At 41.6% G+C, this 45,927-nt stretch carries 38 protein-coding genes, 9 pseudogenes and 1 riboswitch; of the genes and pseudogenes, 12 read left to right on the top strand and 35 right to left on the bottom strand.

The features are described 5' to 3' along the window. From WG8_RS28935 to WG8_RS21375, 5 genes and pseudogenes are all read right to left on the bottom strand, one after another. Positions 1 to 362, bottom strand: a pseudogene (locus WG8_RS28935) (arabinoxylan arabinofuranohydrolase); the annotation flags it as partial. A 112-nt stretch (positions 363 to 474) separates the two neighbouring features. Then, positions 475 to 768: pseudogene (locus WG8_RS27505) on the bottom strand (carbohydrate-binding protein); the annotation flags it as partial. 135 nt (positions 769 to 903) lie between these two features. Next, positions 904 to 2,199, bottom strand: a pseudogene (locus tag WG8_RS27230) (carbohydrate-binding protein); the annotation flags it as partial. After that, positions 2,185 to 2,565, bottom strand: a pseudogene (locus WG8_RS28925) (carbohydrate-binding protein); the annotation flags it as partial. The pseudogenes WG8_RS27230 and WG8_RS28925, both read right to left, overlap by 15 nt. 445 nt (positions 2,566 to 3,010) lie before the next feature. After that, positions 3,011 to 5,032, bottom strand: coding sequence for a starch-binding protein (locus WG8_RS21375; protein ID WP_157136352.1), 2,022 nt, complete (start codon positions 5,030 to 5,032; stop codon positions 3,011 to 3,013). A gap of 486 nt (positions 5,033 to 5,518) precedes the next feature. Here WG8_RS21375 and WG8_RS21370 point away from each other — a divergent pair, with 486 nt between their 5' ends. Then, positions 5,519 to 8,368 carry an alpha-amylase family glycosyl hydrolase gene (locus WG8_RS21370; RefSeq protein WP_007432340.1) on the top strand — a complete coding sequence of 950 codons (2,850 nt, stop codon included), beginning with the start codon at positions 5,519 to 5,521 and terminating at the stop codon, positions 8,366 to 8,368. A 771-nt stretch (positions 8,369 to 9,139) separates the two neighbouring features. Here WG8_RS21370 and WG8_RS21365 read toward each other — a convergent pair. Both WG8_RS21365 and WG8_RS21360 read right to left on the bottom strand, forming a co-directional pair. Then, the gene (locus tag WG8_RS21365; protein WP_007432339.1) at positions 9,140 to 10,180 is read right to left on the bottom strand and encodes an NADH:flavin oxidoreductase; all 1,041 of its coding nucleotides are present in this window, start codon (positions 10,178 to 10,180) and stop codon (positions 9,140 to 9,142) included. Positions 10,181 to 10,400: 220 nt separating this feature from the next. After that, complete coding sequence (locus WG8_RS21360) at positions 10,401 to 10,985, bottom strand: TetR/AcrR family transcriptional regulator (protein ID WP_007432338.1); 585 nt, start codon at positions 10,983 to 10,985, stop codon at positions 10,401 to 10,403. Positions 10,986 to 11,192: 207 nt separating this feature from the next. Between WG8_RS21360 and WG8_RS21355 the strand changes: the two genes are divergently transcribed. Further along, positions 11,193 to 11,690 (top strand): recombinase family protein, encoded by a 498-nt coding sequence (locus tag WG8_RS21355; RefSeq protein ID WP_442950082.1) that lies wholly within the window; start codon positions 11,193 to 11,195, stop codon positions 11,688 to 11,690. Positions 11,691 to 12,187: 497 nt separating this feature from the next. Here WG8_RS21355 and WG8_RS21350 read toward each other — a convergent pair. The 3 genes and pseudogenes from WG8_RS21350 to WG8_RS21340 all read right to left on the bottom strand — a co-directional run. Beyond that, positions 12,188 to 12,940 (bottom strand): annotated as a pseudogene (locus tag WG8_RS21350) (aldo/keto reductase); the annotation flags it as partial. 117 nt (positions 12,941 to 13,057) lie between these two features. Then, a complete protein-coding gene (locus tag WG8_RS21345) occupies positions 13,058 to 14,101 on the bottom strand; it encodes an NAD-dependent epimerase/dehydratase family protein (RefSeq protein WP_007432335.1) in 1,044 nt (347 codons plus the stop codon). Between the two features lie 214 nt (positions 14,102 to 14,315). After that, complete coding sequence (locus tag WG8_RS21340; protein ID WP_007432334.1) at positions 14,316 to 14,786, bottom strand: RrF2 family transcriptional regulator; 471 nt, start codon at positions 14,784 to 14,786, stop codon at positions 14,316 to 14,318. Positions 14,787 to 15,006: 220 nt separating this feature from the next. On the opposite strand from WG8_RS21340, the gene WG8_RS21335 reads away from it, so the two are divergent. Next, complete coding sequence (locus WG8_RS21335) at positions 15,007 to 15,243, top strand: Y-family DNA polymerase (protein WP_007432333.1); 237 nt, start codon at positions 15,007 to 15,009, stop codon at positions 15,241 to 15,243. A 112-nt stretch (positions 15,244 to 15,355) separates the two neighbouring features. Here WG8_RS21335 and WG8_RS21330 read toward each other — a convergent pair whose 3' ends face one another. Then, a complete protein-coding gene (locus WG8_RS21330; protein ID WP_007432332.1) occupies positions 15,356 to 18,325 on the bottom strand; it encodes a Tn3 family transposase in 2,970 nt (989 codons plus the stop codon). A gap of 13 nt (positions 18,326 to 18,338) precedes the next feature. Beyond that, positions 18,339 to 19,031 (bottom strand): annotated as a pseudogene (locus tag WG8_RS21325) (tyrosine-type recombinase/integrase); the annotation flags it as partial. Between WG8_RS21325 and WG8_RS21320 the strand changes: the two are divergent. Continuing rightward, positions 19,017 to 20,044, top strand: a pseudogene (locus WG8_RS21320) (PEP-utilizing enzyme); the annotation flags it as partial. The pseudogenes WG8_RS21325 and WG8_RS21320 sit on opposite strands and share 15 nt — an antisense overlap. A gap of 65 nt (positions 20,045 to 20,109) precedes the next feature. Here WG8_RS21320 and WG8_RS21315 read toward each other — a convergent pair. Further along, on the bottom strand, positions 20,110 to 20,547 hold the full coding sequence (locus tag WG8_RS21315; RefSeq protein ID WP_007432328.1) for a nuclear transport factor 2 family protein: 438 nt from the start codon (positions 20,545 to 20,547) through the stop codon (positions 20,110 to 20,112). 202 nt (positions 20,548 to 20,749) lie between these two features. Between WG8_RS21315 and WG8_RS21310 the strand changes: the two genes are divergently transcribed. Next, positions 20,750 to 21,607: a LysR family transcriptional regulator gene (locus WG8_RS21310; RefSeq protein ID WP_007432327.1), complete on the top strand. Its 858-nt coding sequence runs from the start codon at positions 20,750 to 20,752 to the stop codon at positions 21,605 to 21,607. Positions 21,608 to 22,466: 859 nt separating this feature from the next. Continuing rightward, entirely contained in the window at positions 22,467 to 23,018 is a 552-nt protein-coding gene (locus WG8_RS21305) for a hypothetical protein (RefSeq protein ID WP_007432326.1), read from the top strand. Between the two features lie 386 nt (positions 23,019 to 23,404). On the opposite strand, the gene WG8_RS21300 is transcribed toward WG8_RS21305, so the two are convergent. The 4 genes from WG8_RS21300 to WG8_RS21285 form a co-directional block, all read right to left on the bottom strand. Further along, positions 23,405 to 23,797 carry a tautomerase family protein gene (locus WG8_RS21300; protein WP_007432325.1) on the bottom strand — a complete coding sequence of 131 codons (393 nt, stop codon included), beginning with the start codon at positions 23,795 to 23,797 and terminating at the stop codon, positions 23,405 to 23,407. A 35-nt stretch (positions 23,798 to 23,832) separates the two neighbouring features. Further along, a complete protein-coding gene (locus WG8_RS21295; protein WP_007432324.1) occupies positions 23,833 to 24,924 on the bottom strand; it encodes an NAD(P)H-dependent flavin oxidoreductase in 1,092 nt (363 codons plus the stop codon). Positions 24,925 to 25,529: 605 nt separating this feature from the next. Then, the gene (locus WG8_RS21290) at positions 25,530 to 26,771 is read right to left on the bottom strand and encodes a YbfB/YjiJ family MFS transporter (protein ID WP_007432323.1); all 1,242 of its coding nucleotides are present in this window, start codon (positions 26,769 to 26,771) and stop codon (positions 25,530 to 25,532) included. Between the two features lie 37 nt (positions 26,772 to 26,808). Continuing rightward, positions 26,809 to 27,669: an alpha/beta fold hydrolase gene (locus tag WG8_RS21285; protein ID WP_007432322.1), complete on the bottom strand. Its 861-nt coding sequence runs from the start codon at positions 27,667 to 27,669 to the stop codon at positions 26,809 to 26,811. Between the two features lie 133 nt (positions 27,670 to 27,802). Here WG8_RS21285 and WG8_RS21280 point away from each other — a divergent pair, with 133 nt between their 5' ends. Then, complete coding sequence (locus WG8_RS21280; RefSeq protein WP_043891318.1) at positions 27,803 to 28,678, top strand: LysR family transcriptional regulator; 876 nt, start codon at positions 27,803 to 27,805, stop codon at positions 28,676 to 28,678. A gap of 85 nt (positions 28,679 to 28,763) precedes the next feature. On the opposite strand, the gene WG8_RS21275 is transcribed toward WG8_RS21280, so the two are convergent. From WG8_RS21275 to WG8_RS21245, 8 genes and pseudogenes are all read right to left on the bottom strand, one after another. Then, positions 28,764 to 29,042 (bottom strand): TetR family transcriptional regulator C-terminal domain-containing protein, encoded by a 279-nt coding sequence (locus tag WG8_RS21275; protein WP_007432320.1) that lies wholly within the window; start codon positions 29,040 to 29,042, stop codon positions 28,764 to 28,766. Between the two features lie 121 nt (positions 29,043 to 29,163). Next, complete coding sequence (locus WG8_RS27220; RefSeq protein ID WP_157136351.1) at positions 29,164 to 29,301, bottom strand: hypothetical protein; 138 nt, start codon at positions 29,299 to 29,301, stop codon at positions 29,164 to 29,166. A 328-nt stretch (positions 29,302 to 29,629) separates the two neighbouring features. Then, positions 29,630 to 30,133: a hypothetical protein gene (locus WG8_RS21270; protein ID WP_043891317.1), complete on the bottom strand. Its 504-nt coding sequence runs from the start codon at positions 30,131 to 30,133 to the stop codon at positions 29,630 to 29,632. A 256-nt stretch (positions 30,134 to 30,389) separates the two neighbouring features. Then, positions 30,390 to 30,845: a restriction endonuclease gene (locus WG8_RS21265; protein WP_232289148.1), complete on the bottom strand. Its 456-nt coding sequence runs from the start codon at positions 30,843 to 30,845 to the stop codon at positions 30,390 to 30,392. 153 nt (positions 30,846 to 30,998) lie between these two features. Beyond that, a pseudogene (gene deoB / locus WG8_RS21260) lies at positions 30,999 to 31,700 on the bottom strand (phosphopentomutase); the annotation flags it as partial. A 158-nt stretch (positions 31,701 to 31,858) separates the two neighbouring features. After that, on the bottom strand, positions 31,859 to 32,320 hold the full coding sequence (locus WG8_RS21255; protein ID WP_007432316.1) for a nucleoside deaminase: 462 nt from the start codon (positions 32,318 to 32,320) through the stop codon (positions 31,859 to 31,861). Positions 32,321 to 32,366: 46 nt separating this feature from the next. Next, on the bottom strand, positions 32,367 to 33,278 hold the full coding sequence (locus WG8_RS21250) for an EamA family transporter (protein ID WP_043891316.1): 912 nt from the start codon (positions 33,276 to 33,278) through the stop codon (positions 32,367 to 32,369). Between the two features lie 37 nt (positions 33,279 to 33,315). Beyond that, complete coding sequence (locus WG8_RS21245; RefSeq protein WP_007432314.1) at positions 33,316 to 34,134, bottom strand: purine-nucleoside phosphorylase; 819 nt, start codon at positions 34,132 to 34,134, stop codon at positions 33,316 to 33,318. A gap of 365 nt (positions 34,135 to 34,499) precedes the next feature. Between WG8_RS21245 and WG8_RS21240 the strand changes: the two genes are divergently transcribed. Further along, complete coding sequence (locus WG8_RS21240; RefSeq protein WP_007432313.1) at positions 34,500 to 35,717, top strand: ROK family protein; 1,218 nt, start codon at positions 34,500 to 34,502, stop codon at positions 35,715 to 35,717. Between the two features lie 72 nt (positions 35,718 to 35,789). Here the strand turns inward: WG8_RS21240 and WG8_RS21235 are convergent, their stop codons facing one another. Together WG8_RS21235 and WG8_RS21230 are read right to left on the bottom strand one after the other, a co-directional pair. Then, the gene (locus WG8_RS21235; RefSeq protein WP_007432312.1) at positions 35,790 to 36,773 is read right to left on the bottom strand and encodes an NADP-dependent oxidoreductase; all 984 of its coding nucleotides are present in this window, start codon (positions 36,771 to 36,773) and stop codon (positions 35,790 to 35,792) included. 381 nt (positions 36,774 to 37,154) lie between these two features. Then, positions 37,155 to 37,493, bottom strand: a complete 339-nt coding sequence (locus WG8_RS21230; RefSeq protein ID WP_007432311.1) for a winged helix-turn-helix transcriptional regulator — start codon at positions 37,491 to 37,493, stop codon at positions 37,155 to 37,157. 266 nt (positions 37,494 to 37,759) lie between these two features. On the opposite strand from WG8_RS21230, the gene WG8_RS28915 reads away from it, so the two are divergent. Next, positions 37,760 to 37,987 carry an LLM class flavin-dependent oxidoreductase gene (locus WG8_RS28915; protein WP_052310876.1) on the top strand — a complete coding sequence of 76 codons (228 nt, stop codon included), beginning with the start codon at positions 37,760 to 37,762 and terminating at the stop codon, positions 37,985 to 37,987. Between the two features lie 28 nt (positions 37,988 to 38,015). After that, positions 38,016 to 38,489 (top strand): hypothetical protein, encoded by a 474-nt coding sequence (locus WG8_RS28910; RefSeq protein WP_007432310.1) that lies wholly within the window; start codon positions 38,016 to 38,018, stop codon positions 38,487 to 38,489. Positions 38,490 to 38,820: 331 nt separating this feature from the next. Here WG8_RS28910 and WG8_RS21220 read toward each other — a convergent pair whose 3' ends face one another. From WG8_RS21220 to WG8_RS21195, 6 genes are all read right to left on the bottom strand, one after another. Further along, complete coding sequence (locus WG8_RS21220) at positions 38,821 to 39,252, bottom strand: Rrf2 family transcriptional regulator (protein ID WP_043891315.1); 432 nt, start codon at positions 39,250 to 39,252, stop codon at positions 38,821 to 38,823. A 270-nt stretch (positions 39,253 to 39,522) separates the two neighbouring features. Beyond that, entirely contained in the window at positions 39,523 to 40,149 is a 627-nt protein-coding gene (locus WG8_RS21215; protein ID WP_007432308.1) for a DsbA family protein, read from the bottom strand. Between the two features lie 23 nt (positions 40,150 to 40,172). Beyond that, positions 40,173 to 40,811 (bottom strand): NAD(P)-dependent oxidoreductase, encoded by a 639-nt coding sequence (locus WG8_RS21210; protein ID WP_007432307.1) that lies wholly within the window; start codon positions 40,809 to 40,811, stop codon positions 40,173 to 40,175. Positions 40,812 to 40,838: 27 nt separating this feature from the next. Beyond that, positions 40,839 to 41,477, bottom strand: coding sequence for an FMN-dependent NADH-azoreductase (locus WG8_RS21205; protein WP_007432306.1), 639 nt, complete (start codon positions 41,475 to 41,477; stop codon positions 40,839 to 40,841). Between the two features lie 291 nt (positions 41,478 to 41,768). Next, positions 41,769 to 42,314: a GNAT family N-acetyltransferase gene (locus WG8_RS21200; RefSeq protein ID WP_043891314.1), complete on the bottom strand. Its 546-nt coding sequence runs from the start codon at positions 42,312 to 42,314 to the stop codon at positions 41,769 to 41,771. 102 nt (positions 42,315 to 42,416) lie between these two features. Further along, positions 42,417 to 43,109 carry an ABC transporter six-transmembrane domain-containing protein gene (locus tag WG8_RS21195; RefSeq protein ID WP_043891313.1) on the bottom strand — a complete coding sequence of 231 codons (693 nt, stop codon included), beginning with the start codon at positions 43,107 to 43,109 and terminating at the stop codon, positions 42,417 to 42,419. 116 nt (positions 43,110 to 43,225) lie between these two features. On the opposite strand from WG8_RS21195, the pseudogene WG8_RS21190 reads away from it, so the two are divergent. Next, positions 43,226 to 43,736: pseudogene (locus WG8_RS21190) on the top strand (BltR family transcriptional regulator); the annotation flags it as partial. Between the two features lie 53 nt (positions 43,737 to 43,789). Here the strand turns inward: WG8_RS21190 and WG8_RS29595 are convergent. Then, complete coding sequence (locus tag WG8_RS29595) at positions 43,790 to 43,978, bottom strand: IS3 family transposase (protein WP_083837606.1); 189 nt, start codon at positions 43,976 to 43,978, stop codon at positions 43,790 to 43,792. Between the two features lie 333 nt (positions 43,979 to 44,311). Then, entirely contained in the window at positions 44,312 to 44,488 is a 177-nt protein-coding gene (locus WG8_RS26780) for an anti-repressor SinI family protein (protein WP_007432304.1), read from the bottom strand. 37 nt (positions 44,489 to 44,525) lie between these two features. Next, positions 44,526 to 44,611: riboswitch (cyclic di-GMP riboswitch) on the bottom strand. A gap of 439 nt (positions 44,612 to 45,050) precedes the next feature. On the opposite strand from WG8_RS26780, the gene WG8_RS21185 reads away from it, so the two are divergent. After that, positions 45,051 to 45,927: hypothetical protein (locus WG8_RS21185; RefSeq protein WP_232289147.1), on the top strand; the 877-nt coding region annotated here is incomplete at its 3' end.

Raw genomic sequence — 45,927 nt, 5'->3', positions numbered from 1 at the left:
CATTTCGCAATCCCCTGACCGCCATTGGCGCCATTGACACCTGCAACGGGAATGGCCCCATGGTCTGTCCAGTTCACCATATCCGCTGAAGATATAACGAAAACACTCTTCAAATTAGCGAATGAATTATCTTTAATCGTTCCGTCACTATTGTATTCATAGCTATCACTGGACATGTAGATATAAACTCTTCCGTTATAAGTCAGTGCAAAGGGATCCGCCCCTAAATGATGGTCTATAAGTGGGTTAGAATTTCCTATATGCTTGGCAATTGTAGGGCTGTCGGCAGACGCAGGTATTTCTGAAATGCAACTCCAGACAAGTGCTAGAACGAATAAAAACAAACTACATTTCTTCCACATCGTTTTCTCCTCCTTAAACCAATGAAAGTACCCTGCCAAGTAGACATAGTTTCTTCGTCGTGTCTGACTAACAGGGTACAGTTCATTCTCTATAGCTTTTGCTTATATTAGGTTATTGGGCTGATACAGTGATTTTATCAATATTGGGGCCTTCTGTACCCGTAGTTACTACTTTTAAGGTATTTACTTCACTCTTGAATGGTAGTTGGACTGTAGTTTCACCCCAGGTTCCCCAACTACCAGTGGCTTCGAAAGGCGCATCGCTCATTACTTTTGCTCCATTCACATACACATCCAGGTATCGTGTACCTTTATCCAGCGCATATCTGAATTTCACATTTTTGGAGCCTGCAAAAGCACAGTTAATGCTGTTCCACTGAATGGATGCATCGGATATGGTGTTAAAATTAACAAATTGAATATTGTTATTTTCCGAGTAAGTGCTCTCTACTACGGAGTTAACCAAGGTGGTATCCTTCTCAGCTTCGTAAGTGGTACCGACATTGGTATTGACGATGTTGCTATTTTTGCCTAATTCAGCTACAAAAGTAGTTACACTTTGCGCAGGAAGCTGAGCCGTAAAGGAACTGCCTGCCACATTTATTTTTGGTCCGGCTGCCAGATTTCTGGTTCGATCTGTTACCCAGGAGGAGACTGTGGATGTTGTTCCGTTTTTCAGTGTAAAGTTTTGGCTTACTGGGGAAGCACTTTTGTTGATTGCCACAATGACGACCTTGTTGTCACCTTTATAGGCAGAAGTGTAAATGTTGGCAGCAGGGTTCTTTGTTGCATCTACTCTTACATATCCAGGACGAACAAATTTCGAGAAGTGAGCCATATTATAACCGCGTTTGCTGATTGTACCGTCTTCATTCATCGGGCTGTATTGTCTGCGGATGTACCACCATACGTATGCCTGGAAGTCTCCCTCTACCATCGCATTGTGAATGTGATAGGAGACATCCAGTGCCTCAGGCCAGCGATCTGCCGAGTTGGCTTCACTGTTCGGATAGTAGACTTCTGTCATCCAGAGCTCTTTGCCAGCTCCTTTTTGCTTGAACAGCGGATAAGAGAAATCGCTGAATCTCGTACCATAAGTATGTGCTCCCAGAATATCCATATTTGCAAGGGCCTGTGGATCATTCAAAATCTTGTCTGACATTGCTTTGACATAAGAAAATGATTCAGGTGCCATGACTCGGTTGTTGATGGAGCCGGCATTTTCTTTCATAAAGTGAAGTATTTCATCGGCAGACCACCATGTCCAGTCATGGGCATAATCCGGCTCGTTTTGAACAGAAATAGCATATAGATTTACACCATTGTTTTTCATAAAGGAGTCGAATTCATTCAAATACTTGGCATAAGCATCATACTTATCGTATCTGAGGCGTTTTGCCGTTTGGGACTCAACATAAGCAGTAATATTGATGTTATCAATAATCGGGGCTTCTGTCCCTGTCGTGACCAGTTTCAACGTGCTGGTTCCATTAGCCATCGATACCTGGATTGATTTTTCGCCCCAAGTGCTCCAACTGCCAGTGGCTTCAAAAGGAACATTGCTCTGTGCTTTCGCCCCGTTCACATAGACGTCCAGCTTGCTTGTTCCATTTGGCAGGGCATAGCGAATTTTCACATTTTTCGTTCCTGTACTGCCGATGGGGATTGTATTGAATTGGACAGCAGAGTTGGTTGTATTTTGAAACTTGACATACCCGGTACCGGTGTAGCCCGAATTCGTACGCTCCTCTTTTGCATTGGTGAGTGTGGTACCTGTTTCCGCTTCATATGTAGTGCCTGTACCTGAGTTTGTTCCGAGCGTGAAGGTCTCAACCATGTCGCTTGGAGGATTCCAAGGCGTAGCAAAAACGATTGCGCCGTTTTCAATCGCCTTTTTTGCTGTTGCTACTTCCCTTTTCCAATTATTTTTATTTTCGTCAATAGGAATTCTTAGAACAGTAAGCCCCAACTGATTATTGCCATTGCCAAAAGCGGTTTCTCTTTGAGCTGGTGTCAAATCTCCAGCCCAACCGGAATGGTTCATGCCTCCAAAACCGCGAATGACTTGCTTTTCGGCTGATAAATCAACGGTTACATCGCTTGCCGCTGACACCTGAACGGGCGCTGGCACTGTTAACATAATCGGCAACGCAGTTGCCAATGCTAACAATGAGCAGATTGACTTTTTTACATGGGATTTCATTTCCATCTCTCCTCAACAAAATAATAACTTTCCATACATTTGTAATTCAAATGTGGTTTTCACTTGTTGTTATATCGGTAATTTGTCCAGATCACTCTCTTTCGCATTTCAAATTTTAGATTTATAATACAACACAACAAATTATTTACTGTCGATAATTGTAATGTACTTCCTAAATACCAGAATAGGGTCGATAGAACTGTTTGTTTCTTTCGCAATCTCCTCATTATTTTGTGTATATGTGAAAAATTTACCGAAGTAAGTTTTCGTTCCCTAATATTTGATGTCACTTCCAGCGTATAGCAGGCACAGACGGATCGCCTGTGCCTATCGTCAGTTTATGTCCGGAAGAAAAAGACCACCGTTCAGAATGTGAGTATCATTGTCGGCATCACTGTAATTGAGCATGATCTCCAGACTATCTCAGTGGAATGCTTCTTCCGGTTTATCGATCGTAACTGTCGGTTATCCCATGGGGATCTTGCGAAGTAATCCGTCCCTCCTTGATCCATTTCTCGCCACTTACATCATATCCAGGCATTTGCGATCCGGGCACCTGATTTCCGTTTGAGTTGAATATGACCTTCGCCTGCGTCCAGCCTGGGGCCCTATATACATACCAGCCGTTACCTTCGTCCTGCATGGCCACGCCCGGCCAAGCTGAGCCTTCCTTGAGCGGAGTCACAGAATCATCGTAGTAGTAGATGTTCGGTGCTCCCCAGCCAGAAGGCTTGTAGAAATGAACGGTTATGCCCGAGCTCGGTTCCTCCTTCGTATACCTAAAAGTCTTCTCGGTTTGACCGGACAAATTCGCGGCGACAATCTTCAGAACAAACGTTGATCCGATTGGAGTCCCAGCGCCAATGCTGACCATATCCCCTGATTTGAACGGAGTTGCTGGCCCCCCGTTCAAAGTGTAGGTTGCCGAATTTGCATTGGAATAGTTCATTCTCACGGTAACTGAATCTGTAAAGAAAGCGCCTTCCTCAGGATCGACGGATACTGTTGGAGTTTGCTGCGCCGCATTATACAGTACGGCGATCCTGCCTTCGTCCAGATGACCGGTAATTCTGCCGTTCGATACCGTAAATGATCCACCGCCGCTGGCCTTGTTCTGGTAAACGCCGTCCTCCAGTCTGGTAGGGGTGTTGATTTGAGCATTGCCTCCAAGATTTACAATCGTCATACCTTTGGTTCCGCGTTCAACCTGCATAATTTGATTCCCTTGCGTCCTAAGGTATTCGTCTTGACCTACCATGGCATTGTGGAACTTGTTAACGACAACGATGTCCGGGTCCTTCCAGAGCGTATTCCCCGCGTCGCCGAGTCGGTTCGCAAATTTTCCACTTCCTGCCGGTCTGTTGAAGAACAGAGAGGTCGTCTCCGCCCGGGAGGCGATAATTGCCCAGCCCATTTTGATCTGCCAATCGTTCAACCCCGTTGATTCGCTGTTGTCGTTTGCATAAGTGTCATGCGATTCCACCCAGGTAACTAATTTGGAAGGGCTTACATTATTAGCGTTAAAAGATTTGGCCGCATCAACATTGATACTACCGTGATAACCAACAGCGCCTCTGACACTGTCCCCGTAGCTGGAGGCGCTCAAACTGAGGTAATTGGCATAGCCGGCAAAGTTGTCAGCCCCGCCTTGAAGCACTTCCCCGTAATTAAACAGTCTGTCTTTATTGTTCAACGAGCCCAGTACCCGGGGCCAGAAGTTGGAGCCCCCCGGATCGTTAGGCAGCTCAATATGCTTAGCGGCGTCGAATCTGAAGCCATCGGCGCCTAAGGAAATGGCGTCATTCAGGAAGCCGATAATAATATCTTGCAATTCCTGATTAGACGTGTTGAGGTCGGGCAGACCAATTCCCCACTGCGTGACTTGCCAACGGTCATTCCAGTTTTCCACGCCTCTGGCCTCATGCCAGAAATAGCGGTTATTCTTGATCACCGGATCAACATTATGCGCTGGCTGATACTGCTGATTTCCACCGCCCGCATTCCCCGTATGATTGGCGACAACATCAACGATAACACTTATGCCGTATTTATGCGCTTCCTGGCAAAGCTGTCTGAAATCCTCCCTGCTTCCCAATTGAGAGTTACCGATATTAAAGTTGATGGGCTGGTACAAAATCCACCACTTGCTGCCTTCTGTCAACCCTTCCTTGTTGGCTTGGATTGGTGAAGTTTGCACCGCTTTAAATCCCGCCTGAGCCAGTTCAGGAAGGTTCCTGGTGATGTTGTCAAAAGACCAGTTCCATGCATGAAAAATAAGACCATCCTTCGTCCTTTCCGGAAGTTCGTAGTTTGTGGCAGTTGTTAGCTTCGCGTCTGAACCGCCTAACTGCTGAACATCAGCATTCGCCTGTGCTTCGGGAGTAAACCCAATCGTTTGTAACAACAATACGACAAAAAGAACAATACTCCAGGTACGTCTCAAAACGGGGCTTGTCTTCCTCCTCATGCTAAACACTCCTTTTAATATTATTTTACAACCAACCTCTCATAAGAGATTAGGAGTAAATAAAAGAGGGCAAAACAAACTGTATACGCTTTCAAAATAGGCAATCGTTTGCACTCAATGACATGATTTCATTTATTTAACAACTTGTCAACACTTATATTAAAGATAAATTTATAAGCTTTTCGGACATTGGCTTCAATTATGAACAGGCTATCTTAGGGTTTGAAATATGTCCCCAGCAATACATTGACCAGTAAAAGTATGGTTGATATAATCATAAAAGGAAAAATCATTGGTATAGAGCCTGTGTGAATGGGCTGTTCTCATAGTTTATTTTGTAAGCGTGTACAATGATTATTTTCCAAATATACAACGGAGGAGGCGATCAATGAATCCATTTCATCAAAATAAATGCCTTTCTTTTTTTACTTTCAATGCAACCGATTGCATGATCTAACCCACTAAAATTATCAGGAGGTTGTTAACTTGCTAAGAAAAAAAACGGGGAGTTTTATTTCTTGGTTGATGATTGTATCGCTTTGCTTCAACTTCTTCGGTTTACCCGGCGTAGCTTCGAGCAACAACAATTATACAGCCACCTACACGAATTCCACAGCGACTGCTCTTCCATCGACCACCGCTTCGATCACGTCTACCGTTACCGCAACGTATGCATCTACCACAACACTTAATTCAACTCAAACTGGGTTAACGGTTCACTTTAAGAAACCTTCAAGCTGGAATTCAGCGATTCGAATCCATTACTGGAATCTGAATCCGGCAACTGTTCCAATTAGCGGGGCGTGGCCGGGAATTCTGATGACGTCGGATGGAAACGACTGGTACAGTTACACCATTACCGGGGCTATGGGCTCAAGTCTCATCTTTAATGACGGCAGCGGCAAACAGACGGCCGACTTGTCCCGCAGTGTGAAAGAGGGCTGGTATTACACAGATAACACATGGTATGATGCTAACCCGGAAATGCCTAAAATTCCAGCGATTTCTGCCTCTCCTGTACCCAAAACATACGATTCGTCCCAAACGGTGACGCTGTCCAGCACCAACAGTGACGATAAGATTTACTATACGCTAGACGGTTCGACACCTACGACATCCTCGACCTTGTATACCTCTCCAATTCAAGTTGCGTCCTCTTTGACCATTAAGGCTTTAGGTGTCAACTCAATTGGTCAAACTGGAAATGCATCCTCTTTCGCTTATGTGATTGACCTGAATGCAGATCTACAAGCTCCCACAATCACAGCGAATTTACCTGCCGGGCATTCCGATTCCTCGGTGACTGTATCCTTCACTATCAAAGATAACAAGGCGGCAACGACCAAGGCATACTATACGGAAGATGGTACGGAACCAACCATAAGTTCAAAAGTCTATGTCCTTGGCAATGCTCTGGCCGGATTGACCGGTCCGTCCATCCTTATCTCCAAGACCACGACATTAAAATTTCTCGTTATAGACGGCGCTGGCAATCAAACCAAACAGAGCTTTGTTTATAATATTGGAAATAAAGGTGACTTTCGGGAAGACACTATTTACTTCGTGATCACTTCCCGGTTCTATGACGGTGATCCGAGCAACAACATGCACGCATGGGATGATGCCAAGGCGCGTAATCCGGATTCAGACCCGGCTTGGAGAGGGGACTTTAAGGGGCTGATTCAAAAGCTCGACTATATCAAAGCCCTCGGGTTCAGCGCCATCTGGATTACACCTGTTGTGCAAAATGCCAGCGGTTATGATTATCATGGTTACCATGCAATAAATTTTTCCAAAGTAGACCCTAGATATGAGTCGGCGGGGGCTTCTTATCAGGATTTGATCAATGCGGCCCATGCCAAAGGGCTGAAGGTTATTCAGGACATCGTCGTCAATCATACCGGTAATTTTGGTGAAGAGAACCTGTACCCCATGTTTAAGAAAGATCCGGCTAAACCGGATACTGCTAACAACTTGGTGAAAACTACAGATAAGCTGCCGTCAAACTATGATACTTTGACGCCTGATCAGCAATATCAGGCAAGGCTCGATTTAATGAAGAACGAGGGAACGAATAATAACATTTACCATACAGAGAAAAGTCTTTCTTGGGAATCCTATACGGTTCAAACCGGACAGATAGCGGGAGATTGTGTGGACCTGAACACAGAAAATCCTGCAGTTAACAAATATTTAATTGATACCTACAATCACTATATTGACATGGGTGTTGATGCTTTTCGTGTCGATACGGTGAAGCATGTGAGCCGGTATATTTTCAATAAATACTATATTCCTGCCTGGAAGACAAGAGGCGGCTCGGATTTCTATATTTTTGGAGAAGTAGCTACTCGTTACAGAGATGTCTGGAACAGTGGAATTCCAGCGATCTCGACGCCATTCTATACTTGGAAAAGCTCAAAATCGTATCCGGGCGATGGAAAAAATGACTATGCCTCCAATAAAATGTCGGTTGAACAAGAGTGGGCGGACAACTCTTCTACTACAGCAGGACAGCCAACCTCGAACAATGCTTTCTTAAATGGAAATACCTATCATAAGCCTGACTATTCGATGAAATCGGGTATGGATGTGATTGATTTCCCAATGCATTGGGCATTCAAGACCGCGCATGAAGCATTCAATATGAGAAGTGGCGACCAATACTATAATGATGCTACGTGGAATGTAACCTATGTCGACTCACATGACTATGCGCCTGACCAGGCTCCAGAAAATCAAAGATTCGCGGGTACACAGGATACTTGGGCTGAAAATCTCGATCTGATGTTCACCTTCCGCGGAATACCCGCTATTTTCTATGGTTCCGAAATCGAATTTCAAAAGGGGGCTGTCATCGATCCGGGTCCAAACGCACCGCTAAGCAAAACGGGACGGGCTTATTACGGCGATCACATAGAGGGCAATGTTACGGTACAAGATTACGGTAAATACACAAATGCTACCGGAACACTTGCGGAATCGCTCAACCATCCTCTGGCGAAACATATCAGACAGCTTAATTTAATCAGAAGAGCTGTTCCCGCCTTGCAAAAAGGTCAGTATTCCACAGAGAATGTGTCGGGCGATCTGGCGTTTAAGAGAAGATATACCGACAGCGCCAAAGGCATTGACAGCTTTGCATTGGTCACGATTTCGGGAAACGCCACGTTTACCGGCATTCCGAACGGAACCTATGTGGATGCGGTGACTGGTGATTCCAAAACCGTTACTGATGGCAAGATTACCCTGACATGCTCCGGCAAAGGAAATGCAAGGGTTTATGTATTGAATGGCAGAGGTGGAATTGGAGAAACGGGAACCTATCTGAAGTAAACGGCAGTATGTCATAGTTAACTGAATCAACCTCAGTTCGGTATTGCACCGTGCTAAGGTTGATTCCAATTAAAAAATAGATTCAAGAGAGAATCCAGATATTGCTCTGAACTAAATTTTTAACGGATGGGAGTGAACCAAGATGCCCCAACGGCAGCTTCTATGTGCGTACATTCCTCCATATATTTAATGACCAACAACCATCAAGTATTAACGGGTCATCGCTTCTTGCAATAAAGCAACTGTATATTTTAGAAAAGAGCCGAAGAAAACTTCGGCTCTTTACGTAATGCAGTAAACTTGCTAATTGTAGTCGGTATTTTTGCAGTCATTATTTTGCTTATCAAATTGTTTTGACTATAGGTTAAGCGTGACCACGGTTACCCTGCTCTCTCGTCCATTCCGTTGCGTGTTCATCCCCCCTGCATTGCTCACCGATCTGGAACCAGTTTCTTTCTACCAGATTGAGGCTGTTTTAAACCATCCCTAGTTTGAACAGGGAACGAAAAAAGGACGCTCCCGGCTCATTCCGGAACGCCCTTCTTGTATTCGATCTTTATTATCTAGTTGTTGGCCGTACTCCCAACTAGACAAAATTCCTTGCTTAATGCCGTCACCTCACGAAACGGAAAAAATCGTACGCTAAGCAATGCGTTGCATGAAAAAACCGGGCCCTTAAAGGGAATCCGGTTCTCGTAATAGCAAGCGAAGTTCAACTAACGTCCCCGTTAGTTCAAAATTGTATCCCGTTTTTGCTAATCAAGCGGAAACTTAATGAAGTGTTTTCAATGCCTCAGCTGTAATAGGGATCAATTCGTCTGTTCGGCCGTCTCGGATTTTCTTTGCCCAAGCAGGATCAGCCAATAATGCCCGGCCTACGGCTACCAGATCGAATTCTTCACGTTCCAGCCTCTCGATTAACCCGTCGATCTTGGTATTACCCGCTCCCTTTCCTTCGGTTAAAAGACTCATAAATTCGCCATCAAGACCTACCGATCCAACTGTAATCGTTGGTTTCCCTGTCAGCTTTTTCGTCCATCCGGCAAGATTCAGATCGGAGCCTTCAAATTCGGGCTCCCAGAAACGGCGAGTGGAGCAATGGAACATATCGACGCCCGCATCGACCAATGGCGCCAGGAACTGTCCCAGCTGTGTCGGTGTTTCAGCCAATTTCGCCGTATAGTCATCCCCCTTCCATTGCGAGAAACGCAATACAATTGGGAAATCCCGTCCGACGGCACGGCGACAAGCTTCGATGACCTCTACTGCAAAGCGGGTACGCGCAACCATGTCGCCGCCAAAGCGATCGGTACGCGGGTTGGTTTTCTCCCAGAAGAATTGATCTATCAAAAATTGGTGCGCACCGTGAAGCTCGATGCCGTCAAAGCCAAGCCGCTTGGCTTCAAATGCTGCCTGTGCGAAGGATTGGATGATTGCGGCGATTTCCAATTCCGAATAATCGCCGACATTGCCTCGTGTCCCCATATGCCAAATCTGCGGTATGATCCGTCCGCCTGCCTCGTGTACCGCAGCCACTACGTTTGCCCAACCCTCTAAAGCAGCCTCACCATAGATGTGTGGTACGTTGTCTTGACTTGACGAATCCGGGTGATTGATGACTGTACCCTCAGTGACTATAAGACCAACACCGTTCTCAGCTCTGCGACGGTAATAGGAAGCCATGTCTAAACTCGGTACCCCATCTGGGGAAAATTGTCGGGTCATCGGCGCCATCACGATACGATTAGATAGAGTCATATTCCCGATTGCGAATGGTTTGAACAGGGCCTGAACAGATCGAGTATTATTCATAACGACCTCCAAATTAATTTATTTAAAATATCTGGATATTTTTGTGCAACAGACTAGCGGTTGCGTTAAAAGTGTTACAATCAGCATCTTGAATTCGTATTTTTACTCAACACATAATTATATAATCCCAAAGAACCACCTCCTTTCATTTTTATCATCAATTCTTTACCTTATAGATCTTTTATTGACCACATAGTCAAAAATTTCGTAAAAAAAAGGATTAGGGCACGATCATCGCAAAAGACGTATATAAGACCATATCGATCCACTCCCAGGATGCACCAGACTTCTCCATCATTTTCGCGCCTTGAAGAGCATTGTTTAGATAAGCAGCAAGCTCTTTGCTGGTATAGCGGGTTGTAATCAACTGCTGCTCCTGACCGCTACAGATTATCTTCTCAAGTAATTGTTCGACTTCGGCAAACATCATCTCTACTTCGCGTTTTACCTCCTTGTCGTCGGTACCGAATTCCAGTGCTGAATTCACCATGAGGCATCCTCTGCGAATTGTTTCGTGGCATTGACCTAGCGCAATACCTCGTATAGCGTCTAGCTTCTTTATGGGAGACATGTCGTCCTGGGAGACCAGTTCTTCCAGCACCGCTACACTCTGCTTGCGATACAATGCCAACGCCTTCAAAAACAATGATCGCTTGTCATCAAAAACGCCGTACAAACTTTGTTTCTTGACCCGCGTCGTTTGGGTCAAATCCTCAAACGAGGTCGACTTAAAGCCTTTCGTCCAGAACACTTCCATGGATTGGTGTAGTGCACGATCGACATCAAATTCTCTTGGTCTGCTCATGAAATCACCTCATGGGATCATCATATCTAATCTTGACCACGAAGTCAATAATCAAGCACCTTCGCAGCAAAGCTGCCCGTCCCGCCAATCTTAGCGTTAGCCATTATCTGAGTGAGCATAGTTCGAACGTTGTTCACCACGCTCTACTGCAGGGTCAACGCATTGGTTATGTCCGGGTAAAGCATCGAGTAGAATCCAGAACGACAATTGGAACAAGTTCAGATAGATCGGATATTGACAGACAAAGCATCTAGTAAAGATACGCAAAGACCGCAATTAGAAGCGTTACTCGCGTTTGTTCGTGAAGGAGATCTAGTGGTGATACATAATATGGATCGTCTCGCCCGCAACTTGGATGACCTTCGGAAAATCGTCCAAGACCTGACCAAACGGAACGTTCAGATCGAGTTTGTTAAAGAGAATTTAACCTTTACTGGTGAAGATTCACCTATGGCCAACCTTATGCTTTCGGTGGTGGGGGCTTTTGCAGAGTTCAAGCGGTGCCTTGATTCGCGAACGTCGGCGAGAGGGAATTGCATTGGCCAAGCAGCGTGGCGTGTACTGAGGACGAAAGAAGTCATTTCTAAATGTTACAAACTCCTCAAAAGGGTGAAACTTTGTGTCACTGGACATTGGACAAGGTATATTCCACATATACAACTGCATATCCTTTCGTCTCCGTATGTAAAAAATACAACAAACTGAATCCTAAATGAAATATGATCTGTACGATTATCTATATACTTTGTTTTAATATTCGAAAACATACTCACAAAATTCAAACTAATAGTAGATATTGCTTTCTATGGATCAAAGTTATGCTCATGTGCATGCCCTCATTTCTATATCTATGCATAATTTAATGGCTGAATTTTCCCCTTTATGCAAGCTGAGGATGAACAATTAGTCCTTTTATTGAGACCTTCAGGTACTGTCGGTAATTCCTTGTCTTTAATTACAAATATCTTCGATGTATAACCCTGCGATATCCGTTCATCTGCATATGATTAAGAAAGAAAATCGAAATTGAATGAAAAAAATAAAAAGAGCTAGTAACTTCCACTATTTTCAAAATTATAAGGAAAAGGGTGCCTTTTTATACAGGTACCCTTTTCCTTATAAACTAAAATTTTGAGAACACATATCATGGTCTGATACCTTCTATCGAAACTAACGCAATCATTTTGAACAATAGTGCATGTTGCTATTTCTTTTACACGATGCACAAGATCCAAATTTTTATTGAAATTATCTCCCTGGAACCGAGGAGAGAGTCGTCTTACATCATCTTCGGCCAAGTCTTCTAGTTTTTGAATTTGACCTGTTAGAAATCCGTATCCCAATGGACTAAAAGCAACAAAACCAATCTCAAGTTCGCGACACAACGCCAAAATACCATCTTCTACATCGCGAGACCAAAGAGAGTATTCCGACTGCAAAGCTGTAATCGGATGTATCGCCTATGCGCGTCGAATTTCTTCTTCGGTCGCTTCAGATAATCCAATATATCGCACTTTACCCTCACGTACCAATTCAGACATTGCGCCAACTGTTTCTTCAATCGGAGTATTAGGATCTACCCGATGCACGTAGTACAAATCGATATAGTCGGTACCCAAGCGATGAAGGCTGGCATCGCATGCTTCTTTTACATAGTCGGCCCGACCGTTTAAACCCAGAAATTTACCATCTTCACTGCGTACATTACCAAATTTGGTGGACAGGATCACTTCACTACGTCGCCCTTCCAATGCTTTTGCAAGAAGTTCTTCATTTTTTCCAAGACCGTACATATCTGCTGTATCCAGCATATTTATGCCAAGTTCAATCGCTCTGTGTATTGTACGAATCGATTCATTGTCATCGCGTCCGCTATAAAATTCCGACATTCCCATGCAACCAAATCCAAGAGCCGATACTTCCAACTCACTTTTACCTAATTTTCTGTATTTCATACGTTTCACCCCTTTCTATTTTTATATTAAAATGGAGTCGTAGTTCTTTCGAAAACTATCAATTAGTAAAAATTATTATTCTAGCAATTACAGTTTCATCTATTTAAAGTTGCGATGTCATTTCAACGCTTTAGTAAACCATGCATCTTCAGCTACATAGTCGAAAAGATGCGGATGCGTTTGAGCCAATAGTGGAAAGGCTTCCTTCCAGTCGCGTCCAGCTAATTGTTCTACTAACCACTCTACCATCTCCTGCAAGCTTTTATCGTAATTTTCCACCGGGCGATAACCTAATTCCTTTTCAGCAGCAACCATATCGCAGATCACCGGATGCTCAATCATCCAAGAGGTCTTGCCCACGTATGGCTCCGTCGATGGCCCATCAATTAAGAAAGTCTCTGGTGCTTTAACATCCATGATGGCGTCGATGGCCATTCCAATCTCAGCTACGGTTGGCACCTCGGGATCACAGGCATTGAGCACTCTGGAACCCGGTTGCTTTGCCGCCAGCCGGATCAGTTCTGCAAGAGTACGAACGCTCACACGATGGAACAGACCCTCACCACCAAAATCAAGTACTCGCTTCCGTCGCCCGTCCAGGTTACGTTTGACGAAGTATAACTCGTAAGGGAAAGAGCTATATGGTCCATATACCGCACCTGCACGCAACACTGTGATTGGTAGACGGTCGCCTGCCGCAAGGAGTTCCTGCTCCAATGCTGTCTTACCCGTAGAGTAAGTCGTCTCTCCAGGCTGCACTGTGCGCTGGCTCTCATGAATCGGAACTGGCAAATGGGGAAAGCCACCTGGTTCCCTTGCCGTATCGAAGTTCCTTCCTTTATCATCTTCATATACTACTGTCGTTGAGAGTACCACTGCTGATCCAATACGATCTGCCATAGCGGTCAATTGTCGCGCATGCGCAGCCCCGTAAGCAACTACATCCACTACCACGTCACAGCCGTCGCCAATCGCGGCAGCAAACTCTGCATCATTATTCCGATCAGCACGCACAATCTTTACCTCATCGGGCCAGTTTTCATCTTTCCCTCCACTGCGTGAAACCGCTGTGACATCCCAACCATCTCGCACTAGTATGTCTACCGCTGCTCTCCCAATTTGTCCAGTTGCACCAATTACTACAGCACGTTTCTTCTCCATATCAATTCCTCCATTAATGATGAATTTAATAATCCGGTGTCACTTCTATAACATATATGTCATCTTTATTTTAATAATCAAAAGAGTTCATATTGCTGATAATTATGTTCGTTATCTCTCTTGCTATTTTGTATTATAAAAAAGCACAATTAGTTTCAATAAAAAGTTGCATGTAGTTCTGCAACTTAGTATTAGCCATTCTATTTTAATGCTCTCAAAAGAACCGTACTCGATCTACTAATTCAGCAATTGTATAATTTCGTAAATACTCAATGGTATTTAATTCAGCTTGCTGAAGAATCTGTTCAAGTTCAACATCTAACTGTTCTCCATCTAAACGTTTTTCAGGCTGATCACATTCTACACTTAGCTGTTCTCCAACTTTCTCATTACCTTTAACATCGTTAGGATCATTATTAATTGCTTCGTATATATCACCTAATGTAATTTCTGTCGAAGGTTTTTTCAAAAAATATCCACCTTCTCGTCCACCTTTTGACTCTACAATACCCGCACTATTCAACGATTGCATCACTCTTCGAATAAAGGTAGCATGTGAATCGACTTGACTCGCTATTAACCCGCTGCTTACCATACTACCACTTTTAGCCAGCCAAACCACGGCATGAATTGCTGTCTTTAGACGAGGAGGACCGATGTAAACACCACGGGAAGCTATACTCAATATGATTTCCCCTTTCGTTTTAATTGCAATATGAATAAACACATTATGCACTACAAAATATTTAAATGCAAGTTGAGTCAAAATTTCATGTATCTTCTTTCATGTTATCGTGGAGACGTAAAAAAGTAGCTCTGAAATGACTAAGATAGAGAATCAGATCACATAAATTTTATTTGGGTAGACATTTCATAAATATTGATTTGACAACAGAATGAACGAAATGTTTGTTTATCTTGATTCTATTGAACATGCTTATGCTAAAACAGGGAATGCAGCTGTAAACATGAAGCAAACAATTCTGCCGAGAACAGGAATTATCGCATCAATTGGTATTGGCCCAAATAAATTTATCAGTAAAGTGATCCAGGATACCAAAGCGAAATACACAGGTATCACCGAGTACCGATATGAAGATGTTCTAACATTGCTTTGGCTCCTTCGCGTAGAAGAAGTATAGGACATTGGAGGGGTCCCGCCAACATTTTAACGAAAATATACGCTAAGCCTTCGGCCGTACCCGACTTAGCGTTTTTTCTTACTCTAAGCCGGGTACGGCCCCAGATCACTGGTCATTCAACTTCCTGTTGTTTAAGCGGTCGTAAGGAATTGAGAGACGTATTCTGCTTGAAATTGAATTTGTATTCGCCTAAGAAATTAATGTGCTCCCATCCAAGGGGAGAAATGTGGTTTAGTAGTTCCTCCTGAAGCTTTCCTTGCTTTTTGCGGTGTTCTGTTGCTTGCTGGAGATAGACGGTATTCCAAACGCTAATTGCATTAATTATGATATTCAATGCGCTTGCCCGTTGGAGCTGGTCTTGTAACGCACGTTCTCGCAGCTCGCCATGTTTGCCAAAGAAAATTGCTCTGGCCAACGTGTTCATGGCTTCCCCTTTGTTTAACCCCCGATGGATTTTTCGCCGTAGCGCCTCGCTCGAAAGGTAATCCAGAATGAAGATCGTTTTCTCAATACGCCCCATTTCTCGCAGCGCGGTAGCCAAGCTATTTTGTCTTGCATAGGAACCGATCTTCCCCATAATGAGTGATGCTGAAACGGTGCCTTCCCGGATGGAGTGAGCCAGCCGGAGAACATCATCGTAGTTTTCTTGAATGATCTTTGTGTTAATCTGTCCGCGAAGCAGCTTCTCTAATTTAGGAAAATCAGAAGATTTCCCGATAGTGTAGAGCTTGGAATCAGCCAGATCGCGTAAGCGCGGCGCAAAGCGAAATCCGAGCAGATGTGTTAAACCAAAGACTTGATCGGTGTAACCTGCTGTATCCGTATAATGCTCCTCGATGGCTAAGTCCGTTTCATGGTGGAGCAAACCGTCGATGACGTGTACGGCATCCCGAGCGTTCGTATTGATGACTTTCGTGTAGAACGTAGAAAATTGGTCACTCATGAACCGATAAATCGTAGCTCCTTTTCCGGTTCCGTAATGGGGATTCGCGTCTGCGTGAAGTGCCGAAACTCCAATCCGGACGCGCATACCATCAGATGATGAGGTCGTGCCGTTTCCCCAATATGAGGGCAGAGCAAGCTTGTGATGGAAATTTACAAGAACAGCCTGTGCTTTATTCATCGCGTCTTCGTACAGCCGCCATTGCGCTGTATTAGCCATTTGCCGATATGAAATGTTCGGCGTGGCTTCAGCCATTTTTGTAAGTCCAATGTTCGTTCCCATTGCCATAAGGGTAGCCATGAGGATTGTCGTTTCTTCCTCGTTCGGAGCGCGATTACTGGACGCGTGAATAAATTGCTCATGAAAATTAGTCCAGTTGGCTACTTCCATGAGCAGATCCGTTAGCTTAATTCGTGGCAGCAGTTCATATAGGGAAAGGCTGAAATTCCGGGATTCATCGGGAACATCTTTCTCCAATCGCTCGATATGCAATTTCCCGTTCTCCAAATTAACGCCGTCCAGTTCATCGATATGGTCCGAAACCCAGTTTAATCTTTGAAGCAGTGATTCAGTACGCTCTTCAAGATATTCCTTTGCGGACAAGCTAACGGCAAGCTTTGTAGCGTTAGGATCAATAATATTCCAATCAGCTTTCGGTACAAGGTACTCCTCGAAGTCCTTATGCTGACGGCTTCCGACAATGGATACGTCCCCAGAACGAACATAATTCCGCAGCTCTGTCAGGACAGCCATTTCGTAGTAATGCCGGTTGATGGTTCCGTCGTCGTCGTAAACATGTTTTTGCCAGCGGTTTGAAACGAAGTTCAGCGGTGCGCCTTCCGGAACTTTTCGTTTTCCGGTTTCGTTCATTTCCCGGATGATATCAACCGCTTTCATTAGCGGCTCTGCCGACTTAGTAGACTGAAACTCCAACGATTTTAGCAGTGTTGGCGTGTATTTCCGGAGCGCATAGAATTTCTTTTCCAGCAAGTCCAAATAGTCGTAATCTACGGGCCGCGATAGCCGTTTAGCTTCTTCCACGGATGCGACGATCTGATCCCACGGCATAACGGCATCAAGCGCAACAAACGGATCAGTTCCTTCACTTCGGGCCTTAATAAGAGCAGCACCAAGATCGGCGAAGTGAACAACCTTTTCGTTGATCGATTTACCGTTTTGCTTTTGAAGTTCCTCTTGGGCTTTTCTCCCTTTAGAGAGCAGTATCATAATCTGCCGGTCGTGGATCTCGAAAGCAAAGTCTGTCAAATCCTGAATCAATTCCAATAGGTACGCGACTAATATCGAGTACTTTTTCGGATCATTAAAGCGGCGGAAGGAGTGAGGTTCGTAACGCGAACCAATTTTTGAAAGCTGCCGTAGCCGGTTTGGATGGATGCCTTTCGTATCGACTTGCAGCTGCAAATCCCGTATGTATTCAAGCTTTTCAATAACCTTCAAAAAGGAATCCGGAGAGCTGGTACCTGGAATTTCCCTTAACCACGCCAAGTAAGTTTTGCTGCTTTCCGGCATGGTGGTTAAGACGCAATCCAGCTTGGCAATTTGTAATTCTGTCAGTGAACTGCTGAGCAGCTTGAATATTTTTTCTTCTGTCCGTTTGCGAGTTTCCCAAACTGCTCTTTCAATCGTAGCCATTGAGGGCAGAATGATTTTACGTTTACGTAAATCTTCAAGTGCGAGCTGAATCAGGTGTAAGGGATTGCCGTTTGCCATTGCATGGCTAAAAAGATGCTTGCACAAAGAACGATACTCGCTCAATGTAAATGTCTGGTAACCATACTCCTTCCGGATTTCCTCTAAATGCTCATATTTCGTAGCTTCCCGTTCGCCGTAAGATGCAAAGGAATACACATCAGTATTGATTTGCACTGCAATATAACGAAGAATATGAACCGGCACTTCCTTTATATCAGAAAGCGTACAGCCGAGATAACGAAGTACGCACAACTGCACGGCGAAGCCAAGTCGATTATAATCTCTTCGCCGCTGCTGGATGATTTCAAGGTCATGCTTGGTAAATGTGAAATAGGTGCCCAATTCCCATTCGCCGAGATCAGACGGTATTTGCAAATATTGCAACCGTTCCTCCGGAGTCAGCAGTTCCCTTACTCTTGCGTACATCGTTCTAATCCCCCTATTGCCATGCTATTTTTTCGACTTCCGCTTGCAGATCCACACGGGTTGCTTTGACATAAATCATCGTTGTGTCCAGACTATCGTGTCCCATAATTTGCGCCAAACGGTGCAACGGCGTGTTTTCTGCCATAACATAGCCGAAGCGGTGCCGTAGATCGTGGGCGCTTAATCCTTCTAGCCGGGCGGCTTTCACATATTTTTGAATCAAATGACGTAAAGCACGTTCGGTTAATCGATAACCGGTCTTCTCCGATGGAAACAAATAAGGGCTGTTCGGAGTAAGTTCTGCCAGATATTTTTCTAAAGCAGCTCTGCACGTAGCGTTCAAAGGAACTTCTCGCTGTTTATTCCTTTTTCCGGATCGGACTGTTAAATGGCCACTGCGTTTACCGATTTGAATATCTCTGGGAGCCAGGTCACACACTTCCATTGTCCGCAAGCCGGTGTGAAACATCATGATTAGAATCGTCTGGTCCCGAAGAGAACCGCTGTGCTCAGCCGCAGCGATCAATGCAGCTTCTTCTTTATCTGTCATCTGTCTTGGGCTTACCTTTTCTCCCGGAACCAATTTGACCGGCTTCGAAGGGTCTCGACGAATCCTGGATTCCGATACGGCCCACTCGAAAAAACGTTTCAGAGTTATAAGCCGTCGGTTAATGGTCGCTGGTTTCAATTCCAAATGGGTCTGGCTCTAATGGATGTCGCAGATGTGATTCGTCCTTATCCGGAAGTAATTGATTATTTACAACATGTAAAAGAAGATAACTTTCTGGATGAACTGGTTAAGTTTGTTGGTGGACAGGAATCTCAAGACGCTATCTATGCTTATCTGGGCAAATACGGAATGCGATGTGCCGGTGAAATCGATATTACCAGAACCCGTTGGAGCGAAAAACCAATTACACTTGTCCCCATGATTCTGGGTAATATCAAAAATTTTGAGCCTAATGCCGGAAAGCGGAAGTTTGAGCAAGGGCGACAGGAAGCTTTGAAAAAAGAACAAGAGTTATTAGAACGATTGAAGCAATTACCGGATGGCGAACAAAAAGCCAAAGAGACAAAACGAATGATCGACCTAGTCCGGAATCTCATTGGATATCGGGAATATCCAAAATATAGTTATATTAATCGCTACTTCGTTTATAAGCAGGCTTTACTGAAAACAGCCGAACAACTCGTACACGCAAGCGTTATTCATGAAAAAGAAGATATATACTATCTCACTTTTGAAGAGCTTCACGAAGTCGTACGCACAAATAAACTGGATTATCAGATCATCAGTACACGAAAGGACGATTACAAACTTTTCGAAAAGCTAACTCCCCCACGTGTAATCACGTCTGATGGTGAAATCATTGTGGGCGAGTACAAACGAGAAAATCTGCCAGACAAAGCGCTTGTAGGTCTACCTGTTTCTACCGGAGTTATAGAGGACGAGCACGTATCATCTTAAACATGGAAGATGCTGATCTGGAAGATGGAGATATATTAGTCACCGCCTTTACTGACCCTGGCTGGACATCATTATTTGTATCCATTAAAGGCCTGGTTACCGAAGTTGGCGGACTGATGACCCATGGAGCCGTTATCGCTCGTGAATATGGCTTGCCGGCAGTTGTCGGAGTGGAAAATGCTACCGGGCTGATCAAAGACGGGCAACGCATTCGCGTGAATGGAACAGAAGGGTACATTGAAATATTGTAATGGTTGAAAAAGGATGAGCAAGATTCACATTCGGCAAACGGTGGATCTAAACTCATCCTTTTTGCTTATTTCCCGGCGTCACCCGTGATATTGACTAATACGTCGTTAACGTGGGCCGTGTCGTGATGCTCGTGGTAGACGGCGATTTTATCGCCCCGGAGCTCAAAGAGAAAATGATAATGGTTCTGATAGCGAAGTCCACTCTTCAACTTCATCGTTGAGTAGGCCTCCACTGCCACACGGTCCCCTTGGATGATCCAACCGGTAGGGACGATCTGAAGTGGCCCGTCAGTAATGTCGTTCAGCGGGGCCAGCATCGATCGGAATTCATCCTTGGAGACGAACCCGGGGTGTGGAAGTCCGCTCATCCACCACTCGACATCATCGGTGAGCATGTCGAGTAGTGCATTCAACGGCTCCGTGTTCTGAGGGTCCCCCCAACGACCTTGCCCATAAAGGCTGAGGAAGTGTTCAATAATCTTCTTCTTGCCTGTGTTGTCCATTTTTGAATTCACACTCCTTTGTAGAGTTCGGGTTCCTGGCAGGATCACATCGTCCGATAAACTTAGGTTGAATTGTTGTCTGCAGACAGGTACATTATAAATCAGAGTTTTATGTGCAGTAAAATTGATATATTAGAATTAAACGTTCATTAATAATGAACTATAGTCATGTCATAAATTTTACATACAAAGGTGTGAAAACGTGGAGCTTCGTCATCTCATAACCCTGAAAACTATTGTTGAAAAAGGCGGATTTAAAAAAGCTGCTGAGCATCTAGGTTACGCCCAGTCCTCCGTCACTGCACATATCAAGGAGTTGGAAGCTGAGATCGGAAAACCTGTTTTTGATCGTTTGGGTAAAAAAGTCGTGCTAACCCACTACGGAGAACAGTTTCTTCCTTACGCTTTAAAAATCATTGAATTATACGATCAAGCTTTAACGACAGACAACGAACCTACAGGTGATCTTACACTGGGTGTATCGGAATCACTTATGATTCATCGCGTCCCATCTCTTCTTGTCGAGTATAAAAAAGTATATCGGAATGTGAATTTATCCCTCAAAACACTTGATTTCCAAGATATTATGGCCTGTCTTCAAACAGGAGAAATCGATATTGCATTAGTATTGGAAAGTGATGGATGGAAATTGCCCGAACTCCACTGTGAACAGCTGATGAGAGAAAAAATGGTGATCATCAGCCCGACTCTTGAAAATAATCTTGAACTGGGGGCTGTACTTTATACCGAACGTAGTTGCGGTTATAAGGCTGTTTTTAATGAATATATCCATTACAAGAAATTAAAAGTTAAAGAAAGTCTGGAATTTCAGAGCATCGAAGCGATTAAACAATGTGTTAGGAGCGGTTTAGGAATATCCATGGTTCCTTATTTTTCGGTACAAGAGGAATTGGAAAGCCATAAATTAATCGGGGAAGAGGTCGAATCTGATCTTACCGCAGTTTCAACGTACCTTGCTTACCACAAAGATAAATGGCTTTCACCATCAATGAAAAGTATGATTTCATTAATAAAAAAGCATGCTAAGGAGTGGATGTGAAGTTTAAGTTCGCCAGGCAAAAGTCTAAACTAGCTGGAACCATTCGGGGCTCGTTTTTTGTAATAAAAGGAGAATATTAAAGTAAGCTGTAGGGGAGAATGGTGTCATTTTTTTGTGACGCAATTCTCCCTTGCTGGTTTTATGAAAAACGTATTTTTGTTAATATAAAAAAACAAATTGTTAAGTCATGTATTTATCACTTGTTTAGTTTCGATCATTATCTAAAATCTTTTGATATATAAAGTTATTATGGGTATATAGGACTAAAACTTGGGGGGGTATTAAAATTATACTAAACAAACTTATGATCTGAACGCTAAGCCGGTCACATCCGACGGCTTAGCGTATATTTTCGTTAAAATGTTGGCGGGACTCCTATAAGGGGTACCGCCAACCAAATGACATAAAACCCACGCTAAGAGATTTTGTAGGCGAAAAAAGCCGGTTTTTCCTACGCTAAGAAATTACCGGCTTCTGTGTCTTGGATACGGAGTGGTCGTAACGCATTGGGGACAGTCAAATTTTTAGTTTGGAAGGTTAAAAAAATTGACACAAGCGGACATTACGAATATTGCAATTACAGAAGATATCGATCCGTTACGGGAAGAAATCCGGGGGTGCTAAAATATATTTTATAATGTCCAAAACACTCATATAACTTTAGTAAAAATTACGTCTGCTTTAATTTCAAGGTTCCGGGAAGCGGATAGCAATCGACTGGAATGAATGAAATAACTGCAAACCAAATGTGTAGGCGCTGTACCCATAAACAATTCAATAATTGTCATTTAAAATGGTTTCAATTATGATGTATGCTGAGGTATAAGTTTTTTAGCTCATTTTATATAGGAGGATAACAATGATTTATAGAAATGCTACTGTTGATGATATATCTGCTATAGTGAAATTACAAAAAAAATATCACATTACAACCATTAGTGAAAAAGACAAACCCGATGGCTTCGTTACAACCTTATTTACAGAAGAACAGTTTAAGGAATTAATTGAAAAGGAAAATGGAATTACAATTGCATGTCATGGCAAGAAGATTGTTGCTTATGCAATGGCTGCCTCGTGGAAGTATTGGGCTAAGTGGCCTCTTTTTCAATATATGATTGACGATTTGAAAGATACAGAATATAAGGGAATTACGCTTTCTACAGAAAACACTTATCAGTATGGGCCAATTTGCATTGATATGGATTACAGGGGTACGGAAGTACTCCGAAAGGTTTTTGATTTTTCCAGAATGCAAATGAGTAAAAAATATCCGATATTGATAACTTTTATAAACCACATCAATCGTAGATCATACGCTGCCCATACCAAAAAGCTTGGTCTTGACGTGATTAAAAGCTTTGATTTCAACAATAATACTTACTATGAATTGGGTTGTTACACATCAGAATGATTGGATAAACATATTGTTTGCTTGCCCTGCCCGTTAAACCATTGGCGGTGCGCTGTATTGTAAGCCGCAACAAGATACCTTATTTTTTAGGCTCAATTGGTAACTATGCTTATCTTACTCAGAATGAACGTCTTTTTCGCGTTCTCCATCTAGCCGTAGAACATTCTGAAGAGATTCTGATGATATCCGGCATCAGTAAGAATCGAAACTCAAATTCAGATGCTACCCTCTGTATGTAGTTGTAATTTTTGAACATCCATAAGCCTATTTTATCATCTCAATACCAAGACTCATGGAAATCGCCCTTCAACTAGCCTACCAGGCCAATTTAAGGGCGATTAATATTGGTTATATTACCGATTGAGATCGAAACGACTAGCGTTGAATCAGCTTAACTTACCGGTCAAAAATTGTGCCTCCCCTAGTCCAAAACTCCAATCATCATCGTTATTTTCAACAATAGATACCATTAAATCGGTTGGTGCGATGCTGCATTCAGCTTCTAACCTTTCTGCCAGTAAGGAATAGAGCTTTTGTTTCTTCTCTTTTGGCCGGGCTTTGCTTATTATGGAGAGAATAACTAGACTATCGGTACGGTTAAATCCTAGCCCAGTATCCTCAATAATCATATGGTCCGCCGAGTGTTCGTGAACGATTTGATAACGATCTCGCTCAGGAACGTCAAAAGCTTCCACAACAACTTGGTGGGCAACATCCAAAAGTTTTTTCAGGCTTGCTTTATCTCGTCCTTTAATAAGATCAAAACGAAGTAATGGCATTTTAACTTCCTCCTTTTAATAAAAATTATTTTTCCCTATTTATTATCAACCATTCTAATAAAAGAAAATTTCCGGACAAGAACACTGGCTTGATCAATGGTTTGTTTTACAATTGAAGCGGCAGGTTGGTCGCCTGCTAACCGAAGACCCTGGCCCGCCCAAAGTGACATATACTCGGGGTTGTTCGCTATTGCAGCCGCCTGACGAATGTCCCGGGTCATCGCGTTTTGAATGGGGTAAGCCGGGATTGTCCCTGGGTACTGATGCATGTCAACCATAAATTTTGTTTGAATACCTCTTGCAGCCTTTCCGGAGTATGCACGTGTAATTTCAGTGGAGTCCTCATTTGTCGAGAGGATTTTCTGTTTGTACGTTTCGTGGGCGCCGCTCTCGGGGCAGGCTAGAAACGCAGTGCCCATCTGTACTGCAGCGGCTCCTAATGCAAGACTTGCTGCAAGTCCCCGCCCATCCATGATTCCCCCCGCTGCGATGACCGGGATCGACACATGGTCAACGATCTGCGGAACAATAGCCATGGTGCCTATCAAAGCATGGGAAGGGTCTTTCATGAAGGTCCCCCTATGCCCGCCTGCTTCGCTCCCCTGAGCCACAATTGCATCTGCACCAGCTGCTTCCAATTGCTTGGCTTCATCAACAGTTGTTGCAGTTCCAATGATGAATATTCCAAGCTGTTTCATGGTTTGGATCACGTCTTGAGATGGTATGCCAAAAGTGAAACTAAATACGGGGACACGCTCCTCCAACAGTACCTGTACCTGCTCCTCAAATGATTCTGAAAACTTCATAATCGCTGGATTTTGAGCAGTGCCAAGTTTGATGCGGTATTTATTCAGATAATCTGCCATCCGGTAAATTGCTTCTTCCGAATCTTCTGATTGCTCAGGCACAAACAAGTTTACTCCAAAAGGCTGGTCCGTTCGTTGCTTGATCTTTTGGATCTCGCTACGGAGTTGCTCCGGTGTTAAGTATCCGCCCCCCAAGTTGCCTAGCCCACCGGCATTTGAAACTGCCGCTACTAATTCGGGCGTCGAAACGCCACCAGCCATCGGCGCTTGAAAAATCGGGTATCGAATTTTAAGAGCACGCGTCAAATCAGTCTCAAACACCTTTAAAAACCTCCTTTTATTGTAAAATCTCAGACTTTTCACATTCGTTAATAGTGTCCAATCTTTTGAACAGGTTATTAAAATCTTTTAATTTAGCCTTATCCTCGACTTTGACTCCTGAACAAAAGGAAGAAATATTTCAGTTATATTAACATCCGATGCAAATAGTGTTCTAAATATATTTCTATAGTAAGAAAAGTGAGTACATCCTAAAACAATGGTTTAAATCATATATAGATAATTGTTCTTGAAGATAAGGCAGCACTATTTGCTCGTTAAACTCAAAACTTTCTGCAAACTGAACTAATTTCGGAAGAGGTAATAAATCAACAACATGTTCGTTATCTAATTTAGTAATAAGATTTTGAAGTATAGCATTTTAAAACATACTTTTTAACGTCATCTTTCGTTTTGTCCCCATATATGGAACATTTAATGTATCTGCGTAATACATATAATCTTCATTAGGTAAAACTTTTAATGTATCATGCTATACAGTAATGCCTCCAATACCAGAATCAAAAAAACCTATTTGCATTTTTTTATTCCTCCAATAAAGGAATCAATTCACCAATTCCATTTGTCCAATGCAAATTGCCCAGGATCTAACTAAGCTCTTGATCAGGATGAATACGAGCATGGTCCAAATTTCCTATCGCTCTTTTTTTACTTAAATTAACTGCACCGGATAGCAATATAATAGCAGCAGCAACAAGCACCAAAGTGGCCAGAAGTAATGATAGGTTGTAACTATGCGCCATTTCCAACACGATTCCGGCTCCGATTGGACCGAGTATTTGACCTATACCATAAAATCCTGTCATCAAAGCAATTGCTCTATTACCACTGGATGGTCTAGACATACGAGCTGCGGCGAGAGCAAGCATGGAAATGCCCATAAACGTGCCTCCAAAAAGGACAGATCCTAACGTCACGCCGAATATATTGGGAAGCCATACAGGCAGTATGATCCCAACAGCTTGCAGGATAAGCGCAATAATCAATGGTTTGATGTAACCGACTTTACTCGCCCACCAGGACCAGATCACTGTTGATGGTACCGCCGCTATCCCAACGATAATCCAGCTAAAGTCAGCAAAAATTGACATATGAGGCATTTGCTTAACCATCGCCACAAGAAACGTCGCGCTTACTATATAACCTAACCCCTCAAGTCCATAAGCAACAAGTAGCCAGCCGAAGATAGATGGATTTTCCGCTGATGAACTCAGGGATTCAGCATTTTGAGTTATAGGTTTCGGCTCTTTATCGCGGATAAATGACCACACAGGTATGATGAGGATGGTACTGATGATCAAAAGCCCGATCCAAGTTCCCCTCCAAGTGAAAATGCTAAGAACAGGCGTAAGTAACCCAGCTAAAACAATGCCTATACCAACCCCGCCGTAAAATATACCTACCCATTTTTCACGTTTATCTGAAAACAGCGCATCCAACACTAAACTTGATGATAGAACGAAAATAAGGCCGCTGCTAACTCCAGCGAGAAAGCGCAAAATCATCCACCATAAAAATGATGAAGTGATTCCCATAAGTCCTGTTAAAATAATGCAGAGTACCAATTGCATCCGGAGATGATAGGCTCTTCGGGACCCCCATGTTATGAAACCTGCACCAAAGGCAGCGATAAGGTAACCCAAGTTATTACTCCCTGCCAAATATCCAGATTCCGTAGCGGATAGATGAGCTTGTGATTGCATCAATGGAAGTATGGAAGTATATGAAAAACGTCCGATCCCCATTGAAATGATGAGCATAACTAATCCACCGATCATGGTCTTTGTGGAATTAAACAATTTCGCATTTTTAGCTCCTGAATTCTCCATGAGACTGACTTGTCACCCTTCTAAATTCAAATTATCCCTATTCCACCCTTTTATTGTTTTTCAAAAAATCCAACATTTGCTTTCCGATTTCATATGCATGTGTTTCCAATGCAAAGTGCCCAGTATCTAATAAATGAATCTCGGCTTTAGGTAAATCCTTTTTAAAAGCTTCAGCACCAGCTGGAATAAATGAAACATCATTTTTACCCCACGTTGCTAATAAGGGCGGCTGATATTCGCGAAGATACTGCTGAAACTCCGGATACATTTTTACATTATTTTGGTAATCAAAAATTAAATCCAATTGTTTCTCATCATTTCCCAGCCGGGACATATAAGCAATATCAAGAGTATAGCCATCTGGGGAAACTTGGCTTTCCTTTGTTCCATCAACATATTGGCCCTTGATCGTGTTAGGCGCAAATGCTGCCCTATAACTTTCTCTTTTTTCTTGTGTGGGATAACGCCAATAATCTTCTCGTGCCGCCCATTTTTCCCCTAGTCCTTCACGATAAATGTTTCCATTTTGGCTTATTATTGCTGTTACACGTTCTGGATGGTGCATAGCTATACGAAAGCCAATAGGGGCTCCGTAGTCAAAGACATATAACGCATATTTAGCAAGCCCTAGTTTATCGATGAAGGTTTCGATAATTTCAGTAATATGGTCAAATGTATACTGGAAATCTTCTCTGTCAGGTGATGAGGTATTCCCGAACCCCGGATAATCAGGAGCAATTAAATAGTAGTCTTTTTCTAAAATAGGTATTAGCTCTCTAAACATATGACTTGCGGACGGAAAGCCATGAAGCAATAAAATGACTGGATTATTCGGATTACCAGCCTCACGATAAAATACGTTTAATCCTTCTACTTCTAATGAATGATAAGTCGTCATATTGTAACCTCCTGTTTTCTTCATAAGACCCGCCTCTTTCTAAACTAATTGTAACTTTTCAAAGATATCGTGTAAAATGAATTTAATCGATTTGTAATATTAAAATTATCAATAATTAGATGGGGGAATGACGGTGGACATCCGGGACTTGCAGATTTTTCTGGCAGTTGCAAACGAAGGAAGCATTACCAAAGCAGCCGAAAAAATGGAATATGTTCAGTCGAGTATAAGTATCCGTATCCAGCAGCTTGAAAAAGAACTGAAAACAGCGCTATTTCGTCGTGGACGCCAAGGGGTTCGGCTCACAACATCCGGAGAGACACTCAAGTCCTATGCTGAGAAAATTGTCTTTCTTACTCAAGAGGCGGAACGAGTCGTGGCAGATAACACAATCCCAAGAGGGCCGCTTCGGATCGGATCGCCCGAAACCACAGCTGCGATTCGGCTACCGTCTATTCTCACCGATTACCATAAATCTTATCCAGAGGTGGATTTGGCATTAAAAACTGGAACGACGGAAGAACTTATCCATTTAGTGTTGAAATACGAGTTGGACGGTGCTTTCGTAGCTGCACCAGTCCAGCACCCAGAGCTCGATATTATAGAGGTTGGGGTTGAGGAACTTGCACTCATATCAGGAGGACAATTTCCCTCAATCGATCAACCGGAACAATTAGGAAATTTGACTTTACTGGTTTTTCGTGCTGGTTGTTCTTATCGTCAAAAACTCGAGGACTGGTTACGTCTGAAAGGAATTATACCCGCAAAGATCATGGAATTCGGAACATTGGAGGGAATCCTCGGATGTATTCACGCTGGCCTCGGTATCTCTCTTTTACCTCGCTCGGTAATTGAGAGAGCCATGGTTCAATATAATTTACGCTCTCATAAGATATCGGATAAATCCTATATAACACCGATTCTATTCATACGTCGTAAAGATACTTATGAAACTGCAGCTACGTCCGAATTTATCCGGATTTCAAAACAGAGGTTCCACCTTACTTAACCTGCCATCGAAAGTTATCGACAATATCCTGCATTTTGGAGCAGCGTCAACATCTCCCTCAAAATAACAACCAAAAGTAAAGCAGTCAGCAGAAAGCTGATTGCTTCTTCCGTGTTGTCCGATCCATCATTAGCCATTGGATCAGGTAGCCGTCAATAACTGCGCGAATCTTTGGAGCTGTCTGCTCAGCGGAAAGATTTACAGCAAAAATCCCTTCTTTTTGCCCCAACTGGATAATTTCCTTCCCAATAGCGTTGCAATTATCATAAAACTGTTGATTGATTTCACGGTAAACCGGATTTCGGCTTGCTTTGGCTAGAAAGTCCAAATATACCCAATAAAATGTGCGGTTCTTTTTTATCATCCTCTCTATTGGCGGTTGGACGTTTTATTCCTTAATCATTGTGAATCCGGGGTCACGAGTCATAATACTAAGTGATTGTGGCGACTCTTTATAGTACTTTTCAATAGTTTCCTTGGATAGATTAAAAGCTTGTTCCAAACAATGTATGCTGTTGGTCTACGAGTTCTCCTAAATCTTCTCTAGCTTTTAATGAGTCAACCATGCTTTTTCCTAAATTTTCGAGTTGACTAGCACCCCATTGCACGTCATGTACATTCACATGCAAAACCTCCCATACTTATGTATAAAAGAAATCTGATATGCCTTCATTAAAAAATGATCATTATAAATCTTTTAAGCCTAGACGTGTCTTTATTCTTTAATCACTGCAGAATTCCGCCAAATTCAAGGATATAAATTTCAGCTTTGGGCTTAGATGAACCGAAAGCTTTCTTGAGCGTTAAATTGATAATTGATAATTGATACCCTTTTAATTTAACTTCAACGCTTCAAATTCTTCTTTGGTCTTGATCGTAAATCTATTTGACAATTGTGGTCATCTCATCTACCCCTGGAATTAGCAAGTGCTTTTTAAATTCCCCCTTTCTTCAAATCATTTTTGTATTTGTTAGTGCCTTAAGTAACCAATTTTCAAAGTCTCTATCTGTAAAATACATCTTTATACGTTTTAATACATATTCTTTATCATTCAAAATATCCGGTAAATTCATTTGAACATTGTGATATGCCTCTAGATAATTTCCATTCCGTACTTGATTCGGTGCTTCTTCCGTACTAAATACAAACCCGTTATATATTGCTCTACCTTGTTTATGTTCATCCTTGTTAGAACCGCTGAATGAAATAATAATCAGCACTTCGTCCTTAGTTAGAACAATACGATTCTCTTGGGTTTTCTTAAATTCAATCCCTATTTCTAACAAAGAACTACTTTGTTTTTCAAGGTAAGCAAAAAATAAATCAGCCAAGCATTTATTTATGTCTTCCCTCCCTTGTTTAAATGCGTTTTCTTGAAGTAACCTTGATTCTTCCTCTTCAATTTTTTGCTTGTTATCTCTTAAAACAAGTATAAGTTTGTCCTTTAAACTCATAGAAATCCATCACGTCCAATTCAATTATAAATATTCATTGACACTTATTTATCTCCTAGCTATAAACAGGATGCGCTGAAGAGAAGCTACTGTCTACAATGAGGGGATCATATTAAACAAATTCGCTAAGGATCATCCCCCTTTCATGCAACAGTTGAATCATTCCTCAATTTCTCGCGGGATCACTTTAATAATATTCAAAATCATTTCTTCTTTATAAGGTAATAATTCTACAATAGGCAGCATCGTTATTGAATTAAGCACTTGTCTTCTTAGAGAACAACATTTTTTCTTTCATTTGTAGCAGCATCTCTACCAATCCATCCCGGCTGATTAGCCTGACACTATTCGATTTAGCCAACTCATAGGCCTGAGATGTAAAGTTGCTATTAGTTACAACCCATGCACCATTTGCTCTGTTGTGTGCACGTGCGCCCTGCACTTCCTGAACAGCTTTTAAGCCGACATTCTTGCTGTAGCGCTTTGCTTGTACCACAATTCGTCTCTCACCTTTAGAAAGGATCAAATCAGCCCTGAAGTCACCAGTTGCTCTTGTCACCTCTGCTTTGTATCCCTGGGATCGGAACTGAAGACCAAGATAATGTTCAAACTTCACTCCATCCATTTTATCAATCTGTGCAATACCGGATTGCTTTAGGCGCTCAGTTCGCTTACGCTGAATACTGATCATCAACAAAACAACACCAACCACTCCGAGCACTCCAACAACCAGTGAAGCCCCTCAAGATTTAGTCAACGAATATGTACCTGCAACCTCCCAGCATGACCATACCGGCCAGTCCTTGGAACAACTCTTCTTCCCGTTTCGTTTTACTTTTCCTTCTCGCCATGATTCTCCTCCTACTAAGTTAGCATCCTTTAACTCATTCATAACCGTCCTGGAATAAGGCTTCAATGCATAATCATGTCGATTAGCTGTACGTCTATACGTTCCCATTTCTCCAACAAAAGGTCTAGCTATGATACGACCAACCATGTACTCAGTGCTTTTAGTTATTTCACGCGCGATCTCACAGATACGGTATAATTCATCCAATGGTACGATATCTTCATGGGCAGCAATTTGCAAAACGGAGTCTGCTGATGTATAGACAATCAAAGCTCCTGTTTTCATGTGTTCTTCCCCGAGCTCTTCTAATATTTCAGTGCCGCTTGCAGCTTTATTTCCAATGATTTTTCTACCGGACTCCCTCTCAAGATGCTCAATCAATGGGGCAGGGAAAGCATTTGGAAATACCTGAAACGGCTTCCCAACAATCAAACCCATAATTTCCTAATGGCCTGTCATCGTATCCTTGCCGTTAGAAGCCTCCTGCATTTTGGTCCAATAAGCCAATGGATGGTCCGCCTTAGGTATACCTTGTATCTCTTTCATGTTTGACAAACCAAGCGCAGCCATATTGGGCATATTCAATCCATTTCTTCTTTCTGCAATATGCCCCAACGTGTCAGCACCTTCATCCCCAAAAGATGCTGCATCTGGTGCTTCTCCGATACCAACAGAATCTAGAACAATTAAATGAATACGTTGAAATGGTTTATTCATAAGTCAATCACTCCTTTAAACGCACACCTTTGTTTTTTATCCAAATCATTAGTTATTAGATTCTAGGCAGTAACAAAATACACATAAAAGAGGACAGCTTCACTATCCAGCAAAGTTGTCCAATGAATTCATAAATTCTCGTTTTATTAAAAAGTTATTTAATGAGAAAATTTGTATCCATCAAATACTTTTAAACCTTCTTCGTTGAGTACTTGTTCTACCAGTTCAGGTCTTTGTGGGCTTTTCTCAAACACTTCATTGCAAGCGATCATAATGTTGCTCCCAGCGATTTCAGCTAACTGATCATGTGATACGCTATATACAATTTTACCCAGGTTAGACCACACCATGGCACCCGAACACATTACGCAAGGTTCACAACTTGTATACAAAGTGTATTCGTTCAAATCAAATATATTGTTTTCAGAACAAAATTTCCGGATTAAACCGATTTCTGCATGATGCGTTGGATCACAAAATGTATTAATTTTATTTTCCCCAACCATTACGACTTCCTCCCCTTTGACCAAAATTGCACCAAAGGGCTCATTCCCTTCTTTTCGGGCTTGTAGGGCAACCTCAATTGCCTTTTTCATAAAGATTTCATCTTTGTTCATCATTCCAAATTCCTCCCTAATCTATGATTATTATCTAGCTAAGGACGTTTTAAACGCTTAAGATGTCCTTTTTATTTTTCTTCAGTAATCCAGGTAATGATATTCCAATTAGGATCAGGACGCTCCCTACATATTGCGGAACACCAATGTGCTCATTCAGGACGAAGACAGACATTAGTATGGCTGTTGGAAGCTCCATAGCCCCCAATATTGATGCTATTCCAGATCCCACTAACGGAACACCTTTCGAGAAAAGCAGTGTGGAAAGGAAGGGACCGACAAAAGCTACAACAAACCCATATTGCAAGGCCAGTTGTAATAACAGTTTTCCGTCTGTTAAAAACGTTGGAGGTAAAATGATCGAACAAACGATTAGACCTCCGGTAGTCATGAAAGCTGTCTTCATAACCGGGTTTGCTTGAACCGCGACCTTACCACTAACAAGCATAAAAATGGAATAAGATAGTGCTGCAAGAAGACCAAACAAAAAGCCAAGCCAATGAACGTCAGAAATTCCAGTCGAATAAATATTGGTTGCGCTTATTGTTCCGATAAGTAAAGGAATGATGGATAGTAGCTTTCCTTTTTCAGGAATTCTTCTATTGAAAATTGCCTCTAGCAACACACCGATCCATGTAAACTGGAAAAGGAGTACAATCGCCAAAGAAGCTGAAATATATTGAAGTGAGAGATAATAAAACATCCCTGTAAGTCCCGTTGTAGACCCTACAGTCATTAATAAAAGTAGCTCCCTTTTACCTGGCGTTACAAACTTCTTCTCTTTTGTACTCTTCGTGCCCTTAGTAAAAAGCACTCCGCCCCATAATAATATCGATCCTAAGAAGAGTTGTATTCCAACAACATCATTAACGATAAAACCATCTTTATAGGCTAATTTCACAAAAGTCGATAATAAACCATAACAAATCGCACCTAATATAACATATATATACCCTTTCATAACTTCGCCTTTTCCTTCATCGGATTTTCCCTAATTACTAAACCTTCTCTACAATTCCCTTAACTAAAGCAATGAAATTCTCTCTTACCAAGGAAGCTACCTCAATTACTTCGTCATGACTTAGAGGCTGATCTAGAATTCCACAAGCCATGTTGGTTAAACAGGAGATTCCAAGTACCTTCATGTTCGCGTGGACAGCTACGATGGCTTCCGGTACGGTTGACATACCAACGGCATCTGCCCCTAATGTACGAATCATGCGAATTTCAGCTGGTGTTTCATAAGCCGGACCACTCCACCAGGAGTATACGCCTTCGCGTAAAGTTGTATTTTGCGCTTTTGCAACTTCCATAGCAATTTGTCGCAATTCAGCATTGTACACTTGGGAAAGATCAGGAAAACGAGTACCTAGATCGTTATTATTCGGCCCAATCAATGGATTCGTACCGACCAAATTGAGGTGATCCGTAATCAACATTAACTCACCCGGTTTAAATTCTTTATTGACTGCACCGCACGCATTAGTGATGAGCAGGTTTTCAACTCCTAGAGCCTTCATTACACGAACAGGGAAAGTTACTTCATCAAGAGTAAAACCTTCATAATAATGAAAGCGTCCTTTCATCGCAACCACAGTTTTTCCCTTTAGCTCCCCAATAACTAATTCGTTCGCATGTCCTACTGCTTCTGATTTTGCAAAATGAGGGATTTCACTATAGGGAATTGTGAAAGGGTTTGCAATTTCATCAGCTAATGTACCCAGTCCCGATCCCAAAATCATCCCAATTGTTGGACGATACGAGGTCTTACTTATGATAAAGTCTCTGGCTTCCTGAATATCTTGCATTTTTTGCATGTTGCATTCCTCCTAAATATATTGTGCTATGAAACGTTTAACGAACATTTCAAGATTCTTACTACAGCACTTTCTATAGTTAAGTCTAATGGCTTATTCTGTTTTTGTAAATAACTTTTTATTATTTATATAAAAAGAATAGTGTTTTCAAGTGGATTCATCTTGTTTCAATCATTTTTAGTTAAACTTTAATCATAAAAGTACTTAATATGACATATACTATATAAATCAGTTTTATTTAAAGTTCGTAATTTAGTAGAATAAAAATTAAATGGAGTGGAACTATTATAAAAAAAGTTGGATAATAAACTATACCCGTTTTGATTTGGTTTCCTATAGAATCACATATCAAGGAGAAAAAAAATATGCTAAATAAATTTGAGGACTTATCCTCACCTAAAGCAAAAAATTTGAAGCTGTTATATAGCTTAGTACGTAAATTGGGTCCTGTAACCATTAATACATTAACTGAACATACTGGATTTAAACATGTAACTTGTGGTCGTTTACTAGAAGAGCTCGTTGAGGAAGGTCTTATCTATGATAGTGGGATTGGAAAATCAAGTGGTGGACGTAAACCTCTAGCCTATGTTATTAAGCCAGATTCATATTATTTAGTTGGTGTAGAACTAACAAGTCTATATACTACGATCTTACTCCTTGATTTAAAGCTAAATATCATAAGCGTTGAAAAATTAAAAATGACCTCTGAATGCACTGGAGAATTTACATTAAACTATATTGCAGCATGCGTTGATAACTTATTAGATCAGAATCACATTCCTAAAGAGAATTTGCTGGGTATCGGTATTGGGGTTCTGGATTCGTTCAACCCTGACATGGGGGCTATTTCACACCCGCAGCACTTTCCTGCAGACGGATGGGATCTGAATATTGTCGACTACTTAAAAAACAAAACGGATATCCCTGTATTCTTAGAAAACGGAACCAATTTAGCTGCTCTTGCTGAATATCGTATGAACTATTGGAAAGAGACGGACAACTTGGTTTTTGTATCCAGCGATATTGGGATCAGGTGTGGTACGATCTCACAAGGGAGATTAGTCAGTAGTAAACGTGAGACGGAGGATACCTTTGGACATATCATTATTGATATCCACGGTAGGCGTTGCTCATGTGGTTCATACGGGTGTCTTCAAGCTTACAGTAGTTTGCCAGCTATTCGTGAGGAATTGATTCGACTTATAAAACGTGGTAAACCTTCCATGCTGTCATGTGAAGTTAATGATGTTGAAGATATTGATTTATTTCATATTTTACATGCTTTAGAACAAAACGATGAACTCTGTTTAGCTGTGGTAGAAGATGCAGCCTATTATTTTGGGATTGGCCTTAGTAATTTGATTTTTTTATTGCGTCCAGAAATTGTGGTTTTTGGAGGTACACTAGTGCCGAAACCGCGTTTTTTTGATGTCGCAGCTAAAACTGCACAGGATCGTGTAAGTTTTCATCCAAACAGTAATGTCGAAATAATTAAGTCCACTGCAGCCTACAATATTGTGGCTCAGGGGGCTGGTTGTATGGTATTGGATTATTTCACTGAAGAAAACCTGTTTAAATAAGGATTCAAGTTCCGATCTACGCTAGTGATAGGAACTTGAATCCTTTAACATTTTCAGTTCAACAAGTAATCGTTATATTGATTCATTAATTTTAAGTACAATCTTCCCTATTCCATTACCCGTTTTCAATTCAATTAGGGCAGTCGGTGCTTGGGCTAGGGGGTATACTTTGTCAACAATCGGGTGAACAGCACCAGCTGCAACTGCTGCCTCAATTTCGTTCGTTGCGGGATAGCTGTCTGGACCAAATGTAAGTATTGCACGAACACCTTTTGCTTTAGCCTCGTTCTGATCAGGTGTCCTGAGCAGTGATACATACATACCACCTGGCTTCAGTATCGAGTAGGACTTACTTGCCGGCTCTGCACAAATGGTGTCTACTACTCCGTCTACGCGATCGATGACTTCTTCCTCAAAACGCTGATGTGTGTAATCAATGAACTGATCGGCACCGAGATCACGTAAAAGGTTTTCGTGCTTCGGAGCAGCCACCGCAATTACATGAGCACCACGCCACTTGGCAAGTTGCAGTGCTAAGCTTCCAATTCCGCCACCTGCTCCGTGGATTAATACGGATTGCCCAGGTTGTAAATTCATACCCGTTTTAGTCGAGAACAGAGCATTCCAAGCTGCGTAGAGCGTGTTTGGCAAAGCAGAAGCTTCAGCAAAGGATAAAGATTCAGGTTTGCGCATTAAGCGATCTGCACGAAAGACTGCATATTCAGCAAAGGTCCCGTCCTCCGCTGGATCTGCTTGGCCATAAACAGCCTCACCGACTTTGAATTCAGTCACCCCCTCACCAAGCTCTTCCACGATTCCTGCTCCATCGCGTCCAAGTGTGATTGGCAAATTGATTTCCCATTTAGCGATCATTCCCTCTGCCATGTACCAATCAAATGGGTTGGTAGCTGCTGCAAGTAACCGTACCAAGACCTCGCCCTTTTTTGGGGTGGGGCGAGAGATTTCTTTAAGGCGCATAGCACCTATACCGCCGTAGTCGTGCAGTCTCCAAGCGTTCATATGAACTATTGATTTTGATCGTATTTTATTTTCCATCACGTATTACTCCTTTATGAATTAGAAATCACAATTTTTGAAAGTTGATCTAGTCACTTTCAAGTCCCTTAGCAAGGCCTATTATATCAAGTTAATATATTTTATAAAGTACTCAAAATAAATGATGTTAGTATACTTTATATACCTACTTATCACGTATGTATTTTTTATTATTTGCTGTGATTATTGAATAATTTCTCTTATCAGTGTGAGAAAAATTTTAATATTCTAAATCAAAAATGTCGCTAATAGCGACATTTTTGTAGGACTATCTTGTTAATAAGTTTGATTCTTTTGCTCTCTCCTCTGATATAGAGAAACGTTATGTTTGGTGAAAAAGACGTGATAATTCGTTAAAAATAACATTTACGTTTTATTCCGCTATTTTGAATAATCTATGTCGTTCTTGATCCATTTAATTCCCCAGTCATTAATAGCCAAGAAAATTTCTCCGAAATCACTCCCCTTTTCAGTTAAAGAATATTCTACTGTAATAGGAATTGTAGGGTAAACTGTGCGAGTAACTATACCGTTAGACTCCAGACTTTTCAAAGCATCAGATAGCGATGTGGTTCTTATCCCTAATTCTTTACTAAGTTCATTGAAACGTTTTGCTCCTGCATGCAGAGCTCCTATGATAATAATTGCCCATTTCCCACTAAAGATGTCCATCGTTTCCTTAATGGTTTTAATACAAACCATCTCTTCTGTAGATTTCATGACATTCCCTCTCATAAGTGTTAATCAAAGCATATTTACTAACTTTAATTCAGCTAGTCAAAACAATTTACGTACTTTACAATATAAACTAACATGATAAAATCAAGTAGTCAATAAGATTTAAGCTCATATATTTACGAGTTACACGGGATACAAGATTAAATGAGCAGCTAGCCTTAGCAGCTAAAATCATCCCCTATACATTGTCTTGTGTCACAGTTGTTGTTAACCAGTATGACATTTCTTTTTTCGGAGGAGTAAAAAATATGTCTATTCATCCAAAAAAGCAAGAACTTAAGTTATCTATCCTCAATATTGCAACGATTATGAATGGTGATACACCTTCAAAAACCATCCAAGATGCTATTGAACTAGTTCAGTTAGCTGATCAATTAGGTTATACGAGGTATTGGTTTGCAGAACATCATAATACCAGTAATCAAGTAAGTACTGCTCCAGATTTAAATGAGCATGTATGCTGCTGCACGCACTGAACGCATACGAATAGGTGCAGGAGGCATTATGCTACCCAACCATAGCTCATTCAAAGTAGCAGAGAATTTTTCACTTTTAGAAGCTGCACATCCTGGAAGAATCGATCTTGGAATCGGCAGAGCAAGCGGGACAGATGCACTGACTGCTTACGCACTACGTCGTTCACAAGAAGTGGTTAATTTTCCTGAGCAGTTGGATGAGTTACTCTCGTTTTTCTCAAGGAACTTCGCGTCCTATTTATCACCGCAAATGACTGTGCCAGTACTACGTGCTTACAAAGAACGGTTCAAACCATCTGTATTTATGTCAGTACCACGAAGTATTGTTTCAACCATTGTAATCACCGCAGAAACGGATGATGAAGCCAAGTATTTGGCAGCTCCTCTTGAATTATTATGGGCTAGGATGTACGCGGGTACCCTAATGCAAGGACAGCCATTTCCTAGTTTGGAAGAAGCCGCATTCACATGTTTATTCTTTAGCAGAAAAAGAAGCACGTAAAGAAAACAGGAATCGGTTCATTATCGGAGGGATTAAAACAGTTTCTGATCAATTAAGAAATCTGGCATCAGAGACCATGGTCGATGAAGTAATGTTATGGGAAGCATATACAGACAAAGTTGCGCGTCATAAAGCGTACAAACTGTTAGCCGATGAATTCAAGCTTTCTTCAACACATTAAATTAGAGAACTTTGACTTAGCCAAACTGTGTTTTCATAACTGTACTCTTGGTGAATAGTAAATAGAAAACACCTTGCAAATTTAAGCAGCCAGTCACCGAAGTTCAATCAGTAACTGGCTGCTTGGTGTTAACAAAAATTCAAAAATAAGCTAATCAAGTGAATCCCTATCTAGATCAGCCACTATATCTTGTAAAGTTACTTGTTCCAGTACTTTTTCCAATGCTCTTTGTGCCAATGAAAAAATAGGTTCAATCGTCACTTGGAGGTTTTTACCAACCGGACAATCTGGGTTTGGTTTCTCTTGAATATTAAATAAGTTATTGTCATTCACTGCATTCACTGCTTTGTAAACATCGAATAATGTTATTTCACTTAGATTTCGTGCGAGTTTAGCCCCTGCTTTTCCACGGGTTACCTTCACCAATCCTGATTTTTTTAACATCCCCATAATTTTACGGATCATTACAGGGTGTGTATTTACGCTGTCTGCAATCATTTCAGATGAGTTATTTCCTTCTTTATTAATCTCCAACAACGACAAAATGTGTATACCTATATAAAACCGAGAACTTACGGACATTTTTTCACCCCAGTGGTACAATAATAATTTGAGTTACTTATAAAATATTTAATATGGATATTCCAAGGATGCGGTAATAATATTCTAACATGTATTTAGAATGTTACAATGAGAGTCGTAATATTTCAGGGAGCATACCTGTATTTAACCATTGGAGTCTATCCAATATAAAACTGGACCAAGCAGGGAATAAATTCGCTTGATCCAGATTAACGTAGAAAAATGAAAGATACCTTTTTCTTAGAGAAATTCTCTTCATGTAACTTTAAATTAGATTAATCCAGCAAATTTTTCTTCTAACTTCTCAGCTGTCATAGCGCCACCGCCGAGATTATACAATCCCTCCTCTTTTTTCAAGAACAGTGTTGGATAACTTCTTGCTCCAAGGTTGGCGGCAATTAAAAATTCTTGTTTGACTTCATCCAATGTCTCTGGAGTTTTAATCCGTTCAATCAGTCTCTGTTCATCCAGATCAAATTGTTTTGCTATTTCTTGGTATGTTTCTAAATCACTAAGACTTTTGCCCTCATAATAAAATGCTCGCTGCATTGCAGCCGCTAGGTACACTACTCGTTCTGGGGCCAAAGAGCATAAAGCGGAAAATCCGATAGCTGCTGCCTCACTATCCATAATAAATGTACCTTCATTCAAAAGTTTATCATAGGAAGAACCAAACACTGCACCGGTAAACTGTCCAATCCGTTTATTTGCTTCGGGAATATGCGGATATGCTGCTATTGATTGACTCCGATCACCTACAAAAAGACCAGCAGACAACACTTGGATCGGTAATTCTAAGTGGTTTTGAAGAAAAGTCCGTAGGCTTTTCGAGAATCCATAACACCATCCACAATAAGCATCCCACACATAAATTAGAGAAAGCTCGTTATTTTTCATCATTCACAACTCCTTTAACTAACTTAACGCTCTCCAACAACTGAATATCGTATGTTTTCATGTTCCGGGTGTTCGATTTCGTCAAGCAAAGCGATGGCATAGTCTGCATAGCTAATGTAACTTTCCCCTTGAATGTTCAAGGTTACTCGATCTCCACCTTTTTGGTATGACCCTGTTTTCCGACCCTCAGGATCAAAAATTCCTGCTGGACTAAGATACGTCCATTGAATACCAGTGGATCGCTGAAGATCATTAAGATTTTTGGCCATATTAACAGCCGTTGGTAAATATACTTCCGGAAAACCAGGTGCCTCAAATTTACGAGTTGTTTGAGCTTCATCAACAAACAGACTCCCTGCACCACCCACAACAATTAGTCTCGTTTGTATAGTTCCTTGAAGAGCCTTTATAAGAACTGTTCCAGCTTCTACATGCTGATGTTCCTGACCTTCGATAGCTTTAAATGCATTTACGACAACATCAAAGTCTTTAATATCTTCTGTATTAAGGTCGAATACACTTTTTTCGAGAATTTGAACATCGTTTTTCTTAATCTTGCTTGCATTTCTAACAATTGCAGTTACTTTATGACCACGTTCTATAGATTCCTCTAGTATTACATTCCCCGCTTTTCCGCTAGCTCCAATAATCGCAATCTTCATATTTGTTTCACCTTTCTATCCTATATTTTAGAATGTTTTGGCAAGATCTTTAGCTATCGCAATGGCATTTTCTTTGATCTCTTGTGCCTTGTCCTTAGCTTTATTATGCCCTTCAACAAACAGAGCTTCGAATGAAGGTACACCGAAGAAATTCATGATTACTTGAAGGTGACGATGCCCCATTTCAAGTTCATTCGCAGGACTCTCGGAGTAAAAACCACCCCGTGCCTGAATATGAATTGCTTTTTTATCAGTCAGTAATCCAATGGGTTGACCCTGTTCTGAGTAACGGAAAGATTTACCCGCCACAGAAACAGCATCAATATAAGCTTTCATCACTGGAGGATATGAAAAATTCCAGAAAGGAGTAACGAACACATATTTGTCCGCTTCAATAAATTGGTCAGACAGTTCTGCGAGACGTTTTACTTTCTCTTGCTCATCGCTTGAGAGTTGATTAAATTCACTTCCGGAGCGGAGTTTTCCCCAGCCACTAAAAACATGCGCATCAATGTGAGGAACATATTCTTTATACAAATCAATGTTCACAATTTCATCTTCCGGATTAGCTTCCTTGTAAGATGCGATAAATGCTTCACCCACAGCCAGGCTATAAGATGTGGACTCCTCTAGAGGGTGTGCTGTAATAAAAAGTACTTTTGTCATCTTTATCATTCCTTTTGTTTTATTTTGCTATGATGTAATAATTTTAGTTACATCTTGTACATGTAATAATATAAGTTACAGCTTTGTTTAATGTCAACGTTTATTTGTAATTCATAATTAATTAACGTTCAATCAAAAATCCAATCCAAGAAAGCACGCTATGCAACAAAAAGAGCCGTTGATTTAAATACCTAATCAACAGCTTTTCTAATTCTTTTCTGTATGATCCCCATTTCTACTCTAATTGCAATTTAAGCGAGTTAAACAAACATGTCCTATCATGGGAAAGTATTAGAATTTTGAATAAAAGAAAATTGCATTTTCATCTTTATATTTTGAGTTTGAATACAACATAGTGTCCGCAGCGCCAATTTCAAACTCATTCTTCAAATAAAACCGGCAAGCGAGCAAATTAACATCCTGCGTCTCAAGCGTGAATCCTTTCATTCCTTTTTGTAATGCCCATTCCTTTGCCTTATTGAGTAAGGCGGTTCCTATTCCTTTTCCTCTGCTGCTTTCTAATACAATAAGTCTGTCAATGGAAGCAAATTTAATTTCGTCACTTGTGCTTAATCTTATATGTCCCAAGCATTTTCCTTGGGAATAGTATAAGAAAGCAATGCTGTCATCGCTATTAATATATTCATCAAGATCCACGTGTTCCGGGTATTTTGATTCATAAGGTTGTTCATAAAGTTCTTCTTGATAACTCCATATGCCATTTTCTAATTTAGGTATAAGTCTCCCTATAACCGTGAAAGGATGTTCTTTGCGTTCGTAATCATTCTTGTTATCACGTGTCATTTCAATAATGTTAATTCCTCTGAATTTCTCCACAATATCTCTCCTCTGTCATGTTATAAAAGGTGTTTTTCTTCAGTTCAAGTTATCTTCTCATACTCACAAACACGGAAAAGATTTAATAAGTTTACTCACTTTTTATTCAGGATGATCTGTTTCAATTTTTTCGGCTACACGTCCACCGATATCATATACACGCGAAACATTGTCTACTATGACTGGGATGTCATTCACCGTATCTTTAAACATCCATATATAAGATATTATGGCATAAATTGTTCTAACAGTTATTCCATACAAATGCGTTAGCCTTAGTAGTGTTGCAACTGTTAAGATAATAACCATAATATCTACAATACCCCAAGTTATAGCTTCAGTGTTTGAAATCGATATGCGCCAAAATTGCATCCGATTAAAGTGATGTCGAACAATGGAAAGAGGCTGATGCATGATTATGTCCGATTGTACCTCTATTCGGTTGTTAAGTCCGTTATTGAGACGATAAGCACGTCGGCCAAACCATCGGTTAATTAATACAATTGGAATCATATCAAAAGCAATACGAGAATATATATCACCGAAGATTTTGGTATCGTAGACATGTCTATATAGCCCGACAGATAAGTGAATAATCCATAAAGCGGAAATTGGTAAAAGGTTGATAAGGTTCCCTTTCAATAATCCATCAATTGCAAGACCAATTGCAGCAGCTTGAAGAAGATTACAAATATTTTCGATAATAATTAATAAATAAGTAATACTGATACCTTTATAATTTTGGAACCAGATGTGGTGAAGCAATTGAAACGTTGGAGAATTTATCTTTTTCACTTCATCAACTCTCTATATATTAATCCTACAATTTTTTTGCTAATAGTCCGTACATTCCCCCCAATATAACGCAGCCTGTCTATTTATCTTGTCCCCCCTCCCTCTATTTAAAAACAATCATAGAGACAAAAGTGAAACTTGCTGAACAAGCAATAGAAACAGACCTTTCTTCAGTTTCTATTTCAGTATTTGGAGGAAGAGAGAATCATGATTACTCCAAATTTATTAGGCTTATCGGAACGGCAATACATTACTTTTGTCTCAGATCTTATTCATTATGTTCAATCACATGAATTGAATCTGGGGCATCCTGTAAGCGGAATGTTGGCGAAAGAACAAATACTAGAAAAAGACTTCTATAATTATCCACATTTATATCTCAAGATACCAAATGATGTCGAGAATTTAGATTATCATGTGAAACCAAAAGGGTTGTATGCTGTTGGTTACCAAAAAGGAAATGAAGTTGAAGCAGCTTATGATAGGATTATTCAATTTATTGAAAAAAGTGGATTAAAAATCGGGGAATATGCATACGAGGAGTATATTCTAGATGAAGTGATGGTGGACGGGATGGCAAACCAAATTACAAAGATCCAACTTCAAGTTCTACGTGAGTTGGACTGAGAAGGCACCCGTTATATGTGGATGAAGATAAAATGTGGATTGTCAACAGTAAATCAAACAACTTTTTCAAGGGCTGCATGACGATACTGAATAGACGTCATATATCCTAATGTTCCATGAATGCGATGTTGGTTAAACCAATTGACGTAATCGTATAATTCCAGTTCCAAATGACGAAGGCTCTGGAAGCTCATCTGGTTCATGAACTCCGTTTTCATGATTTTATAGGTGGCTTCAGCCACGACGTTTCATACGGACAGCCTTTTATACTCACTGATCGGCCGATTTCAAACATCTTATAACTTGGAACATTTCATATATATAGAAGGGTTCTTCAAAACTGATCGTTCTTTCGTTGTGAATTGGAAGGACGTTGAGTCGTATGACGAAAAATGGAATCAACTGACCTTTAAAAGATCAAATAAAATCGCCTTTGGCATACAAAAATCGCCGTTTTTCCCCTCGCACCGCGCTGGCGCCGCGTTTTATGCCCCTTTTTGCTTCCGAAGAAAAATTGCCGAAAAAAAGAATCGTCCCACTTCCGCTCAAGACGATTCTCCAGCTACCTTTTCCAGCTATTTATTATGTAAATGCCATCGTGCATAATTTGATGATCGTTCCCCCGACAAAAAGCGTCGAACCTCCTCGATGGATATCCCCGCCTCCTTGGCCATAGCGAGCAGAACCACCCATTCAGGATCGATTTCCCCAGGGGACCGATCACGAACAATAACCTGGGCGGACTTTTCCAACAGCAATCCCCTCCTAAGATCATTATTTGGGCTTGTCCCGGGTAGACCAGCCATCCTAGTATCTCTACCTTAGATCTGGGACTTTGTGCCCCTGCTTTCCGGGCAGGTTTACCCTTTGCTGGTGCTATAGTTTGCCAATGGATAACGGGCTTTCAGCCAGAAAGCTTCCTTGGTTCTTATTATAATGTCTCCGATATGAAAAGTATGTCGCTCCGCGTAGACCAAACAAGCGGATTTCATGGGAAAAGTTATCGTATTTTGTTTATAGATTACATTCCTTGTCAATTACAGTAAAAAATTTGATACAAGTTACAAAACAAGATTTTGTTCTTAAAAAAGAACGAAATTCATGGGAAATAAACGTAAACGGCCAAAATATCAAGAGAATTCAAGGTTTTCGTTCTTTATTGAGAAATTTCCAATGATTTTCCGGTTTCCCTTTCTTCTAGGATTTCGTGTATATTCAAGTCGTGGAATTCGTTCTTAATAACGAACAAATCAACGAACAGATGAAATTCTGCTTAGAAAGGAGGAACCTTTTCTGCGAAGATCCCGAACTGACGTGATCCGCAAACTGCGCAAAAAACGAAAGAAACAAACTATGGTTAAATTGCTACAATCCGGATTGATCCTTTCTACCTTGCTATTGTGGACCTCCCAGCAAGTCGGCACCACTTTCGGAGGATTCACCAGCGGACACGAGGATAATTTGGAAATTAAGGCTTGCCGGGTATTCCCCAGCCAAATCGAAAGCCAACTTTCGCTGTTGGCCGAACACCTCGAACGGGCCGCTTCTTTAAAAGGAAGATTGATGGGCGCAAGCGGATTCGAGGTCAGCAGCCGGTTGGAGGAGGCCGCGGCCGACCTGTCGGAGCGAATCGGTGAATTGAACGCCATGATTCAGCAGTTGGAACAGCAAAAGGCCTTGAATCAGTCCATTTGGCAGGAACTGCTTCAGGAACTAGCCTCCTCCTCCGCGCTGATTCATGAACTGCTAACCTCGCTGAACGAGCTGGAGCCGAATTGCGCCAATCTGTCGCAAACGACGCTGCTGGACCGCATCACCGACCTTTTGAAGCGGCACGGAATGCTTTCTGATCCGTTAAGCGGGACCCTGCAAGAGATCCTGAACTACTTGCGTTCCGTCCATCAATTAGGATTGATGACGTCCAACAGCATTGAGGCCGATAGCTATGCAGCCTTTGCCTTCGCCCAACCTTTCGATGGCCGGATCACTGTCGATGGAGACCCCGTCGGAGGAGAGCTGCTCGCTTACTTTGAAAGCGTGCAGGCCTCCCTGCAGTCGGCCATAGCAGGTCTGACCGCCGACATCTCCAGTCTCGAGGCGCAGAGAGCGAAGCTGTTGACGGAGGCGGAAGCGCAGCGGCTGGCGAAAATCGAACGGCGGAAGAAGCATCAGAAAGAGCAAGCCAAACAAG

Source organism: Paenibacillus sp. Aloe-11, assembly GCF_000245715.1.
GTDB classification, from domain to species: Bacteria; Bacillota; Bacilli; order Paenibacillales; family Paenibacillaceae; genus Paenibacillus; species Paenibacillus kribbensis.
The sequence above is the reverse complement of the archived record's forward strand: the minus strand, read 5'-3'. Positions and strand labels throughout refer to the sequence as shown.

Bases quoted from the DNA above. Each gene is read 5' to 3' on its own strand.
- WG8_RS21375 (WP_157136352.1), bottom strand. From the start codon at position 5,032: ATGAGGAGGAAGACAAGCCCCGTTTTGAGACGTACCTGGAGTATTGTT.
- WG8_RS21365 (WP_007432339.1), bottom strand. From the start codon at position 10,180: ATGAATAATACTCGATCTGTTCAGGCCCTGTTCAAACCATTCGCAATC.
- WG8_RS21360 (WP_007432338.1), bottom strand. From the start codon at position 10,985: ATGAGCAGACCAAGAGAATTTGATGTCGATCGTGCACTACACCAATCC.
- WG8_RS21345 (WP_007432335.1), bottom strand. From the start codon at position 14,101: ATGGAGAAGAAACGTGCTGTAGTAATTGGTGCAACTGGACAAATTGGG.
- WG8_RS21335 (WP_007432333.1), top strand. From the start codon at position 15,007: ATGTTTGTTTATCTTGATTCTATTGAACATGCTTATGCTAAAACAGGG.
- WG8_RS21330 (WP_007432332.1), bottom strand. From the start codon at position 18,325: ATGTACGCAAGAGTAAGGGAACTGCTGACTCCGGAGGAACGGTTGCAA.
- WG8_RS21315 (WP_007432328.1), bottom strand. From the start codon at position 20,547: ATGGACAACACAGGCAAGAAGAAGATTATTGAACACTTCCTCAGCCTT.
- WG8_RS21305 (WP_007432326.1), top strand. From the start codon at position 22,467: ATGATTTATAGAAATGCTACTGTTGATGATATATCTGCTATAGTGAAA.
- WG8_RS21300 (WP_007432325.1), bottom strand. From the start codon at position 23,797: ATGCCATTACTTCGTTTTGATCTTATTAAAGGACGAGATAAAGCAAGC.
- WG8_RS21290 (WP_007432323.1), bottom strand. From the start codon at position 26,771: ATGGAGAATTCAGGAGCTAAAAATGCGAAATTGTTTAATTCCACAAAG.
- WG8_RS21285 (WP_007432322.1), bottom strand. From the start codon at position 27,669: ATGACGACTTATCATTCATTAGAAGTAGAAGGATTAAACGTATTTTAT.
- WG8_RS21275 (WP_007432320.1), bottom strand. From the start codon at position 29,042: ATGATAAAAAAGAACCGCACATTTTATTGGGTATATTTGGACTTTCTA.
- WG8_RS21270 (WP_043891317.1), bottom strand. From the start codon at position 30,133: ATGAGTTTAAAGGACAAACTTATACTTGTTTTAAGAGATAACAAGCAA.
- WG8_RS21255 (WP_007432316.1), bottom strand. From the start codon at position 32,320: ATGATGAACAAAGATGAAATCTTTATGAAAAAGGCAATTGAGGTTGCC.
- WG8_RS21250 (WP_043891316.1), bottom strand. From the start codon at position 33,278: ATGAAAGGGTATATATATGTTATATTAGGTGCGATTTGTTATGGTTTA.
- WG8_RS21245 (WP_007432314.1), bottom strand. From the start codon at position 34,134: ATGCAAAAAATGCAAGATATTCAGGAAGCCAGAGACTTTATCATAAGT.
- WG8_RS21240 (WP_007432313.1), top strand. From the start codon at position 34,500: ATGCTAAATAAATTTGAGGACTTATCCTCACCTAAAGCAAAAAATTTG.
- WG8_RS21235 (WP_007432312.1), bottom strand. From the start codon at position 36,773: ATGGAAAATAAAATACGATCAAAATCAATAGTTCATATGAACGCTTGG.
- WG8_RS21230 (WP_007432311.1), bottom strand. From the start codon at position 37,493: ATGAAATCTACAGAAGAGATGGTTTGTATTAAAACCATTAAGGAAACG.
- WG8_RS28915 (WP_052310876.1), top strand. From the start codon at position 37,760: ATGTCTATTCATCCAAAAAAGCAAGAACTTAAGTTATCTATCCTCAAT.
- WG8_RS28910 (WP_007432310.1), top strand. From the start codon at position 38,016: ATGCTACCCAACCATAGCTCATTCAAAGTAGCAGAGAATTTTTCACTT.
- WG8_RS21220 (WP_043891315.1), bottom strand. From the start codon at position 39,252: ATGTCCGTAAGTTCTCGGTTTTATATAGGTATACACATTTTGTCGTTG.
- WG8_RS21215 (WP_007432308.1), bottom strand. From the start codon at position 40,149: ATGAAAAATAACGAGCTTTCTCTAATTTATGTGTGGGATGCTTATTGT.
- WG8_RS21210 (WP_007432307.1), bottom strand. From the start codon at position 40,811: ATGAAGATTGCGATTATTGGAGCTAGCGGAAAAGCGGGGAATGTAATA.
- WG8_RS21205 (WP_007432306.1), bottom strand. From the start codon at position 41,477: ATGACAAAAGTACTTTTTATTACAGCACACCCTCTAGAGGAGTCCACA.